Source organism: Crateriforma conspicua (assembly GCF_007752935.1).
GTDB lineage: Bacteria > Planctomycetota > Planctomycetia > Pirellulales > Pirellulaceae > Crateriforma > Crateriforma conspicua.
In genome coordinates this window covers 346,028-403,698 of sequence record NZ_CP036319.1, presented here as the reverse complement: position 1 = coordinate 403,698, position 57,671 = coordinate 346,028, and the positions used below count along the sequence as shown (strand labels likewise).

The window sequence follows — 57,671 nt, the reverse complement described above, 5'->3', positions numbered from 1 at the left end:
CATCGGTCCCGTCAGTCCCGGAAACGTCCCGATGAAGACCGTCTGGTTCATGATCGCATCGGCTCCCGTCAAATCACCGATCACGCGAAACGCATCGGGATTATCGCGACGAAGAGCCACGAATGCGGGCTGACGAACCAAGTTTCCGCCGAACAGCATTCGATTGCCGATTTTGGCTTGATCCAAGTGTCGGGCCAGGTCCGTCCGACCGAACGGAGCTCCATCACGGACCGACATTTTGAAACCGAACCAGGAACACTCGGTCCGGCATCCGGTCGAATCCCAGTCAAAGCTGCCATCGGAGTTCCAACGGGTCGCATGAGTGGGCAGCGAAAACTCGATCACGTCTTCCAGGTCCGCCAAACCGGCACGCAGACGTTGCCAGTTATCTTTGCGCGCTTGCACAAAGCGGTCCAACTTTGCCAACTGTTGCACGCCAATCGCGGCCTGGATGTCCAAAGGCTTCAGATTGTATCCCAGATGGCTATAGATGTATTTATGGTCATAGCCTTCGGGCAGTTCGCCGAGTTGCCAAGCGAAGCGTTTGTTGCAAGTGTCATCCTTGCCAGACGGGCACCAGCAATCGCGTCCCCAGTCCCGGAAGCTTTCCACCAAAACTTTCAACGCCGGTTGGCGGACCACATTCACCGCGCCGCCTTCACCCAACGTGAGGTGGTGTGGCGGGTAGAAGCTTTGTGTCGACAGGTCGCCCCAACTGCCGGTCGGCTTGGACAAGCGTCCCGAATCATCGCGGACCGCTTTCGGATCCATTGATTGCACCGGAGAATCATCGGGAACACTGTATTCGCATCCCAATGCATCGCAATTGTCTTCGATCAGCCACAAATCGTGCTGCCGACAAAACTGTATCGTTGCCGACAGGTCGAACGGATTGCCCAGTGCGTGGGCGAACATGACGGCTTTGGTTTTCCCAGGACGATACGCGGATTCCAACTGTTCGCATTCTGGGTTGCCCGTCACCGGATCGGCGTCAATGAACACCGCCCGCGCGCCGCACTGAATGATGGGGCTGACGGTGGTCGGGAATCCGGCGGCAACGGTGATGACCTCATCGCCGGGCATGATCCGCTTTTCTTTCGGCAGTTTATGGCTGGTCAGCGCTGACAAAGCGACCAAGTTGGCACTGCTGCCGCTGTTGACCAACAAGCTGCGCCGCACGCCCAAATAGTCCGCCAACCCGGATTCAAATTTCTCGCCTTCGCGGCCAAGGGTCAGCCAGAAATCCAGTGTCGAATCGACCGCTGCGACCACTTCCTGTTCATCAAAAACCCGCCCCGCATAAGGGATGGTCGTTTCACCAGCAACAAACTTGGCAGTGACGGCGTCATCAGCCGGGCGATTCTGTTGATGGCAACGCCGACTGTATTCGGCGGTCATCTGAAGAATCTGTTCTTTCAGTGTTTGGTCGGAGAAATCCGCGAAGTCTTGCATGTCAGTCGTTGGGGGATTCGCGTGCAGTGCGATTCAGAAATGACCGGTCAAAGGAGGGTGTTCAAATCATGCCGCAGCGCGACGTTGAACTGCCCGCTTGCCTGTCCAGCACAGGCCGGCATTGGACGCATCGCAGACGTAACGTCGGATTTGTTCCGTCGTGAACGCACGAATGTCTTCGCCCGCATGATGCGTCTGGTACCACACGGCGGTTTGGCAAACCGTCTGTTGAAAGTCCCAAACGGGAGTCCAGCCGAGCGTGTGGTGTGCTTTGTCGATCGCCAAGTTCAACAGTGCCGCTTCGTGAACGGCGTTCGGATCCGTTGCGTCACGCCAGCGTCCGGGCCAATAACGGATCAGCTCTTTAACCAAATCCAGAACGGAGCGGTTGCTGGCCAACGGAGGACCAAAATTGAACGCTTCAGTAAATGGGGCAGCATCATCGGCCATCTCCAATCGGCTGGCCAAATGTAGATATCCGGACAAGGGTTCCAAAACGTGTTGCCACGGGCGAGTGCTGTGACGATTCCGGACACAGATTTCCTCGTTATGCGTCAGCGCCCGAATGCAATCGGGCACCAAGCGATCGGCCGCCCAGTCACCGCCGCCGATGACATTGCCGGCACGGACCGACGCCATTCGAATCGGGCTGTTTCGGAAAAAGGAGTCCCGATAGGCCGACGTGACGATTTCAGCCCCAGCTTTACTGGCACTATAGGGGTCATGGCCGCCCAACGGATCGTCTTCACGATACCCGTTCACCCATTCGCGATTGCGATAGCACTTGTCCGTGGTGACCACCACGACATTGCAGCGATGACCGGCCGAACGAAGCGCATCCAAAACGTTCACGGTCCCCATCACATTGGTTTCGAATGTTTCGACCGGACATTGATACGACTGGCGGACCAATGGCTGCGCAGCCAAATGAAACAGGTATCTCGGCCGAATCTCACGCACCAGATCCGACACCATTTGGCGATCTGCAATGTTTCCTCGGTGGTCGCCGGCCAAATCCTTGGTCAACTGAATCGTTGCAAACAGGCTGTGTCCGTCGTCGGGATCCATGGCAAGACCGTGAACCCGAGCACCACACTGCGCAAGCCAGTGGCACAGCCAACCACCTTTGAAACCCGTGTGACCTGTGACCAACACGTCTTGGCCATTAAATACGCCGCCGAAGCAGCCAGAGAAGTCTTTGGACATGCTTTCGCTTTATGCGGCGATGCGGAGAGGAGTCGACGGAGCTTGGAACCATGGCGGGGTCCCCTGCTGGCAGAGTTTCTCCAGTTCCATTTTGTCGCGCAAGGTATCCATGGGACGCCAAAACCCTGGATGCCGAAAAGCGGTCAACTGGCCGTCGTCCGCCAGACCTCGCAGTGGGGCTTGTTCCCAAATGCACGAATCGCCATCGATGCGATCAATGACCGAAGGTTCCAGCACGAAAAAGCCGCCGTTGATCCAAGCGTCATCACCGACCGGTTTTTCGCGAAAGCAGCCGATGCGGTCGGCGTCTTGGGCATCAAAGCGAAGGGCGCCGAAGCGACCGGGTGGCTGCACGGCCGTCAACGTTGCGTCGCGGCGACACCGGCGATGCATACGAATACTTTCGCCGATGTCGACGTTCCCCACGCCGTCGCCGTACGTCATGCAGAACGTTTCATCGTCCAGAAAAGACGCAACTCGTTTCAAGCGTCCTCCTGTCATCGTGTCACGTCCGGTGTCGACGACGGTGACTTTCCATGGTTCACCTTGGCCGTCGTGGTAGGTCACGCGGTTGGCAGCCAGATCGAACGTCACGTTCGCATTTCGCATGAAGTATTCCGCGAAATAGCGTTTGATCGAGTCGCCCTTGTAGCCCGCGCAGATCACAAAATCGCTGATTCCATGGCTGGCATAGATCTTCATCACATGCCAAAGGATCGGATGCCCTCCGATTTCGACCATCGGTTTGGGTCGAACCGACGTTTCTTCGCTCAGCCGTGTCCCGAGTCCACCGGCCAGTATGACTGCTTTCATCGGTTCGCTTGCCTGTAGGGTTTGGGAATCGTCGGTTCGAGCGGATCAAGAATTCGCCGGACGCCGTCGTGAAACCGGTTGCAAGCTGGGAAATACTAAAAGGCTGGGCGGTGTGTCAACGTAAAGAATTGGGGCCGCTCCGTTCCGGAATCGGGTAGTCGACACGGAACCGGGTGGACGGGGCAGGGGGCGACCCTAGAAGAAACAAAGGGCGCACGAAAAAACGGCCCGCAGTGCTTTCGCGACTGCGGGCCGTTGATAGATCACGTCTGAAGGTTACAGCGTGCTACTTGCTTGCATATTTCAGCGAGCGTAGCTGGCGCTGGCCTGGATGACGCGACGAGTACGCGAGATGCTGGCGCTGGGGTCGACGACCGGAGCGGGCGGCATCGGAGCGGCCGAAGGAGCCGGAGCGGCCATCGGGGCAGCCATCGGAGCGCCACAGCCACAGCTGCTGCATCCGGTGTCACAGCCCATGTCGCATCCGCTGTCACAGCAGCTGCTCTTCTTCTTCAGGTTGCCGAACAGCTTGGTCAGCAATCCGCCGCAGCTTTTCTTGCTGCAGCCACAGCTGTCACAGCCCATGTCACAACCGCAGGAAGGTTCGCAAGCGATTTCGCAACCGCAGGCGGGTTCTGCACAGCAGCTGTCGCAGCCACCACAGCTGCTCTTCTTGGCGAACAGCTTGCTCAGCAGGCCGCCACAGCTTTTCTTGCTGCATCCGCAACCGTCGCAGGACGGTTCGCAAGCGACTTCGCAGCCACAAGCGGGTTCGCAGACGTCGACGCCGCAACCGCAAGCCGGAGCTTCGCAGCCACAGGTCGGTTCAGCAGCACAACCACAAGCCGGAGCTTCGCAGCCACAGGTCGGCTCAGCAGCACAACCGCATGCCGGAGCTTCGCAGCCACAGGTCGGTTCAGCAGCACAGCCGCAAGCCGGAGCTTCGCAGCCACAGGTCGGCTCAGCAGCACAGCCGCAAGCCGGAGCTTCGCAACCACAGGTCGGTTCGGCAACACAGCCACAGGCCGGTGCTTCGCAACCACAGGTCGGTTCGGCAGCACAACCGCAAGGGGCTTCGCAGCCACAGGTCGGTTCACAGCCAACGTCACAACCGCTGTCGCAGCTGCTGGACGAGCAACAGCCGTCCAAGCCCAACATGCGATCCAGCAAGTCAAATCCATAACTTTGAGTGCAGCAGCTGCACGCCAAAACCATGGTCAGAGTAAGAATGGTCCGAGTCATTGGAGCCACGTCTCCCTTCACCATAAAGCGGGTCGGTTCGCGGTCGTGTCGCTTGTCACCGTCAAATTCTGCGTCGTCAGCGGGTTCCGGAACCATTCGGCGGACGAAGTCGCCGGCGGATGCCTCCGGGGGCCCAACAAGCACATTTGTCCTTCGGAGATGCCGCCGGGCCGTTGGCCCAGCCGCGTCCGAGTGACGGTTGACTTCGTTCAGCTTGCCGTTCTCCAACGACGTCGAATCGTTTCCGATCCTTTGCCGCGTTCGAATCCGACGGGTCACGAAAGTCGTCACGACCACAAGACAGGCAACTTCCGGTTGCCTTGCCTCTGGGTCTTCCTCACGAGACATCCGCGTCGACCACGAGCCGACGGGACGCCCAGCGATTCAGTTACAGCTATCGGCCCTGGTGCTGTGGGTAATTACTGTTCCACACCATTTTCGCCGGCTTGTTAACCTTTGCCGGTCAGCCAAAATTTTCTCCTGATGCCGGTGTTTTGCATCACGAAACGGCTGCGCGTGGCATAATCGACAAATCACGTCTAAACTGTCAGCTGGGGCCTTTGGTGCCGCGATTCGGATTTTCCCACGGGTGGCTGGAAGACCGCCACGACGTGCCGATTGTCCGCGTTGATCCGGGAACACACGGCCCGGCCGGCGTTGGTCTCCGATCGTCCGCCTTCGGTTCCTGTCGCCCGACCCACGGTTTCATCCGCCTTGAAATCGCCCGCCCCCCCAACCGAGCCCCGACGGGCCGAAGTCGTCCACCTTCCGGACCTGCCAGGAATTGATTGCCCGTGCGGCGTCGCCCGGCGGGCATTCGCCGAATATGACGATTTCCCTGGCACCGTCCACCTGACCCGCATCGACCACGCCGCCCGCACACATTACCACCGGCATCACACCGAAATTTACGTCGTCCTGGAATGTGACCCCGACGCCGCGATTGAACTGGACGGCACCCCGCATCCGGTTCGCCCCCACACCTCCATCCTGATCCCTCCCGGGGTTCGCCATCGCGCCGTCGGCCGCCTGACGGTGCTGATCGTTTGCAGCCCCGAATTTGACCCCGAAGACGAGTTTTTCGATTGAATATGCCAAGCTTCATCTTCACTGCACGTTTTCCATGGGGCCTGACCTTGGCGGTCGGCATCTTGGTCACCTCGGCGGCACCGGCCGACTGGCCCTATTGGCGTGGCCCCCGCTATGACGGGACCGCCGATGCGACGGGTTTGCCCGAAGACTGGGACCCCGAAGGCGGCGAGGGCAGCAATCTGCTGTGGAAACGCGACGACGTCGGCGGCATCTGTACCCCCGTCTCGATGAACGGCCGTCTGTACACGATCCAGCGAAGCGATGCGGACACCGAGGTCGAAGGCGAACGCGTGCTGTGCCTGGACGCCGCCACCGGCGAAACCCTGTGGGAACATTCGTACAACGTCTGGCTGTCGGACGTCCCGGCCGAACGGATCGGGTGGAGCAGCCCGGTCGCCGACCCGGAAACCGGATACGTCTATGTCCTGGGGTCCTGCGACATCTTCATGTGCTTGGACGGCGAGACGGGCGATGTGGTCTGGAACAAACCGCTGCACGAGCAATTCGGCATGCTGTCGACCTACGGCGGCCGCACGAATTATCCGATCATCCACGAAGATCTGGTGATCATCTCCGGCATCATCATCAACTGGGGCGATCGGGCCAAACCGAACCACCGACTGTTGGGCCTGGACAAGAAAACCGGCGAAGTCGTCTGGTTCAGCGGCACCCGCGATCTGCCGTATGACACCAGCTATTCCGCCCCCAGCCTGGTCACGATCGACGGCCAGCGGCAACTGATCCTGGGCTGTGGCGACGGCCAAGTCTGGGGCTTTCAACCGCGGACCGGCAAACCGCTGTGGAGCTATCCGTTTTCACGCCGCGGTCTTTACGCCACCCCGCTGGTCGTCGGCAACCGTGTCTTTGCCGGCCACAGCGAAGAAAACGTGTCCGGCAGTGCGATGGGCGCGATGGTCGGACTGGAAATCAGCGGCGCCGGCGACGACACCACCGTCAAAGAACTGTGGAAGATCGAGGAACTGGTTTGCGGCTATGGCGAACCGGTCATGGTCGACGACCGCCTGTATGTCTTGGATGACCGCAACAAGATGTGGGTGATCCAAGCGGACACCGGCGAAATCATCTTGGAAAAGAAAAGTGTGGTGGGGTCCCGTCAGCGTTCGGCACTGTTTTACGCCGACGGCAAACTGTACGTGCTTTCCGAAGGCGGCGGTTGGGCCATCTTGGAACCGACCGAAGACGGCTTCGAAGTGCTGAACAAACAGCGTCGAATCCGCGGTCAAGGTTTCGCCGCGTCGCCAATCGCGTCGGGCGGTCGCGTCTATTTCCAAGGCACCAATACGCTTTACTGCTTGGATACCGGTAGCGGTAGCCAAACCATGCCCACGGCCGAAGAAGTCTTGGGCCAGGAAACACCGGTTTCCCAAAATCCCGCTGCAACGCAGTTGTTACTGGTTCCCAACGAATCGCTGATCAAGCCCGGCGAATCGATCCAGCTGTCGGTTCGTGCGTACAATCGAATCGGCCAGCCGGTCGAAACACCCGCCGATGTCGAACTGACCGTCCAGGGTCCGGGAACGATTGACGGCATGACCTTTGTCGCCGACGCCCAGGCCCAGCACACCGCCGCGGTGATTCACGCCAAGGCAGGCGACGCGATGGGGGTGGCCCGCGTCCGTATCGTTCCATCGCTGCCGTGGCGATTCACCTTTGACGACCTTTCCGATCCGCCGCTGTCGTGGGTCGGTGCACGCTATCGCCACGTCATCCGCGACGTTGACGGTTCACCCGCGCTGACCAAGATCAGCACGATTCCCAAGGGTGCCCGTAGCCGCGCTTGGATGGGCCCCAGCGACATGGCGGAATACACGATCAGCGCCGACGTCATGGGATCCCGGAATCTGGACCAATTGCCCGATATCGGGCTGACCGCCCAAGGCTATGTGCTGGACCTGATGGGCCAAAGCCAACAGTTGCAAATCCGCACCTGGGTGTCTTCCGAAGAACGTGCCCGTTCCACCGTTCCTTTCGAGTGGAAAGAGGGCGTCTGGTATCGGATGAAGTTCAGCGCGGAAATCGAAAGTGAAGGCCCCGCGGCAACCGCGATTTTGCGAGGCAAGATCTGGCCGCGCGACGAACCGGAACCCAAAGAATGGACGGTCACCGCGCGTGACGAATCGCCGGTGTTGTCGGCCAGCCCCGGTCTGTACGGAAACGCCAAGGTCGCCGAACTGTACTTGGACAATATCGAAGTCACCGCGAACGAAGACTGAACCCGCGACGGCTTCTGACAAAGAAAATCCCCCCACCACGTTTCATTCGCAATCTGTCGAATCAACTCCATGCGTCAAAACGAATTTTCCGCCACGATGATGATCCTGGGTTCTTTGATCCTGGGCAGCATCACGACCGCATCGCTCAGCGGCTGTAAACCGCCTCAATCGACCGACGTGAATGTGTCGACCGAGCCGCTGGATTCTGGCGACAACGTCACCACCGGCGTCGAAACCCCGATCTCCGGCAACACCACCGTCGGCGCCGCCGGCGTGGTGGAAACGCCGCTGGCCGGATCGGCACCTGAGTCTTTCGAAGCTCAGGGGTCTTCAGAAGTCCAGGGATCCACGCTGACCGCATCGGTCGCCGAAGACAGCGTCGAAAAGATCATGGCCGCCGGCGGCGACTGGCCCCAGTGGGGCGGCACCCGGGTCCGCAACAACGTCCCCGGCGTGACGGGTTTGCCCGAAAGCTGGAACACCGGACGTTTCGACCGTCGCACGGGTGAATGGGACAAGAGCCGCGTTGAAAACATCCGCTGGTACGCCAACCTGGGCAGCCAGACCTATGGCAATCCGGTCGTCGCAGACGGTCAGGTTTATGTCGGGACCAATAACGGGGCCGGCTACTTGAAACGCTATCCCGCCAAGGTCGACCTGGGATGTCTGCTGGCCTTTGACGAAGAAAACGGCGACTTCCTGTGGCAACACAGCAGCGAAAAACTGATCACCGGACGCGTTCATGATTGGCCGCTGCAAGGCATTTGTTGTGCCCCGCTGGTCGAAGGCGAACGGTTGTGGTTTGTCACCAGTCGCGGCGAAGTCCGTTGTCTGGACACCAAAGGTTTTTATGACAACGAAGACGACGGACCGGTCAAAAACGAACCGGCATTCGTCGCGTCGATCATGGATACCGGCGAAGGCAACACGTTCGAAGAAGCTTTGGCCGAACTGAACGGCGGGACCTTCCCGGCCGCTTTGTTGGAGCAAGTCGCCCAAGCCGGCGAAGCGGCCGAGGGCGATGCCGCCATCAAAACGGTCACCGAAAACAAGGTCTGGACCGCCACCGGAAACTTCGGTGGTGTCGACCGTGAATTGACGATCAAGCAGATCGGACCGCGGATCAGCGTTTTCAAGGCACTCGGTGTCAACGACAAGAACGACGCGGACACGATTTGGGTCTTCAACATGATGACCGAACTGGGGACCAGCCAACACAACATGTGCAGCTGCAGTGTGACAAGCTACGGCGACCTGCTGTTCGTCAACACCAGCAACGGCCAAGACGAATCCCACGGCAACTTGCCTGCACCGGACGCCCCCAGCTTCTTCTGCATGAACAAGAACACCGGCGAAGTCTATTGGACGGACAATTCGCCCGGTACGAACATCTTGCACGGCCAGTGGTCCAGCCCCACGGTGGCCGAATTCAACGGCGTTCCCCAGGTGCTGTTCTGTGGCGGCGACGGCTGGCTATACAGCTTCCGCGCCGATCGCGGCACCGACGGCAATCCGGAATTGCTGTGGAAATTCGACTGTAATCCCAAGACATCCAAGTGGATCCTGGGCGGCGAAGGCACTCGAAATAACCTGATCGGCACTCCGGTCGCCTATGACGGTCGCGTTTACATCGGCGTCGGCCAAGACCCGGAACACCAAGAGGGCGAAGGTCACCTGTGGTGCATCGACCCGAACAAACGCGGCGACGTGTCACCCCAATTGGCGGTTCGCATCGAAGGCGACAAACGCGTTCCGATCCCGCACAAGCGCATTCAAGCCGTTGAACCGGAGAAGGGCGAAGCTGCGATCGACAACCCGAATTCGGCCGCACTGTGGCACTACGGCCAGCAAGACCAAGACGGCGACGGGAACATCGATTTCGAAGAAGAAATGCACCGCACCTGTGGCACCGTCGCGATCAAAGACGGCTTGCTGTACATCGCCGACTTTTCCGGCTTGGTGCATTGCCTGGATGCCAAGGGAACCGATGACGGGCAACCGATCGTCCACTTCACCTATGACATGCTGGCCCAAAGCTGGGGCAGTGCATTGATCAGCGATGGCAAGGTGTATGTCGGTGACGAAGACGGCGACGTGTGTGTCTTCGAACTTGGCAAAGACAATGCCGAACCCATCGAAGAGATCAACATGGGAACCAGCGTCTACAGCACGCCGGTGGCTGCCAACGGCCGGCTGTACATCAGCACCAAAGACAAGCTGTTTGCCATCGAGCAAGAATAGAAAACGCAAAACGGACACGCGAAACGTCCCGGCCGCCACAACGCGCGGGCGATCAGCGTGTCAGTGCATGGAGGGTATCGTCGCGGTCGGCCGAAATGGCGGACCTTGGCGGGCCCGACATGACGCCGACGACCGCGGCCGGCATCCTTGCCATGGCGGCGACATTGCCAACAATCATCACGATGTCATTCTTGACCGACCGATCCCGGCCGCCGCAGGTACCAACCATGCGGCGTCAGAACCGGTCGGTTTCTTTTTGGCATCGCTGTCGAATCCAATTTCCTTTCCAACCATCGAACCCAATCTTGAACACATCGTCCAATGGGCAAACCGCCAAGACGCTTGTCGATTGCGGCAACTGTGGCCCTGATTTTGCCTCCATCCGTCAAATGGTCACCCGTCACTTCAAGGTGCACGTGATTCAGACTCACGGGACCGAGGACACCTTGGAAGTCTTGAAGAACCGCAAAGTCGACTTGGTCACGGTCAATCGAAAACTTGACCGCGACTACACCGACGGCCTGGACGTGATCCGCCAAATCAAGTCGGATCCGGACACCCATGCGGTTCCGGTGATGCTGGTTTCCAATTACGAGGAACACCAACAAACCGCGACCGAAACCGGCGCCGTGCCCGGTTTCGGCAAGCTGGCGTTGACCGATCCGGCGACGCGGTCGCTGCTGGAACCCTTTCTGGGTGATGCATAGCGGTCAACATCGGGTGCGACCAAAGAACCGTTTGCGCTTGGCGATCGGTCGACCGACGACCATAATTCACGCATGAACGGACGTTTTCGAAAGATGTTGGCATCGAAGATTCACCGCGCGACGGTGACCGGTGCCGATTTGGAATATGAGGGCAGCCTGACGGTTCCACCCCACTTGTTGGAAGCCGCCGGGATCGTTCCCTATGAAGCGATCCACGTGTGGGACGTCACACGGGGAAGCCGTCTGGAAACGTACGCCATCGAAGGGCTGCCCAATTCAAACGACATCTGCGCCAACGGCGCGGCGGCCCACCTGATTCACCCCGGCGATCTGGTGATCCTGGCGACCTATTGTTTCGTGCCCGAACCCGAAGTCGACCAGCATCAGCCGCGTTTGGTGTTCGTCGACGAATCGAACCAGATCGTTCACGGCGGCCCCGAATTGGCCGGCCCCCAGCGTCGAAGCCCGGCGGGGGGGTAATCGCGTTTGTCCAATTTCGGAATTTTGACCGTCGCCGTGCTGGTGGGTTTGGCGACCGGATGCCTGTTGGCGACCCAGCCCAGCGTTAACGGGCAATTGGGACGAAGTGTCGCACACCCGATGCAGGCGTCCATGATTTCTTTTGCCAGCGGCGCCGCAATCGTTTTTGTGATTTGCCTGGCGATGGGCCGGTTTCCGCCGGAATTCGTCCGCCCCGCCGGCCAGTTGCCATGGTGGATTTGGTTCGGCGGTGCCATCGGCGTGGTGATGGTCACGACATCGCTGATTTTCGTGCCCCGGGTGGGATCATTGCCCTGGTTCGCCGCCGTGATGACGGGCCAGACCGTGGGCGCAGTGATCCTGGACCACTACGGATGGCTGGGAAATCCACGGGCCGCCGCATCACCGATGCGGCTGCTGGGCACCGCGTTGTTGATTGCGGGCGTCCTGGTCATCGTTGCGGCCCAACGCCAGGTCGACACCACCAGCGGTGATCCCCCGCCCGCGGAACCGACGGCCAGCGATCAAGCCACCGATCGCTGACCCACCGTTTCGGACCGACGCGGTCGATCTGGTCGCCCCGAGCACCGATTTGGTATGCCGCGGTGGCAAATCGGGGCTCCCGCTGGAAAGAACTCCGGTTGAGGCAAAATATGCCGACAACTATCGTATCGATTCGACTTCAGGTCGCGTCCGCGCTGGCAAACGCCCCACTTCGCCTGATTGGCACCGTTAGATACTGCAGTGAAATATCGGCAAATCGATAAAATCATCGCCCTCCAGCCCGGTTCGCGGCTGGTCGGGGAACGCACGCTTTTGGCCGATGAAGAATATCTGAGCGACCATTTTCCGAATCTTCCCGTGATGCCCGGGGTGATGATGCTCGAAGCGCTGCACCAAGCGGCGATCTGGCTGGTCCGTTCGACACTGGACTTTCAGTGCCCGATGGTCTTTCTGCGGGAAGCCCGCAGTGTGAAGTTCGGCGACTTTTTGTCCCCCGGCGAAACGCTCCGCGTGACCGCCGAGATCAAATCACGTGACGGCGATTCGTTCCGCATCAAAGCGGTCGCCGCCAAAGAGGGCCGTGTCACCGTCAGTGCGATCCTGCACATGGATGTCCGCAGCAGCGGAGATCCGGCGCGTCTGAATACCGACGAAGAATTGGCGCAGCGGTGCCGAAACCAGTTTCAGACATTGTTCGGATGTCCCCAAGACATTCCGGAAGTCGAAGCCGCCTAGCGATGGCTTCCCCATTTTGCCGCGACGTCGTCCGCTAGCGACCGGGACCGACCGGCATCAAAATCAACGTCCATCCGACATCCCATTCACTTCCATTCAACGTCACCCCTGCCAAGGAAATCGCACAATGAGTCTGTCACAGGATGAAATCTTCGAAAAAGTCCAGGAATCACTCGTCGACGCATTGGGCGTCGATGACGACGAGGTCACCCGCGAAGCGACCCTGGTGGGCGACTTGGGTGCCGAATCGATCGACTTCTTGGACATCGTTTTCAAGCTTGAAAGCGCATTCGATATCTCAATCCCCCGCGAAGAACTGTCGCCCGAAGACATTTTGACCAACAGTCAATACGTCCAGGACGGCACCGTGACCGCCGAAGGCATGGCGGAACTGAAACGCCGGATGCCCTGGGCTGATCTGGAGGAGTTCGAAAAGAACCCTCGCGTCCAAGACTTTGGGAACATTCTGACCGTCGGCGATTTGTGCAAATACGTCGAATCCAAACTCGGCCAGTGATCCATGCGTTGGTTTTGGATCGACCGATTTACCGAATTTGTCAGCGGTTCACACGCCAGCGGGATCAAGAATGTCGCGCTGGATGAAGAAGTGGTTGACGAATACCTGCCCGGCTATCCCGTCCTGCCGCCGACTCTGATCATCGAAGGCATGGCACAGTTGGGCGGTATCCTGGTGGCCGAACACTTCAAGTTTGAAAAGCGTGTCGTGCTGGCCAAAGTCGGCAAGGCGACGTACCACCAACCGGCTCGGGTCGGCGACCAACTGCGTTATCGCGTCGATTTCAAATCGGCCAACGACACCGGTGCCGTTGCTACCGGACACAGTGTTTGCGGTACGCAACCGCAAGCCGACATTGATTTGATGTTCGCCTTTTTGGAACCCGGTCATCTGGTCGACGGCCCGCTGTTCCAACCCGGCGACCTGCGAACGATGCTGCGGATCATGAATTTCTTTCACGTCGCCGTCGACGCCGACGGCAATCCGTTGCCCCATTACGACAACCTTTGATCGACCGCCCGTCGTCACGACGGCGTACCGTGATCGGTGTCGCCCTTTGTCATTGATTTTCCCCGCTGGACCCACGCTTTCATGCCCACTGATTCCCATCGCCGTCGCGTCGTCGTCACCGGTATCGGGATGATCAATCCCATGGGACACGACGTTGCCACCGTCTGGTCCGGGTTGCAGGAAGGCAAATCCGGCGTCGCACCGACGACGCTGTTTGACGCCAGCGGATTCCCCACCAAGATCAGCGCCGAAATCAAGAACTGGGACCTGACCGAAGCCGACGACGGCATGGGATCGGTTGAAAAGCTGGGCCGGCACACCAAGTTTGCCATCGGTGCGGCCAACCAAGCCGTCAGTGACAGCGGCATCATCGACGTGATCACCGACCCGACACGGTTGGGCGTCTACTTGGGCAGTGGTGAAGGCAACCAGGACTTCAGCACCTTCAGCAAAATGATGGTCGCCGCCCTGGCCGAAGGCGAATACAACGAATCCAAATTCGTCCGTGCCGGACTGGAGCTGCTGGATCCCGCCAAAGAACTGGAACAAGAACCCAACATGCCGGCCGCCCATGTGGCGACCAAGTTCAATGCCCAGGGTCCCAATTTCAATTGCCTGACCGCCTGTGCCGCCAGCAGCCAAGCCGTCGGCGAAGCCACCGAAATCATTCGCCGCGGCGAAGCCGACGCGATGATCGCCGGCGGAACTCACAGCATGATCCATCCGTTCGGCGTGACCGGGTTCAACCTGTTGACCGCGTTGTCCGAATCCAACGACCAGCCGACCAAAGCCAGCCGACCGTTCGATTTGAAACGAAACGGATTCGTGTTGGGTGAAGGTTCGGCAATGGTCATCTTGGAAGAACTGGAGATGGCCAAGAAACGCGGCGCGACGATCTATGGCGAAATCGCCGGCTATGGCACCACCGCCGACGCGTACCGTGTGACCGACATCCCACCAGACGGCCACGGCGCGATTGCCGCGATGCGAATGGCGATCAGCGACGCGGGTCTGACACCGGCTGAAATTCAGTACGTCAACGCTCACGGCACCAGCACCAAGGTCAACGACCGTGTCGAAACCAAAGCTTGCCGCGAGGTGTTCGGCGCGTTGGCTGATTCGGTCCCCGTCAGCAGCACCAAAAGCATGATGGGCCACTTGATCGCCGCGGCCGGCGTGACCGAGATGATCGTGTGTTTGATGGCGATGCGTGACAGCGTTTTGCCGCCGACGATCAACTATGAAAATCCTGATCCGGAATGCGATTTGGATTACGTTCCCAACGAAGCCCGCCCCGGCGAAATTCGATACGCTTTGAACAACAGTTTCGGGTTCGGCGGCCAGAACGTTTCGCTTTGCTTAAGCCGCCACGACGGCTGATGTTTGATGTGGGCTAAGTTGCACCATGGCTGAGTTTTCCGACGCCGAATTGGCCGCCTTTTTGGACGAAGCTCTGCCGCCATCGCGGTCGGCAGAACTGGAGCATCATCTGCGAAGCGATGCGGCGTTGCGTCAGCGGCTGACCGAGGTGACCGGACGACAATCCGCCGGGCTGCACACCATCGGCGGCATTTGGCGACGCAACCGACTGTCATGCCCCGACCGCAGCGAACTTGGGCAATACATCCTGGGCACCTTGGACGAAGAACGCGCCGACTACATTCGTTTCCATTTGGAACAAGTCGGTTGTCGTTACTGCGCCGCCAATCTGGCGGATTTGGAAGCCGCGGCGGCCGGCGGTGAAGAAACCGTTCGCCGGCGCACCAAATACTTCCAAACCAGCGTCGGCCACCTGGGTTCGTGATGCACATCGCGGGCAGGTCAGGCCGGATCCGGCACACGATCATGCCGCGCGGTACATCATGCGTTGCAGCCGGTCCAACGTCGTGACCATCTGGTTCCAGTCCGCGACCACGTCCATCGTCGGCATTTCGCCCGCATCGTCGCGGTCATACCCGCGACGGCTGACTTTCACACGGCCGCCCAAAACAGCGACCGGTTTGGACGCTTCGTTGCCATCGGCCGATTCCGATCCCGTCGGTTCGTCGCCGTCGATCGGCAAAATCTGGCCCATCACTTGATGCACCGCCCACAACGCCGCTTTGCGGGAATCGTCGGCTTGGACGACACAACGAAACGATCCCGATTGCACGTAAAACTTATCCATGATTCCGTATCCTTGATTTGGCGAATAGATTCATCCGATCTGTTGTCAAAGATCGCCGGGCGAATGACACGTCTGGTCACCGCCGCCCATTCCATGCATCCACCGGTTTCATGAAGCTGTTTCACCACGGGGCCCACCAAGGAGTGACCGGATCATGCCACCAGTTGTCTTGGGATGATGGACGCCACAGCCTGTTGGTCGATTGTGGAATCTTCCAAGGCGATGAAGCCCAGAAACACGGTGGACCAGAAATCGAGTTTCCGCTCGACGGTATCCAAAGTCTGTTGCTGACCCACGTTCACATTGATCACTGTGGACGGTTGCCTCACTTGATGGCCGCGGGATTCGAACAGCCGATTTATTGCAGCCCGCCATCGGCCAAGTTGTTGCCGCTGGTGATGGAAGATGCCATTCGGATCGGCTTCACCCGATCGGAACGTCTGATCGACCGATTCCTGGAAGCGGTCGACGCGTTGGTCCGGCCGCTGGATTATCACCAGTGGCATCGCATCGAAGGCGATGTGGAAATCCGTCTGCGTCCGGCGGGACATGTGCTGGGATCGACGATTTTTGAAGTTCGTTTGCCCGACGGATCCTTGGTGGTCTTTTCCGGTGATCTGGGCGCGGGCACCAATCCGCTGTTGAATCCGCCGACAAGCCCGCCGCAGGCCGACTTGCTGGTGTTGGAATCGACCTACGGCGATCGATTGCACCCGCGATCGGGCGATCGACAAGCCGCATTGGAATCGATCCTGCGAAAAACGTTGCAGGACCACGGCGTGACGATCATTCCGGCATTCAGTCTGGGACGAACCCAAGCGTTGCTGTACGAGATGAACGGCATCTTTGAACGGTTGCAATCCGAAGGCGGACAATCGCTTTTGCACCGTGTCGATGTGTTGATCGATTCGCCTTTGGCATCACGCTTCACCGCACTGTACGACGACCTGCAGGATTACTGGAGCGAAGAAGCCCAGCACCTGATGAAGACCGATGATCAGCCGCTGGTCTTTGAAAACTTGGTCAAAATCGGCGATCACAACGAACATCAGGACACGCTGAATTACATCGCCCGCACCGAATTGCCCGCCATCGTCATCGCCGGCAGTGGTATGTGCACCGGCGGCAGGGTGGTCAACTATCTAAAACGTTTCTTGGACGATCCGCGGACGGACATCGTGTTTTGCGGCTATCAAGCCAGCGGCACGCCGGGACAAGTCCTGCAACGTGGTGCACACTGGCTTCGGCTGGACGGTAAAAAGTACCACGTCGCCGCCGACGTTCACCAATTAAGCGGCTACAGCGCGCACGCGGACCAGGCGGATCTGATCGAATTTGTGGACCAATTTGAATCAGCACCCAAACGGATTCGACTGGTCCACGGGGACTATCAACCCAAACGCACCCTGGCCAAGAAGCTGACCGAAAAGGGATACCAGGTCGACGACTTTTGATCGTTCGCCATCCCGCCGGCATTTTATTCAGGATCTATCGCAGCCATGAAAACGCATTACAACACCCTGATCATTGGCGGCGGGCTTGCCGGATTGTCTTGTGCCACTCACTTGGCGAACCATGGCGTCGACTTTTCTATTCTGGAAGCCAGCGAACGTCCCGGTGGTCGCGTCCGCACCGATGTGATCAACGGCTTCACGCTGGACCACGGCTTTCAAGTCTTGTTGACCGCCTATCCGGCCTGCCGCGAACTTCTGGATTACGACGCGTTGCGGTTGCGCCCGTTTGAACCGGGGGCACTCATTCGACAACAAGGTCAGTTTTCTGTACTGGGCGATCCGTGGCGACGCCCCACCCAAGCCATCGCGACATTGACCAACCCGGTGGGAACATTGGGTGACAAATTGCGGGTCGCGAAACTGCGTTCGTCTAGTCGCCGTGGCACACTGGACCGGCTTTACCAACGTCCGGCAACACCCACGATCGATCGACTGAATCGGGCGGGTTTCAGTGCGTCGATGATCGATCAGTTTTTCCGACCGTTCTTGGGCGGCGTCTTCTTGGATGAAACCCTTCAAACGTCCAGCCGTATGCTGGAGTTCGTGTTTCGCATGTTTGCCGAGGGCGACATTGCGATTCCCGCCGAAGGCATGGCCGCGATCCCGCGTCAGCTGGCCGACCAACTGCCACAAGGCACGTTGCGGTTTTCGCACACGGTGGTCGACCTGGCCCGTCAAGATGACAAATACCGAATCGGGTTGTCCGACGGTTCCGCCCTGACATCGGACCGTGTCGCGGTCGCGGTGGAAAGCAATGCGGCCGCGGCGCTGCTGGGCGATGCGTCCATGGAAACGCCGTGGTCGGGTACCACGAACTTTTACTTCACCACCGACCAGACACCCGACCGGCGGAAATTGTTGATGCTTCGCGGTGACGAATCCGGTCCGATTCAATCGGCCGTCGTGATCAGCAATGTGGCGCCGGAATACGCACCACCGGGCAAGGCACTGATCAGCGTTTCGGTCGATTCGGCCGGCATGGATCCCGAAACCGGCGACACCGAAGCGACCGAATCCCAAGTTCGCGATCAACTGGAATCATGGTTCGGGGATGAAGCATGCCGGTGGAATTGTCTGCATGTTTATCGCGTCCCGTTCGGATTGCCCGTCATGGATCTGGATCCCGTGGTTCAACCGACATTGGTTCGTCGACTTAGGGACGCCGATGTGCCCGCCGGAACACTGGTTCGATGCGGCGACTACCTGGAAACGCCCAGTATCCAGGGTGCGATGAACAGCGGACTTCGCGCAGCAAAAGAATTGCGGAAAGAACCGCGCCCCTGATCACCTGATACTTGGCCTAGACTGGTCGATGACCATCGAAATGTCACCGATTCGGTCCCGCCGCCCGTCCTGCTTGTATCCCGCCGTTGCGATGTCATCGCCTGATCGATCAACGCCCGATCCCGACACACGCAACGATCGCCGCGGCTTGTTCGGGTTCGGTTGTCTAGGATGGTCGCTCATTCTCTTGACGGTTCTGCCGCTGTTGATCGCCGGTTCAATGGGGCTGTGGTGGAAGCGCCGACAAGCGTTGGCCGAGCAAGCCATTGCGGACCGTTTGCAAACACTTTCGACGCAAGGCATGCCGATCGACGCGATCAGCCTGCAGACGTATTACAACCGGTCGACAACAAACCACGGCCGTGACCTTTGGCGGTCGATCAGAGACCAATTGAATTCGGAACCCTTTGCCACATCGCTCGGAAATGTCCTGATTGCGGTCGACGAGAAGGAAATTCCGCTGCCGGGTAAGCCATACCCGGCCGACAAAGAAATCCAACAAATCCTTGATGACAACGCTGATTTCTTCCACGAGATCGATCAATGGTTGGATGCCGACACACACTTTCGAGTGGACGTCGATTTCCGGGATTTTGATACCGTCTTTTTTCAGATTAGCAATCAACGCAACCTGGCTCGAATGTTTCGTGTCAAAGCAAGGCATTCGATCCATCATGGTGATTCGGTGTCCGCCTACCAAGCCCTTCGCAACGGGATCTTCTTGGCGCGAAGCCAGGAAAAGTCACCATTGCTGATCAGCCATCTGGTGCGAATCGCGGTGGAATCGGTCGCAATGGACAGTGTCGGTATGTCACTGGAAGCCGACACGCTGGATCAGTCGCAACTGTCGGATCTGTTGGAAGCGATCGACGCATTGGATCCTTCCGCCGAATCGCTTCGGAACGCGATCATCGGCGAACGCGCCTTCACGCTGGACGGTTTTAGTCGCGACGTCTTTGCCGACGAAGACCTATTTTTCGAGGAACCCGACGGCCTGCAACGAACACTGGGCGGCCACGCCACCGACAAGTTGTCGGCGATTGAATCGTTTGATTTGTGGCTTCGCGCCGTGTCCGACGATCTCGTCAAAGACGCTCCACTGCTTCTGGACATCGCCGATCAACAGTTTCAATCGCTACAGCAATTGAACGTCTTCCAGCAAGCCGAACGATACGTATCGGCAACGTTGATGCCTCCTGTCCAGATGTCGGTGCTGGCATTTCTTCGTAATGAGCATGAGCGTCGCCTGGTTCGCACCGCGATTGCTGCACGACTATTTCGCCAACAAGAAAGTCGCTGGCCACAATCCGTCGACGAACTGCAGCGAGTTGGATTGGACCCCAGATCAGTTCATCCCTGTGGCGACCGTCCCTTCGGAATTCATGAACAAACCGACGGTACGTTGTTGGTGTGGGGATTTGATCCGACCACGGACTCCCCAGCATTCAGTGAACTCGCCCCGACACCCACCGAACCGCCCGACCTGACCCTGAACCCCGACCGAGACATGGTGATTCGTATCTCCGCGAAACCCCAGGAAAACGAATGAGTGAGAAACGCGAGAGCAGGGGATTGTCGTGCATGGCGAAACTGCTGATTGCGGTTTTCGTCGCGCCACTGGTTCTGGTTTTGATCGTGGTGACTTGGTGGTTGGGGCGCAACGCCTTCGCCCAAGGCCGACTGGATGACGCACTGGCAACGCTGGCCGCCGATGGCCAGCCCATCGACGCCACCAGTCATCAGCAATATTACGCCAGCCATTCCAGTGACGCCCTGTCGGATCGCTGGACCGCGCTGACATCACACGTCGAAACGCCCGATTTCCAACAAGACGCCCGCGGAATGCCGATCCTGGGTGGCGGAGACGACGTTCCGCCGGCCGGTTCCGATTGGCTAGACGAATCGACGGTGCGTGACTTTTTGAAATCTCAGAAACCGGTGTTCGACGAACTGGCAATCCTGGCGGCATCACCGGGTGCGGTTCGCTATCCGATCGCATTCAACAACGCCAATGCGCGATTGCAACATCAGCAAGCATGTCGGGCATTGGCCCGTTTGTTGACGCTGCGACACCGTGTGGCGATGCGTGATGGCGACGGCGCCGAAGCCACCGAATCGACCACGCAAACCTTGGCGGTCGCCAGGTCACTGCAAGGGACACCGGACGTGATCACCCAGCTGATCCGCATCGCCATCCTACAAATCAGCCTTCAACAAATCCGCATCGGTTTGGACCACGACGTTTACACCGTGCCGCAATTGAACCGACTGCTGAAAGAAGTCGACCGTCGCGGAGACCCGCTGGACGAACTGCGACAGGCAATGATCGGCGAACGCAGCATGATGCTGACCAACCTGCGAAACCTTCCCGGCGGCGGTGGCTTGGGGAAACGCCCCTTCGACGCTTTGGCCACGTTGGAATTGTTCGAAAAAACCTTGGGACAAATCGGTGGCGACATTCACACCACCGACGAAAAGATCCAGCAATTATCGACGCAGTTGGATTCGGAGTACGCCCAAGCCGATTGGCTGTCCAAGATCGATCGTGCCTTGACCGAAATGTCGCGGCCCAGCTTGGTTGCGATCAGCAAGGCATTCGCCAGATCCGAAACAACGGCCGCGGTCGTTTCAGCCGGCATGCTGATCCAACGATCCGCGTCGCAACGTGGATCATGGCCGTCGCCCGATAAATTCGAACAAATCATCGCACCGGAGGACTCCAGCATCCGGCATTCGTTGCCACTGCAATACCGCACCGATGATGAATCCACCGCCATCATTTGGCTGGATCCGATGCGACGTCCCGACCAGATGACCGAGGGACTGGAAGACGCGGATCCCCTGGAAAACGCCAAGGCCTACGAAGACGCTTGGTGGGTCGTTCGTGTCAAACGGTCACCCCTGGTGAAGGATTAGTTGCTGTCATCCAAGTCGATGGAAAACCCTTGGAAAGGCACGATACCGTAAATGCCTTCGGTGAAGACCAGACGCACGAAGTTGTCGAACAGTCGGATCGGCATGCTGGGCAAGATGATCACATCGCCGTCTTGGACCCAGATTTCGTCGTGCGGTAAAGCGGATTTGCCCAAGATGGCCCCACGCAAATCCAACATGGTCGAAATCAGTTCCCAGTTTTCACCGCGTCGGAAAACGACGATCTGACGAAGGTTGGCGCCGGGAACGTGACCGCCGGCCATCGCGATCGCACCCAGCACCGTGGTCGGCTGGTCGATGGTGAATCGCCCCGGTGTGACCGCTTCGCCCAGCACATAGATGTAGTGCGGTGCCTGTTGCTGCAGTGCCGGTTCGACTTCGATCCCGCCCACCGACGAAGCGTAACGCAGATTGATTTCGCGTTTCAGTTCTTCCAATGTCAGGCCTTGTGCCTGAACACTGCCGATTCCGGGCAAGCGAATTTCACCTTGAGGGGTGACAGTTTGGTTGACGAACTGCGCCGTGAAGCCACCGGTACCGCTGATCGCGTCACGGATGCGTTTGGACGCCGTCGCCGTGGAAACCGGCGTCACGTCGATCGCGGGATCCGCATACAGTTTGGAATATTTGTCATTCAGCGATTCACGCAGTTGATCAATGGTCTGACCAGCGGCATGGACCGTTCCAATGAATCGCAGCGTGATCGTACCGTCGGGCTGGATTTCAATTCCATTCTCCAGCGTGCCCCGAGTCAACGCCTCGTCGGCCTCCGATTCAATCAACAGTTCATCACCGACGCTCAATCGATATTCGGTGGCCGTTTGGTGGTCACTTAACAAATAGGTCAGCTGAATCACGTCACCGGGGCGCAAGCGGTACTGATAGACGTGCGGGGTTCGGGCCGGACCGGCGTATCCGCCTTGTCGATACAAATCAAACGGTGATGTGTAGGGACACTGCCAACACTGACTTTGGGCACACTGATCGGTGCAGATGCCTTGGCGATGAGCAAACTGATCAAAGCCTTCGCGACCATCGCGGTCGACACAAACACGGCACCCCACCCCGGCGCATGACGCGCAAGTAGACGGTGCGATCATCGGCATCGATGCGACGGCATAGGGCGCCGGTCGGTGATGTGACAGACCGACTTCGCCGATCGGCCCCGCATGTCTGCCGAATTCATTCCCAGCGGGCAAACGCATCGTGGGCATGGACCGTTGACCGCTGACCGAGGTGTTCGGCGGCAATAACGTCTGCGACCAAGCACAATCGCCATGCAACAATCCACCCAACATGGCGACGGCCAAAGCCAAAGTCGCCATTGGGGCGGTGATCGATCGTGCAGCGCGGTGTTGGGTCATCGTTGATGCCTGACGGATAGCCAGAGTCCATGAATCCAAAGGTTTAGCGTCGCCAGAACTGGTACCACGCCGGCGTCGGCGTTGCTTCGGATGGCGGACCGGGGCGTGTGGCAATTTGTGTCGGTGGGCTGACCGCCGGCCCGCGCCGAGCACTCGTTTGGGCGAATGCTTGGGGGCTGAGCTGGACGACGGGAAAGTCGCTGGGCAGCCGAGTGTCTTGCAAACTACGCTGACATGCTTGCACCAACGGTGCATGACCAATGGTGCCCGCGGCCGTCAGCAACAGTTCGGTGGCATGGCGTGTGGGGGCAAGTTGGTTGCTCACCAACAGCGATTCGATCGCTTGAGGCACCATGCCTTGCTTCAGCAACGAAGCCCCCAGATCGCGGCGTGCGATCGCGCTTTGTGGTGACGCCATCACAGCAGCTTTTTGAAACGTGATGGCCACACGGGCGTTGAAGTGGCGGTTTCCCTCGTCGCGGCGATTGCGGATCCGCGCCAACACCAGCAAAGCATCGCCCGCTTCGGGGGAATTTCCACATGCAGCAATCAGATTACGTTCCGCTTCTGCCAGGTAAGCCTTGGTCGCCTGGTCCGCGGTCAACGACGTTGCCGGGCGATCTTTCAAGGTCACGGTCTGGTGGGCCTCGATCATTCGCGCGATCGCATCCGCATCGATGCCATCAAAGCGACCGCCAAAGTCTTCCGCCTCGCGGACCGCATCAACTGCTCGGTTCAACTGGCGGCTATGAATGGTCGTGTCTTCGGCCGCGTCACGCGACGCCACCCATTGCTGCAGCGCCGACCATGCCTGATGCTCGGCCGTGAAGACGGATCCACGTTGCAGTGAAGCCGCGGCGTCGTACAGCGATTGAACGGATTGGCTGCGCAACCGAATCGCATCGGGATCGCGCCATCCCGGTTCAGATGATTCCATTATGTCGGCGCCGCCAGGGTCAAGCGTGGGCAGACGCCTGGGTTCGGGCTTGGCTTGGCGAGCCGCAACCGTGGTCGAAAGCGAAGGCGGCGTGGGCGGTGGCAAGAAGATTGGTGCCGACGCAGTGGCCTTTTCACCAGTGGCGGGCAGCCGAACACAGCGTTGCTGCGCGAATGCAGAAGTGCCGGCGGCGACGCACGACACGCTTAACAGTGCGATCCAGACCCGCCGACTTTTCGTCGCACGTCGACAACGATCTCTTCGTCGTGCTTCCATGACAGTGGCGGCTCACGATGATCCCTCTTGGCGGCCCGGTATGCGTCCTTGCACACCGAAGACAACCGATCCATCGTGCTTCATTCGACTGAACAAGTGATTTCCGTTGACGGGAAAGCGGTCGGTGGTCGGCGGAAACCCGCCGTGCCCCTGCGACAGACCGAACAACCGGCGACATGTCGGCATTCGTCACGCCGGTCACAGGGGTGACAACCGGCTTAATCGTTAAAGTTCACGTACGCGAATGTCGCGCCAGCGGACTTCGTACGGGCCGGTGCCTTTTTTGATGCCGTGGACCTGCAATCCGATGAAGCCTTCGCGTCGTGATTCCGCATCACGCAGATCTTCGACCAACGTTCCGTTGATCCACGTTTGAATCCGATCGCCCTTGGCACGGATCACGTATCGATTCCACTGATCGTTCTTGTAGGCGTCTTTGGTGTCCTGGTTCGGGCTCAGCCACCCACGCCCGGTCGCTTCCCCATAGACGTATCCTGATTCACCGGGAGCCGTTTCAATTTCCACCTGGGGACCATACACGCGTCCGGTGTCTTCTTTGGTTCCAGAACGAATCTGAACACCGCTGTTCAATCCGGGGTCGACCATGACTTCGAACGTCAGTTCGAAATCACCATAGGACTTCTCGGTACACAGAAAGCTGTTCGGGCTTCCTTCGGCGGTCTTGCCGACAACCACACCGTCTTCGATACGATAGGTGGCGGTGCCGTTCTTTTGAGTCCAGCCGGTCGTGTCTTTGCCGTTGAAGATCGTGACCCAACCTTCGCCGTCGATCGCCGGTGCTTCGTCTTTGCCGTCCGCCGCATCGGTCTTGACCAACACCACGGCTTCATCGGCGCTCAACACCTTCGCGTCGACGATGTCGCCGGAAACCTGACCGGTCGCCGCCCATTCGGTACCACGCAGCAATGTGACTTGGAACGCCGCCCCCGACATCGCGGTCAAATCGTGCCCCAGTGTCGTGTGGAACACGCGTCCGTTGCCGTAGTGAATTGTCATCAATACCGGTTCGTGCAATCCGGTGCCGCCCGTCGATGGGTCTTGTTGCGCGGTGGCCAAGATATGCATGTTTTCCGCCGGACCACGCAGCTTTGAATACAGCTCATCGTCGATCTGCAAAAACGATGACGGCAAGCCGCGAGTGATCGGGTGATCCATGTCGCGGCAAATCACCAAGAACGGCACTCGCTTGCCGTGCGCACCACCTTTGCCGGGTGACAGGTCACGAACGAAGCGTTGCTTTTGATCGTTCCACCGGACATAGGGTCCCGATTTTTCATTGCGGCCGCCCCAGCCGCCCAGTCCGATCATCCGGTTGTATTCGGGCCATTGTGGGAAAGCATTATCGGCGGCATGAACGCTGACGAATCCACCACCGGCGGCAATGTATTTTTCAAAAGCTTGCTGGGTCTGTTCCGTCCAAGCCAATCCGTTGTAGTTGGATACAAAGACGTCGAACTTGTCAAAGTCGGGCCGGAACTGACGCATCGCTTCTTCGTCCTGCGGCGCGGTCATGACGGTGACTTCGAAACGACCGCTGCCTTCCAAGATCGCCGTCAGTTCGGGAGTCGTTTTTTGCCAATCGTGGTACGGGTTGAACCCGTCGATGATCAACACCTTTAACGGCGCCGCAGCGGTCGCGAAACTCAAAACGCTGAATCCAAAAGTGGCGGCGACCGCCAAAATTAATCGTGCGAGCATCACTGTCCTTCTTCGCAGTTACCCATGGGTCAATGTTCGTTCGGGCAGCCACTAGTGTGGGTCGCCCTATTCAATCGCCCAGTTTAGCACTCTGGATGCCCCGGCATCGCATGACCTCGGTATTGCAATCGCGGCGCTGCGACAGCTTGGCCCACTCCCTGGCCGAATCGGTTTTTCGAAAGACGGGATTGTGATGACGGGCTAACGATCCGCCGCCGGACTATTACGATGATGGAACAACCATCTCCCGGAGAATCTTTTGCCGATGAACATGACCTCCCGTGGTCCGTTTCCCGCCACCCGCATGCGTCGGGTCCGACAATCCGATTGGTCGCGACGCTTGGTCGCCGAACACCGACTGGGTTCAGGCGATCTGATCTGGCCCTGGTTCGTTTTCGACGGCCCGGGCGTCCAGCCCGTCCCCAGCATGCCGGGTGTCGAACGCCTGGGCATCGATCAAATTGCCGGTGCCGCCCGGCGGGCACGTGAATTGTCGATTCCCGCCGTCGCCGTCTTCCCCGCGACCGATCCGAAATTGAAGACCGACGATGCGGCCGAAGCAATCAATCCCGACAATTTGGTTTGCCGAACGGTTGCCGCGATCAAAGCCGAGGTCGGTGACGCGGTCGGCGTGATCTGTGACGTCGCGTTGGACCCGTACAGCAGCCACGGCCAGGATGGTTTGGTCCGGGACGGCAGAATCGTCAACGACGAAACCGTTGACGTCCTGTGCCAACAAGCCATCGTCCAGGCCCGTGCCGGATGCGACGTGATTGCACCGAGCGACATGATGGACGGTCGAATCGGCGCGATCCGCCAAGCGTTGGACCAATCGGGTTTCAGCCAAGTGCAGATCATGTCCTACGCCGCGAAATACGCCAGCGCATTCTACGGTCCGTTTCGCGACGCGGTCGGTTCGTCCGGCAATCTGGGCAGTGGCGATAAGAAAACGTACCAGCAAGCCCCCAGCCAATCCGACGAAGCCATCCATGAAGTCGCCTTGGACTTGGGCGAAGGTGCCGACAGCGTGATGGTCAAACCCGGCATGCCTTACTTGGACATCGTCCGTCGCGTCAAAGAAACGTTCGCTGTGCCCACGTTCGCTTATCAAGTCAGCGGTGAATACGCGATGATCGCCGCTGCGGCACAAAACGGATGGCTCGACCGAAACGCCGTGATGCTGGAAAGCCTGTTGGCATTCAAACGCGCTGGAGCCGATGGTGTTTTGACGTACTTTGCCGCCGAAGCCGCCGAATTGCTGGAAAGCTGAACTCAAACCAAGTCAGCCTTGGCGTCGACGTCGCCGCCGTCGACGCCACCACCAAACAGTCGGCAACAAGACAAAACCGCCGACGACCAACCAGGGCACCGCACCGACCGCCAACACGACCGCGTTTTCCGCCGTCAGTCGCAATGAAGCCAGTGAATGCGACCACGACTGTCCGATCCGCGAGGTGAACGTCGGCGCGGCGGGCGGCGTGTATTTGCGTTCCTCGCGACACTGAATCGTGACGGTGGCCAAAGTCGTGCGATCCGCCAGCACACGCAACCGGCCTTGCATCCGTTCGATCTCTTCACGGACCCGCGCCAGTTCTCGTTCGATCTCCAGGACGTCCGACAATTTGCCCGATCGTTCTTCCAACAGATCGACCATCCGTTGTTCCAATCGCTGGCTGTTCTTGATGCGTGATTCGACGTCGACGTATTCCTCGGTGACGTCTTGCGCGTCTTCTTTGCGTGATTCGGCAAAGCCCAGCCCCATCACCCCCGCAAGAAAGCCGTCATAGCGATCCACCGGCACTCGGATGACCCAGGTACCCGATTGTTCGTCGCGGTATCGACGATTCGTTTCGGCGTTGGAAACAAAGCCATCGTGGTCGCGGACCAACTGGGGCAACTTGGCTTCAAAGACTTTGTAGTCCTGGACAACCAGCGATAACCGCGTTTGATAGATGATCCGACGTTTGGTGGGTCCATTGGCACGATCCGCTCCGCCGTCGGCCCCGTCGGCTTCGGCCAAAGCCGACATCAACGCATCGGCCGGTTCGGATTCGTATGCCGCAGCCTCCGCCGTATCGATGCTGGCCATCTTGCCGCTGTAACCGGATTCCGGCATGCCACATCCGGCCGCCAAAAGAGCGGTGGCTATTCCGATCCATAACGTTCGATTCATCGCCGCGTCCGCCTTGGGAAAAGGATGTCGTCGCCCGTGGCGACCACGATCACCCCATATCAAATCATGGCCAACAGTTTTTCGCGTCGCGACTGCCCCGATCCGTTGGCCACTCTCAAGTACATCGTATCGCCCACCACCGTTGGCGTGCTGAACACTTCATCGGCGACACGAACTTTGGATCGCTGGACGTATCGATCACGACCGGCTTCGAAAACCCAACCGTCTCCCGATTCGTTGAACGCATAAATCAAGTCACCGACCAACACGGGGGAACTACTCCATTTGCCGCCCAATCGTTGACGCCAGATCACACGCCCGTCGGACACATCCCAGCAATGTCCGACGCCCGCGTCCGTCACGCCATACAGGTGATTACCCACCACCAACATGGATTGTTCGTAACATTTTTGGTTATTGGACCACTGGACCTTGCCCGATCCGTCGGCCGCGACACACACGGTCTGGCTGTCGGGATAGCCGCCGCTGGCAAAGACATGCGTTGAATTCCATACCATGGTGCCACAAGTGGCCGCGGTGGTCGCCGGCGTTTGCCACAGCATGCGGCCGTTGCTCGGATCATAGCTGCAAACCAGATTCGCACCGCTGATCAATAGTTGATCACGTCCCGCCACGTTGGCAACGATTGGCGATGAAAACGTAATCATTTTGGGTCGCGGCGTTCGCCACATTTCTTTACCACTCTGGCGATCCAGCGCGACCAGCCAAGCCCCCAAGTCCATCTCCGATGCAACGATCACGGTATCGCCGTACAGCAGTGGCGACGCACCGTAACCGAATTGGTATCGCTGTGGATCGAACGGCGCGATCTTCTTCGTCCAGCGGATCTTGCCGTCGGTCGTCAGCGACGTCAGTTGAATCGCATCGCTGTTGTAAAACGACGCGAACAAGGACTGGCCATCAAAAGCCACCGTGGGACTGGCTTCCGTGTTCTTGGGATGGTTCTTGGCTGGAATTCCGCCCCGATGCACCACGGTTTGGAACATCGGTTTTCCGGTGGCACGTTCAAACCCGAGCACGGCTTGGATTTGCTGTTGCTTGTCGCCGGTCGTCAAATAGATCGCGTCATCGGTCACGACGGGTGAACTGTGACCACGCCCGGGAACATCCGCGGCCCAACGGACTTTCGACGGGTCCGGTTGCTGGGGTGCCTGGGCACCGGGTGCGGTCGTGTTGTCGCCACGTGGTCCCCGCCAACACCACCACTGGTCGGCTGGCATCGCCAGCGCCCCCGCTGTCGTTCCCTGCGCCAAACCGGTTGATTCCACGCCGGCACATACTCCGGCCATGGCGGCCCCCAGTCCGGATTTCAGTGCCACCCGGCGTGTGCACGCTGAATCGATCGGTGTGTTTTCAAGTTGGCTGGATTCGGACATGCGACGCATTTCTTCTTGCTGTAAGAAAACCGAACATTGGGTTACGATTGGCCGACCAGCTTAGCCGTTTCCGTGTCGTCGCGTCATTTTGCCGCCCCACGGATTCGATCGATTTCTCCGTTGCCAAACGCTCATGACCGTTCCCGATGTTCCGTCCGAGTTGACCCGGCGTGCCGATCAGCGATTGAAGTGGAAATGGCAACCGACCCCGATCGCCGGGCACACCTGGAATTTGGCGGTCGCGACGGATCCCGACGCGATGCTGATCGAGGCCTGTGAGCGACAAGATGCGGGCGAAGAAGGCGTCATCGATCCATTCTGGGCGACCACTTGGCGAGCCGCATCGGGTTTGGACCGTTTCTTGGACCGATACCGATTGGAAGGCCAGCGGGTCCTGGAACTCGGTTGTGGTACCGGACATGCCGGCATCTCCGCCGCCCTACGCGGTGCCAACGTGACGATGACCGATGGCGTGGAAGATCCACTGCACTTGGTCCGAATGAGTAGCCATGCGATCCGCGATCGGTGCGAAATCCAGCGTCTGCGATTCGGCGTTGATCGCATCGACGGCGTGACCTTTCCGCTGATCCTGGGCAGCGACGTGACCTACCTGCGGGAACTGTGGCCACAACTGGATCAGTGCGTCCGCGATCACCTGTCCCCCGGCGGCGAAGTACTGCTTAGCGACCCGAATCGAATCATCGCCAACGAATTTCGGGATTGGATTCAGAACCGCGACTGGTTCTATGAAGAACACAGCGTCATCCTGGAAGACGACCCGGATCACCCGATCCGCATTATGCGTTTGCAACGTCCTCAGTAACCCCAGCGTCATCGGCCCCGAAACTGGACGCTGCCTCGCTTTCCTATGAGCACTTTGAATCGGCATAGTGCACGTCGGCCCAAAAAACCGCTTGGACGTGACGACATTTCGGACAACGCACCTGACGTCCCAGAGAATCTGGTTGAACCGAAACACGCTTCGCACAGCCTTCGCAATCGATTCGCAGTCGATGGGGCATCGCCACCCGTTGATCAATGACCGATCGCTGCGTCCCGCTGATACTGATGTCGGTTTCTTTCAGCCGGCTTAACAAGTCCTCGGACAACTGTGTCGTTTCGGCGACTCGATCGGCCAAACGACGAACCGTGTCTTCGAAAGTGTTTCGGACCAAGCGTCCGTTGCCGAAGTGCCGATCACGCGTGCGATAAAGATGATCGAATCCCACCAGCAACCGATGGCGTGCCGCTGCATCCAACTGATACTGGTTCTTGCGACACATCAATTCAAAGATCTGGCCCAATTCCTGTGGACGATAATCTTCAAAGTCGATCGTGGTGTTGATGCGAGACTTCAAACCCGGATTGGACTCAATCATCTTGGCCATTTCGCCGCTATATCCGGCCAGGATCACTGCCAAGTCGTCGCGATTGTCTTCCATCCGTTTCAGCAAGGTGCCCACGGCTTCGCGACCGTAGGCATCATCCCCTGACGCATCGACCAAGCTGTACGCTTCGTCGATGAACAGCACACCGCCCATGGCGGAGTCGACCAATTCGTTCGTCTTCACCGCCGTTTGGCCGGCGTACTGGGCAACCAGGCCGCTGCGGTCGGTTTCGACAATATGGCCCCGCGAAAGCGTTCCCATCGCGCCCAAGATCTGGCCGATGATGCGAGCCACCGTGGTCTTTCCGGTCCCGGGATTCCCCAGGAAAGCCATGTGCAGACTGATCGGCATCGTCGACATGCCTTTGTCACGACGTTGTTGCTGCAGTCGCAAGAAATTCGTGTAGCTGTTGACCCGCGACTTGACCGCCGACAGGCCGATCAACGAATCCAGTTCTTTGCGTGCCGAACTCAATTGCTGCTGACGCTGCTGATCGGTCAGCGGCCCGGCCGGTTCAACGGCGGTGCCATGTTTGACCACCGGCGGTTGGCCCGCTTTGGCCTGCCGAGACGGTCCACCGTCATCGACCAGGTCGACGCCGGACGATTTGGCACCACCGACCGGGTACAGCGCCGAATCGATTTGATACTGCAATCGGTGCAGGGCATCGGCTTCTTCGGGCATGGTTTGCCCGTCACATTTGGCGATCAAGTTGGCCAAACGCAAGGTCACGGTTTCGACCTGTGCCCGCGCCCCCGCCAAAGGTTCGTGCCGCACGAACGGGGCGACCAAACTGGCCCAAGACAAACGGTCGGCTTGTTCGAACAACCCCATCGCGGCTTCGCGTAGCTCCGCGCCGGCCAGTTTCTCGTTCCACAGATGTTCGATCATCGCGGCCGCGACACGTTTTTCAGGACCCGTCCAGCGATCGTCGGCGCGAACGATTTCGACGTAGACCTTGATCAACAGCCCGCGATGCAAGTCTTCCATCAGACGGATGAAGTCTGTCGCGCGTCCATCAATCAACGTCGGGTGTCGCTTGGCCAACCACTTCGCCGAATCGACGTACAGTTTCTGGCAGTCGCGAATCACCCGACGCAACAATCCGATCAATCGTGTCGAATCGACTTCGCTCACTTGATACCGTGCATCATACGTTTCAAGACCGGTGAAACGATCGCCAGCAGCACTCCGGCAACCGTTGGCAATAAGACCAACAATAGGAAGAACCCGGGCAGCCCATCGATCACGAACGAAATCTCGGCGGGGCTGCCGTCCGCACCGGGTTTAAACTTGGTCGAAAACGCTGCCATCAATCCGGCCAACAAATTGGCGGCGGAAAACGACAAGAACCAAACCCCCATCATCAACGACTGCAAACGCAGCGGCGCCAACTTGGTCACCATCGATAAACCGACCGGCGATAAACACAATTCGCCCCACGTGCACAACACATAAGTGATCAACAACCAATGGGGACCGGCCAAGCCGTCACGTGCTTGAAGGGCACCAAAGACCATTGCCACGAACGCCAGACCCAAAAACCATAACCCCCATGCAAACTTCATCGGCGTCGACGGGTTGGCATTCCGCTTGGCCAACCAAACCCAAAGCATGGAGAAGAACGGGGCGCAAATGACGATCGTCAACGCATTGACCGATTGATACCAAGTCGACGGAAACTCGTATCCCATGATCGTACGATCCGTGTTCTGGTCGGCGAAAACGTTCAGCGAACTGCCGGCCTGTTCAAAAGCGGCCCAGAAGAAAATGTTGCCGACCAAGGCCAGAATCAAAATCACAGCGATCCGTTGGGTGTCGACCTTGGTCAGTGGACGTTCCAGTTCCGCCTGATGCGCCGCGCTGGTGGCACCGTTGGCGGCGACCTCCTTGGGCGACAATCCGATACCCGACAAATACTTTGGACGCAAAAACTGATAACAGAGCAAACCCAATATCATCCCCACCGCGGCGGATCCAAATCCCCAGTGCCATCCCACTTTCTGGCCCAAAGTCCCGGCGATCAGGGGCGATAAAAATGCACCCAAATTGATCCCCATGTAAAAAATCGTGAATCCACTATCACGACGGGGATCATCTTTGCCATACAGCTGACCGACCATCACGCTGACACAGGGCTTGAAGAAGCCCGTCCCGATCACGATCAGGGCCAAACCCGCGACGAAGGAACACAGGGCTCCCGGGCCGGTCTGCAGCGTTACCGCTTCCCCAGCGGTGATGCCGAACATCTCCGTCATCGCCAATACGATGTGGCCCGCGGCGATGATCCATCCTCCGATCAACATCGACCGGTGCGTCCCCAAGAATCGGTCGGCCAACCAACCACCGAAGATCGGCGTCAGGTAGACCGCCCAGGTGTAAACGGCATACAGAATCGCCGCATTGGCCTCGGACCATCCGAATCCAGGGTTGGATTCCGTTTCCGCCGTCGATGCGATCAGGTACAAGACCAGCAACGCTCGCATACCGTAATAGCTGAACCGTTCCCACATTTCGGTGATGAACAGCACCCACAGGCCGGCGGGCTGGCCCGTCTGCAATTCTTGGGGCGGTGGGACGCTGGACGGTTCCTTGTCCAGTTCGACATCGGACAAATGCAACGGGTTGGATTCGGGGTGTGTCCCGTTGCCACCTGGCGATGCCGAATCATTGGTTCCACCGGTCATGCGAATCGAATCCATACGTTTGAAAGCCGGCCGGACTTTCACAGCGTCCGACGAAATCGTGATTGCGGCGAAGTTCCTGCGAAGCTTCGGCGTGGGCGATTTTAGACGCTATGCATTGCCGTGTCCCCGCCGGTCGCGGCAAGCGATGCCTTGGCGCAGAAAAAACGCCCGCGTTCTGCATCCAAGGCAAAAAGCGAGCGCAAATCTACAGTTCGTCAGCCGAATCCGCCGACTCAGTACCCGACGCGAATGGTCACGCCACTGCGATAGCTGGGGTAGGCCCGATAGTACGTGGTCCGGCGCTGGACAACCGCGCCGTGATAGACCACCGGCGGGCGATAAACGGTGGCTGCGGGGACTCGCGTGACCACGCGGCGATAGGTGTATACCGGCGGACGGTACACGGGTACCACCGGGACATACACCGGAACGTAGGGGCGATACGCCACACGCGGCCCCCAAAACGGCCCGTGCGCGGACGCTTGTTGCGACGTCGCCAGGACGCCGGCGACGGCCAGCACGGCCGCCAATCCGATTCTGCTGAACATGGCTCTTTCCCTGTGTGTGAAGACAAAAACGACCGCATCGCGGTTGAAACACTGCACTGGAGGCCCCGACCGATGATTGCATCTGTCGATGTCCAATCGTGACCTGCTTTGAAAGCTTGGCCAATGGCTCCAGGAAGCTTCGGGGGGGATTGATTCCGGTGAACTCAGTCGCGGGTTTCTTCCGGAACGGGTCTTTTCGAAACGGTCCGTTGGCAACCGTCGGTTCATGCTACCCACCGGTCACCTCACCTGCCACTTTTGGGCAACAGCCGACAACCACCGTGATCACCTCCGACGACACGGACGGAAGCACAGCGCGTGCCACGCACCGGCGGTTGCGGCGGATCCTGGTCCCCGGCGGCCTGGAGATCGATCGGTGTGGTTCCGCCGTCCCCACAACGTCACACTTGCGACCGTGCCGACGTGCACGTTCGTGCAACCAAGGCGCATGATCAGGGCAGCATCAGCAACGGAGCTGCATCACTCGCCTGAGGCGATTCCGACACAAACGACGGGGCTGGGGCATGCGTTGTAGCGTGCGATGCCAAAGATCAGCCGCATGAAGCGATGAATTTGCCGGGAAGTTATCGGCCAAGATCCCCGGTCGACCGCGATACTTTAGTGAACGATTTCCGGCGCGCCCAATAACGCGGTGTGACGGCCGTCGTGGAAATAGACACGATTGCGGCCCGTGTTCTTGGCGGCATACAACGCTTCGTCGGCTCGGCGAACCAACGGTGCGACCACCATGTCGTCGCGTGGTTCGCTGACTCCGATGCTCATTGTCACCTGCAGCGAAACGTTGCCGACTTCGATTCGTTCCGACGCAAAATGCCTTCGGAACTCGTTCATCTTTTCCGACGCCATCTTCAGCGGCACGTCCAACAGCACCGCGAACTCTTCGCCGCCGAACCGCGCCACCATGATGGCCGATGGCAAGCCGTGATTCAGACTGCTGGCCAAGTGCTGCAGCACCTGGTCACCGATTTGGTGACCGTGGGTGTCATTGATCGATTTGAAACGATCGATATCAATCAGCGCCAGCGAAAACGCGCGGCCGCCACGACGATAGGTCGCCAGCAGTTCGTCGATCTTCTGATCAAAGGCACGACGATTGGCCAACCCGGTCAACCCATCGGTCCGCGCTTCGGTCAGATAGCTTTCGATCTGTCGTGTTTGTTTATCCAGTTGTCGCTCGGCCGCCTCCAACCGCGACTGCAACTCGTCGTTGCTGTTCATGATCTGGCTTAGCAAGATCAGCATCCGGTCGTCCGAACCGTCGGACGCCTTGTGATCACGTACCGCTTTTTCCAGTCGGCCCAACTGGTCTTGGTACTGGGAAACGTTCCCCGAATACTCGCTGGTCCAACTGCCCAGACTCAACAACAGGTGTCGGATCCGGTCACGGTCCTCGCTGCTGAACATCCCGGACGCATAGCGGGTTTTCGCGGCGCGAAATCCGAACCATCCGGCCGCCGCGATCAACAATCCTGCCGCGCCGCCGGCGACGGCCATCCATTGCCAGGGAACCTGAAACATCGATATCAGACCATCGTTTCTGCGGGAATCACTTCGCCCCTGGCGATGACCACCAATCCACTTTCGGTCACCGTGAACCCGCGTGCGGCATCGGCAGCCGGATCGAAACCGATTTCGGTTCCCTGCGGGATATTGACCCCTTTATCGACAATCACACGCCGTAACTTGCAGTGTCGTCCGACGTCCACGTGATCAAACAAAATGCTGTCTTCGACGCTGGCGTAGCTGTTCACCCGACATCCGGCCCCAATGATGCTGCGTGCGACGCGACCACCGCTGATGATCGCCCCCTGACAGACGATCGAATCCAGGGCTTCGCCTTTGCGTGAACTGTGGCCTTCGCTGCCGAAGACGAACTTTGGCGGCGGCAACATCGGCTGGAACGAACGCATCGGCCAAGCCTGGTCATACAGATTCAATTGCGGGTCGACACCAATCAGATCCATGTTCGCTTCGTAATAGGCATCGATCGTGCCGACGTCCCGCCAGTACGCATCGGCCCCGACGTGCGGGGTCACGCTGTCCTTGCGGTTTTCGTCCAGAAACGGAAACGCAAACACGCGGCTGTTGCTGATCGCATCGGGGATGATGTTCTTGCCGAAATCGTGCGCGCTGTCCGGCTGGGTCGCGTCGTCGCACAATCGCTCGTACAAGAACCTCGCTTTGAAGACATAGATGCCCATCGACGCCAAACACACCTCGGGATCCTCCGGCGTAGGGATCGGCTGATCGGGCTTCTCTTGAAACCCCATCAGTTGGCCATCGGGATCGACTTGCATAACGCCGAACTGCTTGGCGTCTTCGCACCGCACCCGCAACGCGCCGATCGTGATATCGGCATCGCGATCACGATGGAAATCCACCATCGTCTTGTAGTTCATCTTGTAAATGTGATCTCCCGCCAGCACGACCACGTCTTCGGGTTGCTCGCGTTCGATCGCATAGATGTTTTGGTAAACAGCGTCGGCCGTTCCCTGATACCAATTGTCGTCGATCCGCTGTTGGGGTGGAACGACGTCGATGAATTCCCCCAGCTCACGGCAAAAGTAGTTCCGCCACGCCAAGTGAATGTGGCGGTCCAGCGACTGGGCCTTGTATTGCGTCAACAACAGCATTCGACGCATGCCACTGTTCAGACAATTGCTAAGCACAAAGTCGACGATTCGGTACAAACCGCCGAACGGCACCGCCGGCTTTGCCCGGTCTCGGGTCAGCGGTTCCAGTCGCGATCCACGACCGCCCGCCAATATCACCGTCAGAGTGTCTCGCATGTTTGGATGTCCTTGCCACTGATACTGCGAACCCAACGATCGTCCCGATTGATCTGTCCGTCGACGCGGGCGGCCGAAACCAACGGTCCGCGACTCCGGCACTTGAGTTATCGGCATTTGGGCACCGCCGCATCCGAAAACCCGCGATCGAAGGTCTCGATAGTCTAACAAATTGCTAGCGTATCGCCGCGTCGCTGCATCACTCCCACCGGTCACCGGTGGAAGATTCATCCGCGAAATGCGTCCCCCGCTCGAAACAGACGCATCAATTGGATTGGTATGGAGTTTGCAAATTGAGGGCATTCCAGGAGGCGGTGTGCCGATTCGGCGGTTTCCAGCACGTTTTTGCACCGTCGAAGACGACGGTTTCGCAAATTTTCCGCGCCGTTTGGCCGCCGACACGTGAACCGAATGCCCCCATCACGTTGTAGAAACGATCACGCTTTTGAAAGTTTGACCGGCCGTGTCGCTACACGGATGACCATCGGCTGGATTTTTGACGCCCGCCCCGCGGCGGATGATTCGTTTTCACACCCCATCACCCAACATAGTTCTGTCCAGGGAGTTTCCTTCTAATGCAGAAGCAGTTTCACAAGCTCAGTATGGTGCTCGGCGCGATGTTGACCGGAGCCCTTCTAACCGGCGTTGTGACCAGTCTGCCATCGGGTCTACGCAGCGATGCGTATGCGGACCAACAGGCCAGCGCCCGAAGTGCCCAACAAAATTTGGCCAAACAAAATCTCAGCACGGCTCAAGACCTTTCGACCGCGTTTCGAAACGTGGCCGACGCCATTCGTCCATCGGTGGTCAGCATCAGCACGGCGCGAACCATGCTGGTGCGTGGCGGTGGCGGCATGAACGAATTGCCGCCGGAATTTCGTCGCAATCTGCCGCCGGGCTTCGAAGACTTCTTTGACTTTGATCGCCGCCGGGGCAACCGCGGAAATTCGTCTCCCGAGCGCCGCCGCATGCAAACCGGCATGGGCAGCGGTGTGATCGTTCGCGCCGACGGATATATCCTGACTAACAACCACGTGGTCGCCAATGCCGACGAAGTCACCGTCGAACTGAGCGACGGGACCGAGTTGACCGCCGAAGTCGTCGGCACCGACCCGCCGACCGACTTGGCCGTGCTGAAGGTTGACCAAGACGGCTTGATGCCGGTCGCCATCGGCAGCAGCGACAATATCCAAGTCGGTGATTGGGTGCTTGCCATCGGCAGCCCCTTCGGATTGGACCAAACCGTGACCGCCGGCATCATCAGCGGGAAAAATCGGGTCCAAGGCATCGTCGGCAACGGCAACGGATACGAAGACTTCCTGCAAACCGACGCCGCGATCAACCCCGGCAACTCCGGCGGACCGCTGGTCAACTTGCGTGGCGAATTGGTCGGCATCAATACGGCGATTGCATCGCGCAGCGGCGGCAACAACGGGATTGGTTTCGCCATCCCCGTTTCGCTGGCCAAGCCGATTCTGTCGTCGATCATTGAAACCGGAAAAGTCCAACGTGGCTTTTTGGGAGCCCAGGTCGGTGATGTGAACAGTACGACGTCCGAAGAATTCGGATTGAAGGTCAAACAGGGTGCATTGATCAGCAGCGTCCTGGACGACCAGCCAGCCGCCAAAGCCGGATTGCAGCCGGGCGATGTCGTCACCGACATCGACGGTAAGACGATCCGCAGCGGCACGCAGTTGCGAAACTATGTCGCCAGCCGCAAACCGGGATCGACGATCAACATGACCGTCAATCGCAACGGCAACGAAGTGGCCATCTCGGTCAAGCTAGGCGAGCTGAACGAAGACGCGATCGCCCTGTTCAGCGACGGTGGAACCCTGGGCCTGACCGTCCAACCGCTGACGTCGGAAACCGCCAAACGGTACGGCTACGACGCCGATGAAGAAGGGTTGCTGGTGACCGGTGTTGAAGACGGCAGTGCAGCCGCCGAACACGGCATCCAGCCCGGCGACATCATCCAGAAAGCCAACGGTGAAGACGTCCGCAGCGACAAAGACCTTGAAAAAGCCGCCGCCGCGGCGCGTCAATCCGGCCAGTCCTTGCGGCTGACCGTTCGCCGCGAAAACAGCCTGATGATGATTCCGGTCCCGCTGGACTGATCGAATCCACCGAATCAGGTTCAATCCATCGCCACCGGCCGCATCGTCCATCGATGCGGCCGGTTTTTCGTGCGCATCATCCTTGACTCAGGGCGTTTCATTCTTCGTTGACGCGGACGTATCAAGATCAATCACTTGCACCGGAGTCTTGTCCGTTTCCATTTGATCGGGCAACACATGAACGTGTCGGCCGGTCGAATCGGCAAAGTACAATCGCGACGGCGACAGCTCGGTTGGATCCCCGTCCGCCCAAAACACAAAGAATGGATCCGCCGCGTCGACGGGATGCCGTACATAGTTGTGGCTGCGAACGCTGTTTTCCGTCACCGCATTTTCTCGTTGCCACGTCGCACCGGAGTCCCGACTGGACCAACGAACAATTTCACCGCCACCGTGATCCGCTTGCGGCCCCGCGTCGGACGGAACCATCACAATCCACTGATCATCGTGAATGATCAGTGATCCCATGTCATAGTTGTGGTCCACCTGCGTGACCTCGCTTTCGACCCAAACGTTGCCTGTCCAGCGAACCACCTTCAATCGACGCGGTGCATTGGGCGGCCCCGGTTCGTGTCCGCCGCTGGTGACGATCAAGCATGCCGGACGTCCTTGGTGATCAAAGACCATGTTCTTCAGATACACATTGCGACCGTCCGACTCGAAATCTCGGACTCGGCACGGATTTTCGACGTCGACAACGGGCGTCTCCACTGGGTTGCCTTCAACATCAGCCCAGGTAACGCCGCCGTCGTCGGACTGCAGGTAGTACAAATCAGTTCGCTTGTCGACGTTGCCACCGGGATGTCGGTTGAAAAATGTCCCGATGCGTTGTCGCCATACGGCGCTGGTTTGATAGTGTCCACCGGCACGGTCCCCGTCACGACGAATGCCCGCCAGTTGTTGATCTTCGGTCCAAGTCTGCCCGTCGACGCTGCGTTCGACATACAACTCACGCACACCGGTGTATTTGGTGAACAGATGCACGAACGGCGTGTCCAAACCGTCGATCCACCATGGCTGAGGATAGGTCAGTTCTTCTTCGCGGATTTGTTCAAACCCGTCGATCGAATACGGACGTCGACTGCGGTACTTGTATCCCGGTCGCGTTCGACCGCGGCCGCTGACAAAGACCCACAAGTGGCCTTGGTCGTCAATCAACAGACTGGGGTTGTCATGCGGGTCGTCGACGCCGCCTTTGTCATGCACGACAACGGGGCGGGGCACCTGGCCGGTTCGGTGGTCGTAATACGACACCATGCACAACAGATATCGCTGTTTGTCTTCCGGCGCGCCGCCGTAAACGAAAAACGTTTTGTCGACCTCGGGGCAGTGAACGGCCAGCGGAACATGCTTGGCGGTGTAGGTGGCCAGACCGCCGGAATACTTGTCGCCGTAGGGAAAGGTCGGCTGGCGTCGCATAGGAATGTAGCCGCCATCTTCGCCCTGTCCGTAAAACTGGCCCAGCGTGAACCAGATCCCACGATACCCGTTGATCCGGCGCACCGATTCGTCAGACACGGTCGATGGATTCGGGGGGACCTCCTGGGCGACGGCCGATATTGCCGGCAAAGCCAACCCGACCAACAACGCGGCGGGACCGCACCACAAACGATGACGACACCGCGGCCCGTTTCGAATTCCCGTCGTCAATGCTTGATGCCTGGCCATCGCCTTCTCGTTCATTTGCGGTATTCCGACTTGATCGTGACAGGTCAAAAATAAGCGATATTTCAGCCATCCGGGGCTCCGCCGTTTCACCGCCGTCGAATCACACGAAATCGGTTGCCACTTGGCATCCTTGCGGTACATTCAGCGGCATGACATCCATCGCCACAACGCCACCGGTCATCCGTCAGTTGCCACCGAATTTGGTCAACCAAATTGCGGCGGGCGAAGTGATCGAACGCCCCGCATCGGTCGTCAAGGAACTGCTGGAAAATAGCATCGATGCGGGCGCCAAACGGGTCGAACTGACCATCCAAGGCGGCGGCAGTGAACTGATCCGGATCAGCGACGATGGATGCGGCATCGCCGAAGCGCAGATGCCGCTGGCGGTGACCAGCCATGCGACCAGCAAATTGCCGGACGACGAAATGCTGTTTCATGTCGGCACGCTGGGTTTCCGCGGCGAAGCTCTCGCGTCGATTGCCAGCGTGTCGCAAATGACGATCCGCAGCCGTCCCGCCGACGCCGACATCGGCAGCGAATTGAACGTCCGCGGCGGCGTGATCGAAGGCCCGGCCCCCTGTGGTTGCCCGACCGGCACGGTGATCGAAGTCAAAAACCTGTTCTTCAATACTCCCGTGCGTCATAAGTTCCTGAAAACAACGCAAACCGAACGGGGACACATCACCGAAGCATTCACGCGGTTGGCCCTTGCCAATCCCGACGTCCATTTCGTGTATCGGCAAGGCGAAAAGCTGTTGCACGATTTGCCGCCGACGGTTCGCTGGGCAGACCGGATCGCGGCATTCTTCGGTGCCGAGATTGCTGAATCACTGATTCCGGTCCACAGCGATGATTCGGCCATCGGTATCGACGGATTCGTTTGTGATCCGTCGGTCAGCCGCGGCAACAATCGGATGCAGTACCTGTTTCTAAACGGTCGACACATCCGCGACCGTTCGTTGCAACATGCCCTGGGTGAATCCTATCGCGGCATGTTGATGGTCGGACGCCAGCCGATCTGCTTTCTGCGTTTGACCATGCCGCCATCGATGATCGATGTCAACGTCCACCCGACCAAGCAAGAAGTGCGTTTCACCGATGGCGGACGCGTTTACAGCCGTCTGTTGCAAACGCTTCGCCACCATTTTTTGACCAGCAATCTGACCCAACGCGTGGGCCCACCCGCACCAGTTGAACCACAGTCATTGCCCAACAGCGGCAGTGAATCCGTGATGGGCATGTCGGTCAAAGCGGTGGACCAGCAACGTCAATCCGTTATCAATTGGGCACAAACGGGCCAAGATTCCACCAGCACCCCGGGCCCGATTCCGGACTTTCGTCCGTTTCCATCCGGCGGCGTTTCGACCGGGTTGCCAAGCAGCCCAACCGTCAACGGGTCCACCGAAACTCCGGTGCAAGACGTCGCCACGGACACGCAGGCGTCCACGGACGACGTTGCCCCGTGGGACGGTGACGATCCAAGCACTCCGGTGCAATTGCCACGCGATACGACCGAAGCGGGCACCGCGTCACCGACGGTCAGCTATCTGGGTTCCCAGGTGCACAACCGGTACTTGGTCACGCAAGACGAAAAGGGCATGGTCGTCATCGATCAACACGCCCTGCACGAACGCGTGTTGTACGAACGGGTTTGCCAGAAAGTCTTGCACAGCGGACAACGATTGGAAGCCCAACGTTTGTTGGTCCCCGAAACCATTGCCCTGACTCCCGGTGAACACGCCGCGGCGTTGGAAGTTCAAGAAACGCTGGCACAGATCGGTCTGGAAATCGAAGACTTCGGCGGCGACACGATCGCGATCCATTCCTATCCAGCCATGTTGCCCAAACGCCCGCCGGGCGAAATGCTGCACGTCGTCTTGGAATCACTGCTGGGTGCCGGCAAGCAACCCGATGCCAAAGACCTGTTGAACCACCTGTTGGCGACCATCGCATGCAAAGCCGCGGTGAAGGCCGGAGATCCGTTGACCGGCGAAGAAATCACCAGCCTGCTGGAACAACGCGACCTGTACCACGAAACCCATCATTGCCCCCACGGACGCCCCACCGCGTTGTTCTTTAGTCTGGATGAACTGGATCGCATGTTCGGGCGACTGGGCCCCCGCAGCCGAAACTAACTCGCAGCCGAAACTAACTCGCAGCCGAAGCTAACTCGCAGCCGAAGCTAACTCGCAGCCGAAGCTAACTCGCAGCCGAAGCTAACTCGCGGCCGAAACTAACCTGCTGGCAAACCTGATTCCCAGCGATCCGCCCATGCTGGACCTTCGTCAGGGCAAGCGCAGCCGTTCAATCGACGTCAACTCCGGACCGCCGCCACGATTTCCGCTGCCCGACGCGGTGTATAAGAATCCGTCGGCTTCAACAAAGCCGCTGCCGTGACGCCCACGGTTCATCGACGGCCAATCCGACCATTTCTGTTGGCCGGTGTCCCAAGCTTCGACTTCGTCGTGCGCCGTTTTTTGGTCACCACTCTCGCCACCACCGACCAAGACCTGATCGCCCCACGTCATCGCCATGTTGCCCGCGCGGGGTGTCGGCAAATTCGGACATTGATCCGGCGGCAGCCAAGACATCGTTTTGAAATCAAACACATCCGCTTGATCGACGGTCAAACCGAAGACATTTTTTTCGCGTTGATGAGTCGTTCGTCCACCGATCGCATACAGCCGATTGTTACACACGACTGCTTGAAAATGATCCCGTGCGTGGGGTGCGTCGGGCAGCGTTTCCCAGTCGCCGGTTTCCGGATCGTAGCTGTCCAGCCAAGGCTGAAAACCGTCAATGTGACCGTTGGTGATCCCGCCGACCAAATAGATTTTCCCGTTGTAATAAACCGCTCCGGCACCGCCGCGTCGTCGCGCCGTTGGGATCGGATGCAGAAACCGAAACTCATCTTCTTTCGGGTAATAGGCGACCACGCGTTCCAGCGGTGTTTCACCGGGGTACCGCCCCGTCATCGCCCCCATCAAGTAGATCACGTCGCCGACCACGACCGCTTGGAAGTGATGCAATTCCATCGGTGTGGGTGACATCGCCGTCCAACGACGAGTCGCAGGATCGAAGACATCGACCGGATTGATCCGCCGACCACCGATCAAAAACACCTTGCCGTCATAGGCGGCCAATGCGGCTTCGTGACGCGCCGTCGGCTGACCTTCTGCCTGAACGGTTTCCCATTGCCAGGGTGATTCCGCATTCACAACACCGCAGCCGTGCAATGCCGCGATGAACAAACAGCACCCGATCAATAGGAATGATTTCGGATGGTGATTCGATTTCATGACAGACCTCAATGGGGTGATGGGTTGGAATCAAACTGCAAGCCGATACGGTCGACATACAAAACGGTCGGTTGATCCGGTTGCAGCACTTGCAGACTTAGAAACTTGATCCGGCTTGCATCCAAATCGCGATCATCCGGACCGGCGATCACTTCGTCGCGGTGGATCACCAGATGCGTTTGCTGCCCACGCGTCAGCCGCCAAGTCCGGCGAAAGGTGTCGGCATGATAGTCGGCGTGATGTTGATCAATCACCTTCAACACAAAGTCGAACGATTCCGAAGCGGATTCGTCATCCACCCGAACATCCAATTCCAAGGTGTCAAAGCCTGACCAGTCCGCGGGAACATCGATCAGCGTCGCGGCCGGATGCGGTGATACCGAAAACACAACCTTCATCGACTGTTGGCCGTCGGTCACACCACGCGTCGAATGCTCGACATGACAATCGTCGCAGTGCCAGCGTGCCAAACCTCGCGGCGATTCAAACGAGGCCAGACGCGGAAACTGTGTCCTGACGCGGGCGAAATCCAATAGTTCGGCAACGGGATCTTTCCACGCCAGAAACATTGCAAACACGGCAAGTCCCAAACATCCGACGACCCAGCGCCAGCGATACGGCTGATCCCATTGACGCAGCAACACATACAGGCTGCACCCCGCCACGATCCCCCAACCGTTGGCCAACGCATCGTGAAGCCGCCCGGTGCGTCCGGCCCACTGCTGAACCACTTCCATCGTCGCGCCAAACAGAAACCAAGCGGTCGCGACGATCAGCAGACGAATCCAAACGTGCTGGGAACGGCCACCGATCGGCCACAACCGCCCAAGAAACACCAGCGTTCCCAGTGCCAAACCGCCGAACAGCGGGGCGTGAACCAAATCGCCCAGGGCCGACGATGCGCGACTGTCCATCGGCACCGGCATCAACAACAACCCCACAACGGCGATGACCACCAGCACCCCAACGCTGATCGCGCGGATCAACGAAACGATCGGCAGACGATCCATCGGTGCGGTCGTTTCCATGGTGTTCGATTCCCAAGACGTCCCGTCGCACGAACGATTCGATTCGCACGACGAGTGATCGGTATGTGTCCGCCCCGAAATGCCCGGGTGACCGTGTTGCCTGTCAGTCACGCCAGATTTCAGAGCCCCAGATTTCAGAGCCCCAGATTTTTGGCCCTTCAGTTGCGCCGCGCCGAAGATCTTCTGCGACAGTTCAGCACCCAGCCCCCCATTGCCCCGGGCTCTTGTTAACATGTTCGGGTCGCCCGATGCCCGCCGTCGTCATCGATCTGCCGGTGCAACAGGATACAAGCGGTGTGATCGCATCGTCCATGACGCGTCGTGATCACCGGTGCATTCCGGGCCCCACCTTGCATCTTGCCTTTTTTTGAATTGATTCCCGCCTTTCGGAAGGTACCCAACCATGAATACGTCCCGTCGCCGCTTCCTGCAAACCACCGCTGCGGGTTCCGCCGTCGCAATGTCCGGTCCTTTGCGTGCCGCCGATGACAACGGCAAACTTCGCTTGGCGGCGATCGGCGTCGGTGGCAGCCGCGGTCGATACAACCGGGGACGATCCATCGCGTTGTCTGCCGCGGGATTCGCCAACATGATTGCCGTTTGTGACGTCGACGACTTGCATGCCAAGGAGTTCAACGAAGAACACTTTGGCGGCAAGCTAAACACCTATCGCGACTATCGCGAATTGCTGGAACAAGAAAAGCCGGACGTCGTCACCATCGGCACCCCGGATCACTGGCACGTTCCGATCGCCATCGCTGCCCTGCGCAGCGGCGCGCACGTCTATTGCGAAAAACCGTTGACGTTGACCATCGACGAAGGCAAACAGATTCGCAAGGTCGTGGAAGAAACCGGCAAGGTGTTCCAAGTCGGTACACAACAACGCAGTGCCAAAGACTTGTTCTTGACCGCGATCGCCATGGTTCAAACCGGACGTTTGGGCGACAACGTCAACGCCTATGTCGCGATCGGTGGTGCCCCCGAAGGCGGACCGTTTGACGTCACCGAAACCCCGGAAGACATTGATTGGAATCTGTGGTTGGGCCCGGCACCCGACAAAGGCTATTGCGAAGAACGTCGTCGCTTCTTCCGTTGGTACTTTGAATACTCCGGTGGCAAGATGACTGACTGGGGTGCCCACCACATCGACATTGCCCAGTGGGCATTGGCCCCCGGCGAAACCGGGCCGGTCAAAGTCAGCGGTAAAGGCCAGTTCCCCAAAATTGTCCCCGACGATTACAACTGGGAATCGTTCCTGAACGGTGAAGCATCGTTGCCCAACGGTTACAACACCGCGATGAAGTTCAACATCGAATTGACCTATGAAAATGGTTCGGTGTTGAGCGTCAATGATCACTACACGCGGGAAAACGACAACGTCAACTTCCCCAACGGCATCCTGTTCGAAGGCGAAAAGGGTCGCATCTTTGTCAATCGTGGCAAGCTGGAAGGCCGCCCAGTGGATGCGTTGACCGACGCCGACCGTGCCGAGTTGGATGAAAAGATCACCGAGCTTTGCCACGGCAAGAAGCCCGGTGGTCACATGGGCAACTTCTTTGAATGCATCAGCGACGGCGGACTGCCGATCTCCGATGTCTGGACGCACCATCGCACGATGACGTCGTGCCACCTGTGCAACATCGCCCTGATGCTGGGGCGTGACCTGACGTGGGATCCCAAGGCGGAACGTTTCGTCGGCGATGAACAGGCGAACGCTTTGTTGAGCCGTAAATCGCGCGAAGTCGCCCGCACCTAACGCTCCTCGCCCCGGGAATCGGGCGATCCCCCCGCACTGCCGCCTTGCCGATCGCGTTATGATCACAGCATGAACGGTCCGATCGCCCATCCCCAGCTTTCCAAACCGCATCGGCCACGCACGACATCGTCCTGCGTGGCCGTGCTGTGTTTCGTGTCCCTGTGTTCGTTTTTCCTGTCCGCAAACGTCGGCTGTAACCGTACCGACGAATCGGAACAGACCACCAGCCAACGACGCCCGGAGAGCTTTCGAACGAAGTTCTCCGCGTTAAAGCGAGCCAAGAACTGGGATGCCGCTGACGAACTGGTGCTGTCCGAACTGATCCGCCGCCCCGACGATCCGGATCTGTTGTTGGCCGCCGCCCAGGTGTCGCTGGAACGTCGTGATTGGGATTCCGCGATCGAACGCTTCAACGACCATGGAATCGCATCGGAAAACCAGTCACGCACTATCGCCGATCCGGTATTGCTGCAGTGGTCCCAAGCGTTCTGCAACAGCGGACGCCTGATCGACGCCACCGAAGTCTTGGCCGATCACGCGGAGAAATCTTCCCACTCGGCAGATCTGTACCGACGGTTGGCCGAACTGTATTCCATCGTCGGTGATCTTCACGCCAGCCAAGCTCAGTTGCATCAATTGGTTCGCCAGCGTCAGATCCGTGGCGATGAATTGTATTTCCTGGCATCATTGAAGCAGCGTTACAAGGAAGACCCCAATCTGCTTCGTTTGGCCGATACGCTTCAGCCAGATGATCTACGTCCACAGCTAAGTCAGGCGGTCGGACTATGGATGAGCAAAAAGCCCGACGCGGCTTTGGAGATCACAGCTCCGATCGTCCGAGAACACGACGACTACGCGCCGGCGATCGGATTTCACGCGTTCTTGTTGGCGGAATCGGGACGGCTGGCTGATCTGGCTGCTTTCGCAGCGGATCATCCGCCGACGCAAATCAATCACCCGGATCTTTGGTACGGGGCAGGCATTGCCGCGCTGGCCGGCGGACAATCTGACTGGGCTGCGAAGTGCTTTGCCGAATCATTGTTGGCCGCCGAACATCATTCCCATCTGCCGGCGACGCAGTTGGCCGTCAGCCTCAGCCGTGGTGGTCACGAGAGCTTGTCACAACAAGTTGCCGATCGTGCCAAGATGCTACAAGAATTGTACAACCGCTGTTTGGCATATTTCGAAGAAGGCTTGCCGTCACAAGCCAATAGCATTCGGATTGCCGAGATCCTGTGGCAATTGGGACGTCATGACGAAGCAGTCGGCTGGTCAAAAATCGCCGGGAATCTGCAGCACGATCCGGCCGATGACTTGACCAAACGCCAGGCTGCGATCGAGAAGACACCGCCTCGCCAGCGGTGGGCATCCACCTTGTCGGACTTTGCCCAATCCGTTTCACCACCGGACGAAATCGCATCCCTGGCCACATCGATGACAAAGCCGCGTTCGGATTCGGGCGATGATTTTGGCGAAATCCTGCTCGTCGACGAAACGCAATCCCGCGGTCTGGAATTTCAGTTCGATACGGGCGAACCGACCGGCCAATTGGCGGTGTGGCTGCACCAGATCAACGGCGGTGGGATCGCTGCAGCCGACTTTGACCGTGACGGTTGGGACGATGCTTATTTGTCCCAGGCCGGCAGCGAGCCGCTGAAACCCAGCCCTATTACGGACCAACTGTTCTTGAACCGGGACGGCGATTTTCAACGGGCGTCTCTGGCAACCAAACTGGACGACTATGGCCAGGGGGTTGCCGCTGGCGACATCAACGCCGACGGATTCCCCGATCTGTTTATCGGAAACATCGGTCCCAACCGCATCTTGATCAACAACGGCGATGGCCAGTTCACCGACGTGACCGATGCGTCGGGAATCCGTGGCAGCCATTGGACGTCCAGTGTTGCCATCGCCGACATCAACGATGATGCGATCGCCGATCTGATTGAAATCAATTACTGCGTCTTGGACGACGTTCTGAACCGTCCGTGCCACAGCTACACCGGTGTCCTGGGGGCGTGCCCGCCGGTCGATTTTGACGGGGATCCCGACAAGGTTTGGCTGGGCAACGGCGATGGCACCTTCCGTTTGGATGAATCTTGGTCATCGATTGATCAGGCCGGACGCGGACTGGGTTTGGTGGTCGCCGATTTAGATGCCACCAACCCTGGCTTGGAAGTGTTCGTATCCAACGACATGTCGGCGAACCACTTTTGGCGACGGCAAAACAACGACACTTGGTCGGAAGAAGCCGTGGTGCGTGGGCTGGGCTATGGTGTCGGCGGCCGCGCCCAAGCCTGCATGGGCATTGCCGTGGCCGACCCTGACGCCGATGCCGACTTGGATTTGGTGGTGACCAATTTCAGTGAAGAAAGCAATAACTTTTTCGTCCAGCAGTCACCGGGGCTATTCGGCGATCAGACCCAAGCCAGCGGCTTAAGCGGACCGTCCACACCGGTGTTGGGTTTCGGTGTGGTGATGTCGGACTTCGACGCCGACAATCGGATGGATTTGTTCGTCACCAACGGACACGTCAACCAGCCGATCGATCCTAACGACACGATGGCCCAGTATTCCCAGCTCTTTCGCTATGACCAATCGCGATGGTTTCTGGATCGCCAGACATCCGCCATCAGCGAATCGGCGGCCGAAGACGCACAGGTCGAACACGATCAATCACCCAACGGATACTTTGCCCAAAAGCACGTGGGCCGCACCATCGCGACCGCGGACTTTGATCGCGACGGCAGGCTGGACATGATGGTGGGGCATTTGGGTGAACCCACACGTCTGTTGATGAACCGCAGCCCTCAGCACGGACGTGTCGTTTCATTATCACTGGTGGGCACGAATTCGCATCGCGATGCAGTGGGCGGGCGTATCGAAGTCAAAACCGATCGACGAACCGTGACGGGACACCGCATTGCCGGGTACGGTTACTACTGCACCAACACCTCGGACGTTGGGATGATCATCGGCAAGGACGAAATGATTCAAGAAATCGCGGTCACTTGGCCTTCGGGCATTCAGGACTCGTTCGTCCCCGAACAAGAACCTTCCACGTTCACGGTGATCGAAGGGCAGGGCAGCGTTGCCCGCATCGGTCCTCGCTAGTACCGGCCCTCGCTCATGACAGTGATGATTGAAGCCGGCTGAATTTAGGGCAACGTTGTCTGGATCCGCTCCAGTTTTTCCGCAGCGTTCAGGTGTGCCTCTGCCTTTTTCGGATCGCTGTCCTGGAAATAGAACGCCAACAACTCGTGGGCCGCAATGAAGTCCGGGGAAAGCCGCAGGGCCGTCTCGGCTGCCCGGATACTGCCGTCGTCGTCACCAGCGTTTCGAAGACACAGTGCCAAAATGTAGTAGTCGTTGCTGCGTTGACGCAACTTGACCAATCGCTCAAACGCATCCAAAGCGGTCGCGTTGTCTCCCGCCTTGAACGCTTCGGTACCCAAGACTTCCAACGCGATGGATCGCAAAGCATCGTTATCGGGTTCATCGATCAGTGTCCGCGCCATCTGCTGGGCCACCGGTGATTGTTCCATTTGATCGGCCAACAACATTAGTGCGTTTCGCATTCGACGATCGGCTTTGCCCTTACCAACGGCTTGCATCAAGGTGGTGGACGCGTCGACCAGAGCATCTTGGGCCGGCTGGAACGCCGGATCATTGACGGACAACTCAAGCGTCGCAATCGCTCGCCGACGATCGATCTCTGCTTGGGAAAGCGTGTCGTGGTTCAAGATCGCTTTCAGTCCGCCCTGCGGTCCGGACTGTTTGTCCTGTCGCGGTCGCCCCTGATCGTCAAAGATCCCGATGGTGTGATGATGCAAGGCCGCGTGCACATCACGTGTCGGCAAGCTTGGCATGTGACAGTCCGAACAATCGTTCCGGTTTCTGTCCTGACGCACCTCCAAGTCGACACCACAAGATTCGTTGCTGTGACACTGAAAACAGGCTTCGCGATACATAGCGACGCGCTCGGTCGGTGATTCACGATGATGTGGGTCGTGGCAGGTCACACAGGTCATGGTTTCCGATTCGACGTAGCAACGGCTGTCGTGCAATTGTTCGACATGATTGACGATGCGGTGACTGCCGTCGCCAGAAATGGCGAAATCAGTCCGGTTGGCAACCAGTGTTTCACCCGGTCGGTAATCCCATACGTCTTGGCCGGTCGCGTTGACGTACATTGCAGCTTGCAGGTGGCATTGCTGGCACACTGCTTCGGCCGCATCACGGCTTAGGTTTGCGGGGTTAACGATGGTGTCCTTGACGTCCGTTTCTCGGCCTTCGTCCAGTGCCGTCATCACTTCGGCATGCGTTTGACCGCCCCCGTGGCAACGTTCGCAGCTGATCCGCATTTCGCTCACGCGGAAACGCAATTCGTTTTGCGGATCCGGTTGCGCCTGTCCCACGTGACAGAACACGCATTCCTTGACGATCAACCGCTCAAACGCTTGATGGGCGTTTCCCTCATATCCGGGTGACATGGCCCAGCCGACACCTTCGGCGTACCAAGTCAGCGGCGACTGCATCATCCACCCGTCGACTTCATAAGCCGGCGTGATCCCGTGAATCCCAGAACCAAAAGCAAAATCCATGCGACGCCGCGTCCGACTGATCGGTTCCCCCTCGGTGTCCAACAGCGTTTCCACATGCCACTGTGCATCGCCATCGTTTTCCGCCGAATAGGTTCTCGATGTTGGCTGATGAACCACGCTCGCTTCGGGCAACTCGGTCAAACGGTCGGCCATCGTGAAGCTTTGGAAGTGCGCCGTCTGCACAAAGCTGTCGTACTTGTCCTGATGACACCCGCGGCAATTTTCAATACCGATGTGTCCCGATGGTTTGTCCTGAAGCTTGACCAGTGTCGGTGCCGATCCACTGTCGACCGGCGGAACCGAAAGAGTCGCCTGCCAGTGCATGACTTGTTGGTTCGGCACACCGATCAAGCCGAACCAACAACCCAGCGTTGCACACAACGCCAGCAGGCCCACCCCGAACAATACCCATGGCCGCCACGACCTCGTTTCAACCGGCTGGTGGCTGACGCTTGTGGTTCGGTCGACGCCGTCAGTTACGGCAGATTTGCGAGGCGGGCGTTTCGATCGACGCTGTGACATTCCGGTGCGATTGGATCAACGTGTGACGCGGGTGGATCGGGGATTCGTTCAATGATGATGGTGGTGGTGATGATGACCGTCGTGGGACGAAACAAACGGATGGTGCGGATAGGGCAGCGTTTGGAAGTCGGTGGCGTCTTCGGTGACACGGATGAACTGGTCCACCGGGATATTCGACCAAGATTGCGTCCGCCCACTGGTGGGCCAGTGAACCTCCAACATCGCAATTTCCGTGGCTTTCCCCACACCGACATGTTGCCGAAGCGGATTGCAACCGAAACTGCCGCCGCTGCTGACCGAACGATACACGTGACGTTCAGTTCCATTTTCGCTAAAAGTCAACGATATCCGGGCACCGATCGCACAACGATTCGATTCCGTGCCGACCAACTGAACCGCAAGCCAATGGTTCCCAAAACCCGGGTTTTCAAACAGTGCGTTTCGAAACGGGTCTCCTTTGAACCAGCCACCCAATTCGTGAAAGACGTCTTGGTCGCCATCCTGGTCGATGTCGGCAAACACGACGCCGTGGCCCTTTTGCAAATGCCCGAATCCCCCCGCCGCTGAAACATCCACAAAGCGTTCACCATTCTGATTCAGATACATCAGGTTGGGTGAAAGAGCTTCGAATTCGGGATAGCCGGTTCCCAGATAAAAATCCAAAAAGCCGTCGTTGTTCAGATCGCCGAAATTGCATCCCATCGGCTGGGTCACAACCGACAGCCCGACGTCTTGGCTAACTTCTCGGAATGTGCCATCACCCGCATTGCGGTACAGATGGTCGTGTTCCGATGGGTGGTCTTTGCCCAGATAACTGGCGGCGGTCAGACTGATGTCCTGCCAATAACTGGTCGCAAACAGGTCCAGCGCACCGTCGTTGTTGTAATCCCAGAACCAGACCGGAAATCCCTTTTGCGGCCCGGTCACACCGGCCGCCAATGCGACATCCACGAATGTCCCATCGCCCTGGTTTTGGAACAGTCGATTGGCTTGCTTTAGATTGGAAACATAGATGTCGGGCAGATCATCGCCATCGAAATCGCCCCAGGTCACGGCTTTGCTATAGCCATCGTCGTCCACCCCTGCGGCGGATGCTACATCGATGAACGTACCGTCGTTCTGATTTTGAAACAGTTGATTGGGATGCTGTTCATTCCCGATGTACAAATCCAAATCACCATCGCCGTCATAGTCAGCCCAGGACGCGGTCTGGGTTGGAAAAGCTTCTTCGGCTAGGCCGGAGGGAAATGTCACATCCACGAAACGTCCGCATCCATCGTTCTGCAACAACGAATTTGGATGATTGCCGACATCCATCAGCCAACCGCCACGCAAAAGCAGAATATCCAGATCGCCGTCATTGTCGTAATCGGCGTGCATCAAATTCAACCCACCCAAGATGCCGATCAGATTTGCCGCCTCGGTCTCATCCACAAATCCACCGGCCCCGTTGTTTCGGAAAAAGCGAATTTGCCCGGCCGGATCCCAATCGGAAACCACAACGTCCAGCAATTGATCACCGTTGAAATCGTCAACGATCGCACCGCCGGCCAATGTTGTGATGTCCAAACCCAGGTCACCGGCACGATCCAAGAAGCGTGGAAATTCAACGTCGGCACCATCGGGGATCGGGATCCGCCATTGCGGTTCAACGCCTTCGGGATATTCCCCCAGTGTCATGACCGCAAGATTCAACAACCAACGTGTTGTCATATCATCCGGCTGTTTGCGCAACACTTGCCGAAACAACTCGGCGGCCCTGGTGGATCCCGTGGTGATCGTATGAACGCCGCTGCCACGAATCGGTGCCAAACAGCTATCGATCGTATGATTGGCCAGACAATTTTCGTTTTCTCCCAATCGCAGATACGCCATGCCCAAGTTGAATCGAATCGAAGTATCCACGGCGTCGGGGATTTTGTCGCCGGCCGATTGAGCCAACTTCAATGCTTCATCCAAGGTGACGATGGATCGTTTCGTTTCACCCAAACGCAAGTAGATTTCGCCGGCTAGGGCCAAGGGTTCTATTCGCGCCAGACTTCCCGGCGGCAACTGCTCGGCCTGCTGCAACAGTTCGTTCAAACGATCCTGTTCGCGATGGGAATGGGCCGGCCCCACCGCTTCTTTGATCTGCTGTAACAGTTGCAGCATCGCTTGGTGTCCGACCGGATCTGCCTGCGATGCGGTTTGTTGGTCCGGTGATCCGCCGCATCCGGCAATCAACAGCACCCAACCCAACAGACCGGCGCGAACCGCCACAGCAACCGCGTGGGCTGTACAAACTGCCGCGTGGGGGCACGAATCATTCGACAGCATGACGTACCTGAAAAACGAAAAACGCATCCGGGGCGGAACCCCGTCGGCCACCGCCTGACGTTGATTCTACGATTTCTCCGCCGCTCCACCGCGTCCCAGACCCACGATTTCCAATAATCGCAGGGCGTTGGTGGTCGGAGAAACGCCCTGACGCATCTTGTAATCGAAAGTCATCTCTTCCTGACCGTCATCGGTGGTTTGAATGGTTTCGCGGAAATGCACGGTGCTGGCTTTTTCGGTCAAACCGGGATCTTCGGCCAATTCCAGATCGTGAGTACTGATCGCGCCGATCGCCTGACAGTCGACCAGCCGCTGCAAGACGGTCGCGACGGCAATCTGACGCTCACGGCTGTTGGTCCCCTGCAAGATCTCGTCCAACAAGAACAACAACGTGCAGTCCCCCGACTTGGCCAACCGCTCCGCCTGTTCGACGACCGCACGCAATCGATAAAGCTCCGCCATGTAAAACGAAACACCTTCGGCCAAACTATCCGTCACGCGAATGCTGGTCCCCAGTTCCAGCGTGGGCAGCGCAAAGTAGGTCGCGCAAACGGGTGCGCCCGTGGCAGCCAAGACGACATTCAAACCGATGCTTCGCAGCAAAGTGCTCTTGCCCGACATGTTGCTGCCAGTAACCAGCAAAAATGTCCCCGCCGGTCCGACGGTAACGTCGTTGCAAACGCGTTGCTGATCGTCCAACAACGGGTGTCCCAAACGCGTTGCGGAAACCTGCTTGTCAGCGGATGACTGCCAATGGGGAAAGATCCATTCGGACTGCTCGTCGCAAACGGCGGCCACCGACATCAATGCCTCCAGGTCACCCAAGGCATCGAACCAATCGCGGCAAACGCCACTGTAGTTTTGCTGCCAATGTTCCAGTCGACGAAGAACGCGGACGTCCCAAAGCCCAAACAGTTGCAGCGGCAGATACAACAAAAACGTGGCCGCAGATTGTTTCAACGCTCCCGCTCGTGCGATCACCGACAAATCATGCATGCCTTGTTTGGCCGACCGAGGTCCGTCCAACACGCGCGACCGGATCGACATGGCCAGCGGCGACGCATCGTTGCCACCGGGCAACCATTTGGCGTGTTCAAACATCGCCACGTAACTGGCGACGCTGCGCCGACTGGTCAATGCGACCGACAAAATCTGGTGCACCGGTGCAAGCAACAGTGCGCCCATCAACGTGTTCAGCACCGCCAGTGCAAACAACACGATCGCCCCATACTTGGCCAAGTCACCCGAACCGGCAACCACCCATCCGATCAACAACAACAACCCACCCGACAACGCGATGACCAAGGAAATGTTGGCATAGGCATACAACCATCGGCGGGATGAAAGCCAAGACGGTCCCGTCGCCCAATGCTGAAACGCTTCCGGGTCGCCCGACATTTGACTGACCTGATGCGCCAAACAGTGAAACTCGATCCGTTCGTCGCGCTGCTGTGCCAACACCTGCGCACACTCGGTTCGTGCCTTGGCCACATCGGCATCCGCTCGCCCCACCAACCACGACGCCAGGGCACGGTTGCCCATCGCCGTCTCGGTCATCGACAGCCAACGAAACAACGACGCGCGACCAAACAGATCCAGGTCGGTTGCGGTGCTGATCGCATGATCGTCCAAATCCAAGTCTGCCGTCGTGACCTTGGGGGACAGCTTTTCCAGCTTGCCCCAATCGCGCCGCACCCGTGCCATCGCGCGGTCCAACACTCGTTGTTGTTGCCGATGGTGCTCGATCGCGTCACGGATCGGTTCGTTGTAGATCACCGCGGCCAAAAACAGCACAAAAAATACGACGCCGGCGATGACAAAGACCGTCGATGACTGGGCGAATGCCGCCAGAAACCCGCACGCCAAGACGACCAGGAACAAGCCGACTCGTACATGGCCGATGCGTCGGTCGCGACGATCCAAATCGGCAACAGTGGCTTGCAACTGATCCCATCGGGATTGATATCGATCGATCGCGCGATCGCTTTGCTGATCCATCTCGGTTCCTTTCCGCCGGCCTTGGTCAGGCCGCACTTGCGGTCAGTCGGGATGCGGCGTCGACCAATCGCGAACGCGGACTGATGACTTTCAAAGCGACACGGTCTTGCAGATTCGGACGAAAGATCGTCAACAACAGCATGGGCAAGAACCAAGCCAAGTACATGCCGCCGCCGTACCCATGCCAAAACTGTGAAGCCACCATCACCGCAGCGGTGCAACTGATCAGCGTGCCAAGGTTTTTCTGTGCCGGCCAGATCGCCAAGAACACACTTAAAATCACAAAGCCCACAATCACCGGCAATCGCCACACCGGGTTCCAACCCAGTTCCCAAACGCCTCGTGGATCCGCCTGTGTCGGCAACCAAAGTCCGAACATCTGTTGCAACCGCCCGCCGAACGTGTCTGATCCGCCCAAAGCCAACAGCAACATCAACATGACCAGCATGGATGCCACCCCAGCACCGAAGCGACGCGCACCACGTTGCCAATAAAAGCTGAACCAAAGCGGCAACAAGAACAGCGGGTAATAAACCAATCCGGCGGCTAAGCCCAGAAAGATGCCTGCAATCATCGGCTTGCGGTACGTCAAAATGGCCCACAATAACAATGCGGCCGGAACCGCATGATCGACCCGACCGGTCATCTGCGCGGTGTAAGGCACCAACAGGTACAGCAGGGCACAACCGGTCCCCGCACAAAGGTTTCCGAAATGGCGTTTGCCGATCATGACAATGGCCACCACGATCGAAAGCTGGGCCAGGATCGCCAAGACCTTCGCGATGGTCGCCACACGCTGCTGACGTGGCGTTAATTCCGAGATGGTCCGGGGCATGTCACCGCCGACCGATTCGCTGACCGGTCGTGTCGGGATCGCGGGCAACATGTTGATCAACGCATACCCGGGACCAAGCTTGGGGCCCTGTTCTTGTTGTATCTGCGGCGTGCTGGTGACGACGTTTGCCATCATGAACACGAACAACGAAATCCCGATAAAGTTCAATCCGCCGGTGGTCAAATTGGGATCCAACAGGGGACGCCGAACCATCAACGGGTCCAACAATAATCGCACCAAAATGCAGGCTTCGATCACGAACAACCAAATGAAACCCGAGCGTTTCAGTGTGATCCAGGAAAACGTCGTCGCGTCGGTGGCAACGGAATCGATGTCGGCTGAATCGGTGTCGATCGTCTCCGCCTGGGTCGCCACCAAAGCATCGGGGGACGCCGCCGGCGCGGTGGCATCGCCAGATTCGGTGGCCGATGGATCTACCGTCGTCTCGTCGACAGCCATTTCAGTGCCGGCCGCGGACGCGGTTTCCGCGCGCGGATCGGTCAATTCCACGGAACCCGGTCCCGTGATTTCTGTATCGGGACCATCGCCGTCGGAATTCACCTTTGCGGCTGCGCCGCCATCTTCGGTGGGCTGGTC

Annotated in this window: 43 protein-coding genes (2 of these 43 running past the window's edge); 21 read left to right on the top strand and 22 right to left on the bottom strand. The window is 58.5% G+C overall.

The features are described from left to right. The 4 genes from rfbH to Mal65_RS26875 all read right to left on the bottom strand — a co-directional run. A protein-coding gene (gene rfbH / locus Mal65_RS01600) for a lipopolysaccharide biosynthesis protein RfbH (RefSeq protein ID WP_145293038.1) crosses the window boundary here: on the bottom strand, positions 1–1,452 show its 5' portion. Its footprint begins 78 nt before the window's first position; the window shows 1,452 of its 1,530 coding nt (coding positions 1–1,452); its start codon is at positions 1,450–1,452; the stop codon falls past the left edge of the window. 66 nt (positions 1,453–1,518) lie between these two features. Further along, positions 1,519–2,658 carry a CDP-glucose 4,6-dehydratase gene (gene rfbG, locus Mal65_RS01595; RefSeq protein ID WP_145293036.1) on the bottom strand — a complete coding sequence of 380 codons (1,140 nt, stop codon included), beginning with the start codon at positions 2,656–2,658 and terminating at the stop codon, positions 1,519–1,521. A 9-nt stretch (positions 2,659–2,667) separates the two neighbouring features. Next, on the bottom strand, positions 2,668–3,471 hold the full coding sequence (gene rfbF, locus Mal65_RS01590; protein ID WP_145293034.1) for a glucose-1-phosphate cytidylyltransferase: 804 nt from the start codon (positions 3,469–3,471) through the stop codon (positions 2,668–2,670). 303 nt (positions 3,472–3,774) lie between these two features. Continuing rightward, on the bottom strand, positions 3,775–4,056 hold the full coding sequence (locus Mal65_RS26875; RefSeq protein ID WP_196784483.1) for a hypothetical protein: 282 nt from the start codon (positions 4,054–4,056) through the stop codon (positions 3,775–3,777). Positions 4,057–5,331: 1,275 nt separating this feature from the next. Between Mal65_RS26875 and Mal65_RS27405 the strand changes: the two genes are divergently transcribed. From Mal65_RS27405 to Mal65_RS01530, 11 genes are all read left to right on the top strand, one after another. Then, complete coding sequence (locus Mal65_RS27405; RefSeq protein ID WP_390621934.1) at positions 5,332–5,802, top strand: cupin domain-containing protein; 471 nt, start codon at positions 5,332–5,334, stop codon at positions 5,800–5,802. 2 nt (positions 5,803–5,804) lie between these two features. Beyond that, positions 5,805–8,039 carry a BamB-related PQQ repeat family beta-propellar protein gene (locus Mal65_RS01575; protein WP_145293029.1) on the top strand — a complete coding sequence of 745 codons (2,235 nt, stop codon included), beginning with the start codon at positions 5,805–5,807 and terminating at the stop codon, positions 8,037–8,039. 390 nt (positions 8,040–8,429) lie between these two features. After that, positions 8,430–10,280 carry a PQQ-binding-like beta-propeller repeat protein gene (locus Mal65_RS27085; protein WP_449252310.1) on the top strand — a complete coding sequence of 617 codons (1,851 nt, stop codon included), beginning with the start codon at positions 8,430–8,432 and terminating at the stop codon, positions 10,278–10,280. Between the two features lie 305 nt (positions 10,281–10,585). Further along, positions 10,586–10,987, top strand: a complete 402-nt coding sequence (locus Mal65_RS01565) for a response regulator (protein ID WP_196784481.1) — start codon at positions 10,586–10,588, stop codon at positions 10,985–10,987. A gap of 72 nt (positions 10,988–11,059) precedes the next feature. After that, entirely contained in the window at positions 11,060–11,467 is a 408-nt protein-coding gene (gene panD / locus Mal65_RS01560; protein ID WP_145293025.1) for an aspartate 1-decarboxylase, read from the top strand. Between the two features lie 6 nt (positions 11,468–11,473). Beyond that, positions 11,474–12,010 carry a DMT family transporter gene (locus Mal65_RS01555; RefSeq protein WP_196784480.1) on the top strand — a complete coding sequence of 179 codons (537 nt, stop codon included), beginning with the start codon at positions 11,474–11,476 and terminating at the stop codon, positions 12,008–12,010. Between the two features lie 201 nt (positions 12,011–12,211). Beyond that, positions 12,212–12,706, top strand: coding sequence for a 3-hydroxyacyl-ACP dehydratase FabZ family protein (locus Mal65_RS01550; protein ID WP_145293023.1), 495 nt, complete (start codon positions 12,212–12,214; stop codon positions 12,704–12,706). Between the two features lie 127 nt (positions 12,707–12,833). Further along, positions 12,834–13,223, top strand: a complete 390-nt coding sequence (locus Mal65_RS01545) for an acyl carrier protein (RefSeq protein ID WP_145293022.1) — start codon at positions 12,834–12,836, stop codon at positions 13,221–13,223. Between the two features lie 3 nt (positions 13,224–13,226). Then, positions 13,227–13,733: a 3-hydroxyacyl-ACP dehydratase FabZ family protein gene (locus tag Mal65_RS01540; protein ID WP_145293020.1), complete on the top strand. Its 507-nt coding sequence runs from the start codon at positions 13,227–13,229 to the stop codon at positions 13,731–13,733. Positions 13,734–13,814: 81 nt separating this feature from the next. Next, a complete protein-coding gene (locus tag Mal65_RS01535; RefSeq protein WP_145293018.1) occupies positions 13,815–15,113 on the top strand; it encodes a beta-ketoacyl-[acyl-carrier-protein] synthase family protein in 1,299 nt (432 codons plus the stop codon). Between the two features lie 25 nt (positions 15,114–15,138). Continuing rightward, a complete protein-coding gene (locus Mal65_RS01530; RefSeq protein WP_145293016.1) occupies positions 15,139–15,537 on the top strand; it encodes an anti-sigma factor in 399 nt (132 codons plus the stop codon). Between the two features lie 39 nt (positions 15,538–15,576). On the opposite strand, the gene Mal65_RS01525 is transcribed toward Mal65_RS01530, so the two are convergent. Next, entirely contained in the window at positions 15,577–15,900 is a 324-nt protein-coding gene (locus Mal65_RS01525) for a hypothetical protein (protein ID WP_145293013.1), read from the bottom strand. A gap of 110 nt (positions 15,901–16,010) precedes the next feature. On the opposite strand from Mal65_RS01525, the gene Mal65_RS01520 reads away from it, so the two are divergent. The 4 genes from Mal65_RS01520 to Mal65_RS01505 all read left to right on the top strand — a co-directional run bounded on the left by Mal65_RS01520 (position 16,011) and on the right by Mal65_RS01505 (position 21,614). Then, the gene (locus Mal65_RS01520; RefSeq protein ID WP_145293011.1) at positions 16,011–17,354 is read left to right on the top strand and encodes an MBL fold metallo-hydrolase RNA specificity domain-containing protein; all 1,344 of its coding nucleotides are present in this window, start codon (positions 16,011–16,013) and stop codon (positions 17,352–17,354) included. 45 nt (positions 17,355–17,399) lie between these two features. Next, positions 17,400–18,698, top strand: coding sequence for an NAD(P)/FAD-dependent oxidoreductase (locus Mal65_RS01515; RefSeq protein WP_145293009.1), 1,299 nt, complete (start codon positions 17,400–17,402; stop codon positions 18,696–18,698). Between the two features lie 91 nt (positions 18,699–18,789). Beyond that, entirely contained in the window at positions 18,790–20,247 is a 1,458-nt protein-coding gene (locus tag Mal65_RS01510) for a hypothetical protein (protein WP_165701003.1), read from the top strand. Then, positions 20,244–21,614, top strand: a complete 1,371-nt coding sequence (locus Mal65_RS01505; protein ID WP_165701002.1) for a hypothetical protein — start codon at positions 20,244–20,246, stop codon at positions 21,612–21,614. The genes Mal65_RS01510 and Mal65_RS01505 overlap by 4 nt, the downstream gene beginning before the upstream one ends. Here Mal65_RS01505 and Mal65_RS01500 read toward each other — a convergent pair. The 3 genes from Mal65_RS01500 to Mal65_RS27080 all read right to left on the bottom strand — a co-directional run bounded on the left by Mal65_RS01500 (position 21,611) and on the right by Mal65_RS27080 (position 25,928). Further along, positions 21,611–22,996, bottom strand: a complete 1,386-nt coding sequence (locus Mal65_RS01500; protein ID WP_196784479.1) for a polysaccharide biosynthesis/export family protein — start codon at positions 22,994–22,996, stop codon at positions 21,611–21,613. The two genes, Mal65_RS01505 and Mal65_RS01500, sit on opposite strands and share 4 nt — an antisense overlap. 43 nt (positions 22,997–23,039) lie before the next feature. Further along, positions 23,040–24,209, bottom strand: a complete 1,170-nt coding sequence (locus Mal65_RS26865; protein ID WP_196784478.1) for a hypothetical protein — start codon at positions 24,207–24,209, stop codon at positions 23,040–23,042. 225 nt (positions 24,210–24,434) lie between these two features. Next, entirely contained in the window at positions 24,435–25,928 is a 1,494-nt protein-coding gene (locus tag Mal65_RS27080) for a 3-keto-alpha-glucoside-1,2-lyase-like domain-containing protein (RefSeq protein ID WP_145293002.1), read from the bottom strand. A gap of 265 nt (positions 25,929–26,193) precedes the next feature. Here Mal65_RS27080 and hemB point away from each other — a divergent pair, with 265 nt between their 5' ends. Next, positions 26,194–27,198: a porphobilinogen synthase gene (hemB, locus tag Mal65_RS01490; RefSeq protein ID WP_196784477.1), complete on the top strand. Its 1,005-nt coding sequence runs from the start codon at positions 26,194–26,196 to the stop codon at positions 27,196–27,198. A gap of 12 nt (positions 27,199–27,210) precedes the next feature. Here hemB and Mal65_RS01485 read toward each other — a convergent pair whose 3' ends face one another. Further along, positions 27,211–28,101, bottom strand: coding sequence for a DUF4349 domain-containing protein (locus Mal65_RS01485; RefSeq protein ID WP_145293000.1), 891 nt, complete (start codon positions 28,099–28,101; stop codon positions 27,211–27,213). Positions 28,102–28,160: 59 nt separating this feature from the next. Beyond that, positions 28,161–29,498, bottom strand: a complete 1,338-nt coding sequence (locus tag Mal65_RS01480; protein ID WP_165701001.1) for a BamB-related PQQ repeat family beta-propellar protein — start codon at positions 29,496–29,498, stop codon at positions 28,161–28,163. 133 nt (positions 29,499–29,631) lie between these two features. Here Mal65_RS01480 and Mal65_RS01475 point away from each other — a divergent pair, with 133 nt between their 5' ends. Then, a complete protein-coding gene (locus Mal65_RS01475; RefSeq protein ID WP_145292996.1) occupies positions 29,632–30,321 on the top strand; it encodes a class I SAM-dependent methyltransferase in 690 nt (229 codons plus the stop codon). 43 nt (positions 30,322–30,364) lie between these two features. Here the strand turns inward: Mal65_RS01475 and Mal65_RS01470 are convergent, their stop codons facing one another. The 5 genes from Mal65_RS01470 to glgC form a co-directional block, all read right to left on the bottom strand. Beyond that, a complete protein-coding gene (locus Mal65_RS01470; RefSeq protein WP_145292994.1) occupies positions 30,365–32,023 on the bottom strand; it encodes an AAA family ATPase in 1,659 nt (552 codons plus the stop codon). Further along, positions 32,020–33,573: a peptide MFS transporter gene (locus Mal65_RS01465; protein ID WP_145292992.1), complete on the bottom strand. Its 1,554-nt coding sequence runs from the start codon at positions 33,571–33,573 to the stop codon at positions 32,020–32,022. The genes Mal65_RS01470 and Mal65_RS01465 overlap by 4 nt, the downstream gene beginning before the upstream one ends. 233 nt (positions 33,574–33,806) lie before the next feature. After that, the gene (locus Mal65_RS01460) at positions 33,807–34,121 is read right to left on the bottom strand and encodes a hypothetical protein (RefSeq protein ID WP_145292990.1); all 315 of its coding nucleotides are present in this window, start codon (positions 34,119–34,121) and stop codon (positions 33,807–33,809) included. 618 nt (positions 34,122–34,739) lie between these two features. Then, positions 34,740–35,660, bottom strand: a complete 921-nt coding sequence (locus Mal65_RS01455) for a GGDEF domain-containing protein (protein ID WP_145292988.1) — start codon at positions 35,658–35,660, stop codon at positions 34,740–34,742. A gap of 5 nt (positions 35,661–35,665) precedes the next feature. Further along, a complete protein-coding gene (gene glgC, locus Mal65_RS01450; RefSeq protein ID WP_145292986.1) occupies positions 35,666–36,931 on the bottom strand; it encodes a glucose-1-phosphate adenylyltransferase in 1,266 nt (421 codons plus the stop codon). A 575-nt stretch (positions 36,932–37,506) separates the two neighbouring features. On the opposite strand from glgC, the gene Mal65_RS01445 reads away from it, so the two are divergent. Further along, positions 37,507–39,048 (top strand): DegQ family serine endoprotease, encoded by a 1,542-nt coding sequence (locus Mal65_RS01445; protein WP_145292984.1) that lies wholly within the window; start codon positions 37,507–37,509, stop codon positions 39,046–39,048. 87 nt (positions 39,049–39,135) lie between these two features. On the opposite strand, the gene Mal65_RS01440 is transcribed toward Mal65_RS01445, so the two are convergent. Continuing rightward, positions 39,136–40,731, bottom strand: a complete 1,596-nt coding sequence (locus Mal65_RS01440) for a BNR-4 repeat-containing protein (protein WP_196784476.1) — start codon at positions 40,729–40,731, stop codon at positions 39,136–39,138. Positions 40,732–40,865: 134 nt separating this feature from the next. On the opposite strand from Mal65_RS01440, the gene mutL reads away from it, so the two are divergent. Then, positions 40,866–42,851: a DNA mismatch repair endonuclease MutL gene (gene mutL, locus Mal65_RS01435; RefSeq protein WP_145292982.1), complete on the top strand. Its 1,986-nt coding sequence runs from the start codon at positions 40,866–40,868 to the stop codon at positions 42,849–42,851. A 150-nt stretch (positions 42,852–43,001) separates the two neighbouring features. Here mutL and Mal65_RS01430 read toward each other — a convergent pair whose 3' ends face one another. Both Mal65_RS01430 and Mal65_RS01425 read right to left on the bottom strand, forming a co-directional pair. Then, the gene (locus tag Mal65_RS01430) at positions 43,002–44,015 is read right to left on the bottom strand and encodes a Kelch repeat-containing protein (RefSeq protein ID WP_145292980.1); all 1,014 of its coding nucleotides are present in this window, start codon (positions 44,013–44,015) and stop codon (positions 43,002–43,004) included. Between the two features lie 8 nt (positions 44,016–44,023). Further along, the gene (locus Mal65_RS01425; protein ID WP_145292978.1) at positions 44,024–45,043 is read right to left on the bottom strand and encodes a VanZ family protein; all 1,020 of its coding nucleotides are present in this window, start codon (positions 45,041–45,043) and stop codon (positions 44,024–44,026) included. A gap of 403 nt (positions 45,044–45,446) precedes the next feature. Between Mal65_RS01425 and Mal65_RS01420 the strand changes: the two genes are divergently transcribed. Together Mal65_RS01420 and Mal65_RS01415 are read left to right on the top strand one after the other, a co-directional pair. Then, positions 45,447–46,799: a Gfo/Idh/MocA family protein gene (locus tag Mal65_RS01420; protein WP_145292976.1), complete on the top strand. Its 1,353-nt coding sequence runs from the start codon at positions 45,447–45,449 to the stop codon at positions 46,797–46,799. Positions 46,800–46,868: 69 nt separating this feature from the next. Continuing rightward, positions 46,869–49,913 carry a CRTAC1 family protein gene (locus tag Mal65_RS01415; RefSeq protein ID WP_145292974.1) on the top strand — a complete coding sequence of 1,015 codons (3,045 nt, stop codon included), beginning with the start codon at positions 46,869–46,871 and terminating at the stop codon, positions 49,911–49,913. A gap of 44 nt (positions 49,914–49,957) precedes the next feature. Here the strand turns inward: Mal65_RS01415 and Mal65_RS01410 are convergent, their stop codons facing one another. The 4 genes from Mal65_RS01410 to Mal65_RS01395 form a co-directional block, all read right to left on the bottom strand. Then, entirely contained in the window at positions 49,958–51,799 is a 1,842-nt protein-coding gene (locus Mal65_RS01410; RefSeq protein WP_165701000.1) for a tetratricopeptide repeat protein, read from the bottom strand. A 174-nt stretch (positions 51,800–51,973) separates the two neighbouring features. After that, positions 51,974–54,241: a CRTAC1 family protein gene (locus Mal65_RS01405; RefSeq protein WP_231131257.1), complete on the bottom strand. Its 2,268-nt coding sequence runs from the start codon at positions 54,239–54,241 to the stop codon at positions 51,974–51,976. Positions 54,242–54,307: 66 nt separating this feature from the next. Then, positions 54,308–56,239: a MutS family DNA mismatch repair protein gene (locus Mal65_RS01400; protein ID WP_145292968.1), complete on the bottom strand. Its 1,932-nt coding sequence runs from the start codon at positions 56,237–56,239 to the stop codon at positions 54,308–54,310. A gap of 25 nt (positions 56,240–56,264) precedes the next feature. Then, positions 56,265–57,671, bottom strand: partial view of a hypothetical protein gene (locus Mal65_RS01395; RefSeq protein WP_145292966.1) — the 3' portion only. It continues 237 nt past the right edge of the window; only the last 1,407 of its 1,644 coding nucleotides appear in the window; the start codon falls outside the window, past its right edge; the stop codon is at positions 56,265–56,267.

Excerpts from the sequence above, each read along its gene's own strand:
- rfbG (WP_145293036.1), bottom strand. The coding sequence starts at position 2,658 with ATGTCCAAAGACTTCTCTGGCTGCTTCGGCGGCGTATTTAATGGCCAA.
- rfbF (WP_145293034.1), bottom strand. The coding sequence starts at position 3,471 with ATGAAAGCAGTCATACTGGCCGGTGGACTCGGGACACGGCTGAGCGAA.
- Mal65_RS26875 (WP_196784483.1), bottom strand. The coding sequence starts at position 4,056 with ATGGGCTGTGACAGCTGTGGCTGCAGCAAGAAAAGCTGCGGCGGATTG.
- Mal65_RS01575 (WP_145293029.1), top strand. The coding sequence starts at position 5,805 with ATGCCAAGCTTCATCTTCACTGCACGTTTTCCATGGGGCCTGACCTTG.
- Mal65_RS27085 (WP_449252310.1), top strand. The coding sequence starts at position 8,430 with ATGGCCGCCGGCGGCGACTGGCCCCAGTGGGGCGGCACCCGGGTCCGC.
- panD (WP_145293025.1), top strand. The coding sequence starts at position 11,060 with ATGAACGGACGTTTTCGAAAGATGTTGGCATCGAAGATTCACCGCGCG.
- Mal65_RS01545 (WP_145293022.1), top strand. The coding sequence starts at position 12,834 with ATGAGTCTGTCACAGGATGAAATCTTCGAAAAAGTCCAGGAATCACTC.
- Mal65_RS01540 (WP_145293020.1), top strand. The coding sequence starts at position 13,227 with ATGCGTTGGTTTTGGATCGACCGATTTACCGAATTTGTCAGCGGTTCA.
- Mal65_RS01535 (WP_145293018.1), top strand. The coding sequence starts at position 13,815 with ATGCCCACTGATTCCCATCGCCGTCGCGTCGTCGTCACCGGTATCGGG.
- Mal65_RS01530 (WP_145293016.1), top strand. The coding sequence starts at position 15,139 with ATGGCTGAGTTTTCCGACGCCGAATTGGCCGCCTTTTTGGACGAAGCT.
- Mal65_RS01525 (WP_145293013.1), bottom strand. The coding sequence starts at position 15,900 with ATGGATAAGTTTTACGTGCAATCGGGATCGTTTCGTTGTGTCGTCCAA.
- Mal65_RS01520 (WP_145293011.1), top strand. The coding sequence starts at position 16,011 with ATGAAGCTGTTTCACCACGGGGCCCACCAAGGAGTGACCGGATCATGC.
- Mal65_RS01515 (WP_145293009.1), top strand. The coding sequence starts at position 17,400 with ATGAAAACGCATTACAACACCCTGATCATTGGCGGCGGGCTTGCCGGA.
- Mal65_RS01510 (WP_165701003.1), top strand. The coding sequence starts at position 18,790 with ATGTCATCGCCTGATCGATCAACGCCCGATCCCGACACACGCAACGAT.
- Mal65_RS01505 (WP_165701002.1), top strand. The coding sequence starts at position 20,244 with ATGAGTGAGAAACGCGAGAGCAGGGGATTGTCGTGCATGGCGAAACTG.
- Mal65_RS01500 (WP_196784479.1), bottom strand. The coding sequence starts at position 22,996 with ATGACCCAACACCGCGCTGCACGATCGATCACCGCCCCAATGGCGACT.
- Mal65_RS26865 (WP_196784478.1), bottom strand. The coding sequence starts at position 24,209 with ATGGAAGCACGACGAAGAGATCGTTGTCGACGTGCGACGAAAAGTCGG.
- Mal65_RS27080 (WP_145293002.1), bottom strand. The coding sequence starts at position 25,928 with ATGCTCGCACGATTAATTTTGGCGGTCGCCGCCACTTTTGGATTCAGC.
- hemB (WP_196784477.1), top strand. The coding sequence starts at position 26,194 with ATGAACATGACCTCCCGTGGTCCGTTTCCCGCCACCCGCATGCGTCGG.
- Mal65_RS01485 (WP_145293000.1), bottom strand. The coding sequence starts at position 28,101 with ATGAATCGAACGTTATGGATCGGAATAGCCACCGCTCTTTTGGCGGCC.
- Mal65_RS01480 (WP_165701001.1), bottom strand. The coding sequence starts at position 29,498 with ATGTCCGAATCCAGCCAACTTGAAAACACACCGATCGATTCAGCGTGC.
- Mal65_RS01475 (WP_145292996.1), top strand. The coding sequence starts at position 29,632 with ATGACCGTTCCCGATGTTCCGTCCGAGTTGACCCGGCGTGCCGATCAG.
- Mal65_RS01465 (WP_145292992.1), bottom strand. The coding sequence starts at position 33,573 with ATGACCGGTGGAACCAATGATTCGGCATCGCCAGGTGGCAACGGGACA.
- Mal65_RS01460 (WP_145292990.1), bottom strand. The coding sequence starts at position 34,121 with ATGTTCAGCAGAATCGGATTGGCGGCCGTGCTGGCCGTCGCCGGCGTC.
- Mal65_RS01455 (WP_145292988.1), bottom strand. The coding sequence starts at position 35,660 with ATGTTTCAGGTTCCCTGGCAATGGATGGCCGTCGCCGGCGGCGCGGCA.
- glgC (WP_145292986.1), bottom strand. The coding sequence starts at position 36,931 with ATGCGAGACACTCTGACGGTGATATTGGCGGGCGGTCGTGGATCGCGA.
- Mal65_RS01445 (WP_145292984.1), top strand. The coding sequence starts at position 37,507 with ATGCAGAAGCAGTTTCACAAGCTCAGTATGGTGCTCGGCGCGATGTTG.
- Mal65_RS01440 (WP_196784476.1), bottom strand. The coding sequence starts at position 40,731 with ATGAACGAGAAGGCGATGGCCAGGCATCAAGCATTGACGACGGGAATT.
- mutL (WP_145292982.1), top strand. The coding sequence starts at position 40,866 with ATGACATCCATCGCCACAACGCCACCGGTCATCCGTCAGTTGCCACCG.
- Mal65_RS01430 (WP_145292980.1), bottom strand. The coding sequence starts at position 44,015 with ATGAAATCGAATCACCATCCGAAATCATTCCTATTGATCGGGTGCTGT.
- Mal65_RS01425 (WP_145292978.1), bottom strand. The coding sequence starts at position 45,043 with ATGGAAACGACCGCACCGATGGATCGTCTGCCGATCGTTTCGTTGATC.
- Mal65_RS01420 (WP_145292976.1), top strand. The coding sequence starts at position 45,447 with ATGAATACGTCCCGTCGCCGCTTCCTGCAAACCACCGCTGCGGGTTCC.
- Mal65_RS01415 (WP_145292974.1), top strand. The coding sequence starts at position 46,869 with ATGAACGGTCCGATCGCCCATCCCCAGCTTTCCAAACCGCATCGGCCA.
- Mal65_RS01405 (WP_231131257.1), bottom strand. The coding sequence starts at position 54,241 with ATGCTGTCGAATGATTCGTGCCCCCACGCGGCAGTTTGTACAGCCCAC.
- Mal65_RS01400 (WP_145292968.1), bottom strand. The coding sequence starts at position 56,239 with ATGGATCAGCAAAGCGATCGCGCGATCGATCGATATCAATCCCGATGG.